The 45,040-nt window shown below is 71.2% G+C and carries 48 protein-coding genes and 2 pseudogenes; 31 read left to right on the plus strand and 19 right to left on the minus strand.

Annotation, left to right across the window (positions count from 1 at the left end):
- Window positions 1-237: 237 nt before the first annotated feature.
- A complete protein-coding gene (locus BMY97_RS43290) occupies window positions 238-1,533 on the minus strand; it encodes an MFS transporter (protein WP_245787799.1) in 1,296 nt (431 codons plus the stop codon).
- Window positions 1,534-1,671: 138 nt separating this feature from the next.
- Here BMY97_RS43290 and BMY97_RS43295 point away from each other — a divergent pair, with 138 nt between their 5' ends.
- Window positions 1,672-2,283 (plus strand): TetR/AcrR family transcriptional regulator, encoded by a 612-nt coding sequence (locus tag BMY97_RS43295; RefSeq protein ID WP_091629182.1) that lies wholly within the window; start codon window positions 1,672-1,674, stop codon window positions 2,281-2,283.
- Between the two features lie 22 nt (window positions 2,284-2,305).
- Here the strand turns inward: BMY97_RS43295 and BMY97_RS43300 are convergent, their stop codons facing one another.
- Together BMY97_RS43300 and BMY97_RS43305 are read right to left on the minus strand one after the other, a co-directional pair.
- A complete protein-coding gene (locus BMY97_RS43300; RefSeq protein WP_091629184.1) occupies window positions 2,306-2,527 on the minus strand; it encodes an acyl-CoA carboxylase subunit epsilon in 222 nt (73 codons plus the stop codon).
- A 10-nt stretch (window positions 2,528-2,537) separates the two neighbouring features.
- Window positions 2,538-4,175: an acyl-CoA carboxylase subunit beta gene (locus BMY97_RS43305; protein ID WP_091629186.1), complete on the minus strand. Its 1,638-nt coding sequence runs from the start codon at window positions 4,173-4,175 to the stop codon at window positions 2,538-2,540.
- Window positions 4,176-4,247: 72 nt separating this feature from the next.
- Here BMY97_RS43305 and BMY97_RS43310 point away from each other — a divergent pair, with 72 nt between their 5' ends.
- Window positions 4,248-5,057, plus strand: a complete 810-nt coding sequence (locus BMY97_RS43310; protein ID WP_091629187.1) for a GNAT family N-acetyltransferase — start codon at window positions 4,248-4,250, stop codon at window positions 5,055-5,057.
- A 4-nt stretch (window positions 5,058-5,061) separates the two neighbouring features.
- Here BMY97_RS43310 and BMY97_RS43315 read toward each other — a convergent pair whose 3' ends face one another.
- Together BMY97_RS43315 and BMY97_RS43320 are read right to left on the minus strand one after the other, a co-directional pair.
- Complete coding sequence (locus tag BMY97_RS43315; RefSeq protein ID WP_091629189.1) at window positions 5,062-5,952, minus strand: SRPBCC family protein; 891 nt, start codon at window positions 5,950-5,952, stop codon at window positions 5,062-5,064.
- A 54-nt stretch (window positions 5,953-6,006) separates the two neighbouring features.
- Window positions 6,007-6,423 (minus strand): MarR family winged helix-turn-helix transcriptional regulator, encoded by a 417-nt coding sequence (locus BMY97_RS43320; protein WP_091629191.1) that lies wholly within the window; start codon window positions 6,421-6,423, stop codon window positions 6,007-6,009.
- An 82-nt stretch (window positions 6,424-6,505) separates the two neighbouring features.
- Between BMY97_RS43320 and BMY97_RS43325 the strand changes: the two genes are divergently transcribed.
- On the plus strand, window positions 6,506-7,054 hold the full coding sequence (locus BMY97_RS43325; protein ID WP_091629193.1) for a flavodoxin family protein: 549 nt from the start codon (window positions 6,506-6,508) through the stop codon (window positions 7,052-7,054).
- A gap of 24 nt (window positions 7,055-7,078) precedes the next feature.
- On the opposite strand, the gene BMY97_RS43330 is transcribed toward BMY97_RS43325, so the two are convergent.
- Window positions 7,079-7,216, minus strand: a complete 138-nt coding sequence (locus BMY97_RS43330) for a winged helix-turn-helix transcriptional regulator (protein WP_091629195.1) — start codon at window positions 7,214-7,216, stop codon at window positions 7,079-7,081.
- A gap of 156 nt (window positions 7,217-7,372) precedes the next feature.
- On the opposite strand from BMY97_RS43330, the gene BMY97_RS43335 reads away from it, so the two are divergent.
- The 3 genes from BMY97_RS43335 to BMY97_RS48970 are packed head-to-tail and all read left to right on the plus strand — an operon-like array spanning window position 7,373 to window position 8,278.
- On the plus strand, window positions 7,373-7,711 hold the full coding sequence (locus tag BMY97_RS43335) for an imine reductase family protein (RefSeq protein WP_091629197.1): 339 nt from the start codon (window positions 7,373-7,375) through the stop codon (window positions 7,709-7,711).
- Between the two features lie 10 nt (window positions 7,712-7,721).
- Window positions 7,722-8,147: an SDR family NAD(P)-dependent oxidoreductase gene (locus BMY97_RS43340; protein ID WP_245787800.1), complete on the plus strand. Its 426-nt coding sequence runs from the start codon at window positions 7,722-7,724 to the stop codon at window positions 8,145-8,147.
- The gene (locus BMY97_RS48970) at window positions 8,144-8,278 is read left to right on the plus strand and encodes an SDR family oxidoreductase (RefSeq protein WP_245787801.1); all 135 of its coding nucleotides are present in this window, start codon (window positions 8,144-8,146) and stop codon (window positions 8,276-8,278) included. Before BMY97_RS43340 ends, BMY97_RS48970 begins: the two co-directional genes overlap by 4 nt.
- Here BMY97_RS48970 and BMY97_RS43345 read toward each other — a convergent pair.
- Complete coding sequence (locus BMY97_RS43345) at window positions 8,268-8,975, minus strand: NAD(P)H-dependent oxidoreductase (RefSeq protein WP_091629199.1); 708 nt, start codon at window positions 8,973-8,975, stop codon at window positions 8,268-8,270. The two genes, BMY97_RS48970 and BMY97_RS43345, sit on opposite strands and share 11 nt — an antisense overlap.
- A gap of 70 nt (window positions 8,976-9,045) precedes the next feature.
- Here BMY97_RS43345 and BMY97_RS43350 point away from each other — a divergent pair, with 70 nt between their 5' ends.
- Window positions 9,046-10,029 (plus strand): GlxA family transcriptional regulator, encoded by a 984-nt coding sequence (locus tag BMY97_RS43350; protein WP_091629248.1) that lies wholly within the window; start codon window positions 9,046-9,048, stop codon window positions 10,027-10,029.
- Between the two features lie 163 nt (window positions 10,030-10,192).
- Here BMY97_RS43350 and BMY97_RS43355 read toward each other — a convergent pair whose 3' ends face one another.
- Window positions 10,193-11,023, minus strand: a complete 831-nt coding sequence (locus BMY97_RS43355) for an NBR1-Ig-like domain-containing protein (RefSeq protein ID WP_091629200.1) — start codon at window positions 11,021-11,023, stop codon at window positions 10,193-10,195.
- 149 nt (window positions 11,024-11,172) lie between these two features.
- Window positions 11,173-12,129: an SMP-30/gluconolactonase/LRE family protein gene (locus BMY97_RS43360; protein WP_091629202.1), complete on the minus strand. Its 957-nt coding sequence runs from the start codon at window positions 12,127-12,129 to the stop codon at window positions 11,173-11,175.
- A 114-nt stretch (window positions 12,130-12,243) separates the two neighbouring features.
- Here BMY97_RS43360 and BMY97_RS43365 point away from each other — a divergent pair, with 114 nt between their 5' ends.
- Window positions 12,244-12,603 (plus strand): MerR family transcriptional regulator, encoded by a 360-nt coding sequence (locus tag BMY97_RS43365; RefSeq protein WP_091629204.1) that lies wholly within the window; start codon window positions 12,244-12,246, stop codon window positions 12,601-12,603.
- A gap of 5 nt (window positions 12,604-12,608) precedes the next feature.
- Here BMY97_RS43365 and BMY97_RS43370 read toward each other — a convergent pair whose 3' ends face one another.
- Window positions 12,609-13,472: an alpha/beta fold hydrolase gene (locus BMY97_RS43370; protein WP_177231834.1), complete on the minus strand. Its 864-nt coding sequence runs from the start codon at window positions 13,470-13,472 to the stop codon at window positions 12,609-12,611.
- A gap of 68 nt (window positions 13,473-13,540) precedes the next feature.
- Here BMY97_RS43370 and BMY97_RS43375 point away from each other — a divergent pair, with 68 nt between their 5' ends.
- Window positions 13,541-16,519, plus strand: a complete 2,979-nt coding sequence (locus tag BMY97_RS43375) for an ATP-binding protein (protein WP_091629207.1) — start codon at window positions 13,541-13,543, stop codon at window positions 16,517-16,519.
- A gap of 3 nt (window positions 16,520-16,522) precedes the next feature.
- Here BMY97_RS43375 and BMY97_RS43380 read toward each other — a convergent pair whose 3' ends face one another.
- Window positions 16,523-17,107: a TetR/AcrR family transcriptional regulator gene (locus tag BMY97_RS43380; protein WP_091629209.1), complete on the minus strand. Its 585-nt coding sequence runs from the start codon at window positions 17,105-17,107 to the stop codon at window positions 16,523-16,525.
- Between the two features lie 82 nt (window positions 17,108-17,189).
- Between BMY97_RS43380 and BMY97_RS43385 the strand changes: the two genes are divergently transcribed.
- From BMY97_RS43385 to BMY97_RS43395, 3 genes are read left to right on the plus strand one after another with little or no spacing between them, the layout of a single operon-like run.
- Window positions 17,190-18,221, plus strand: a complete 1,032-nt coding sequence (locus tag BMY97_RS43385; protein WP_091629210.1) for an NAD(P)-dependent alcohol dehydrogenase — start codon at window positions 17,190-17,192, stop codon at window positions 18,219-18,221.
- Between the two features lie 49 nt (window positions 18,222-18,270).
- Window positions 18,271-18,630, plus strand: a complete 360-nt coding sequence (locus BMY97_RS43390) for a GatB/YqeY domain-containing protein (protein ID WP_091629212.1) — start codon at window positions 18,271-18,273, stop codon at window positions 18,628-18,630.
- 4 nt (window positions 18,631-18,634) lie between these two features.
- Window positions 18,635-19,033, plus strand: a complete 399-nt coding sequence (locus BMY97_RS43395; RefSeq protein ID WP_091629214.1) for a VOC family protein — start codon at window positions 18,635-18,637, stop codon at window positions 19,031-19,033.
- A 4-nt stretch (window positions 19,034-19,037) separates the two neighbouring features.
- On the opposite strand, the gene BMY97_RS43400 is transcribed toward BMY97_RS43395, so the two are convergent.
- Window positions 19,038-19,634, minus strand: coding sequence for a TetR/AcrR family transcriptional regulator (locus tag BMY97_RS43400; protein ID WP_091629216.1), 597 nt, complete (start codon window positions 19,632-19,634; stop codon window positions 19,038-19,040).
- Between the two features lie 107 nt (window positions 19,635-19,741).
- Here BMY97_RS43400 and BMY97_RS43405 point away from each other — a divergent pair, with 107 nt between their 5' ends.
- The 3 genes from BMY97_RS43405 to BMY97_RS49745 all read left to right on the plus strand — a co-directional run bounded on the left by BMY97_RS43405 (window position 19,742) and on the right by BMY97_RS49745 (window position 22,345).
- A complete protein-coding gene (locus tag BMY97_RS43405; protein ID WP_177231835.1) occupies window positions 19,742-20,713 on the plus strand; it encodes an N-acyl homoserine lactonase family protein in 972 nt (323 codons plus the stop codon).
- A gap of 118 nt (window positions 20,714-20,831) precedes the next feature.
- Entirely contained in the window at window positions 20,832-21,755 is a 924-nt protein-coding gene (locus BMY97_RS43410; RefSeq protein ID WP_091629219.1) for an alpha/beta fold hydrolase, read from the plus strand.
- Between the two features lie 107 nt (window positions 21,756-21,862).
- The gene (locus BMY97_RS49745) at window positions 21,863-22,345 is read left to right on the plus strand and encodes a transposase (RefSeq protein WP_091629221.1); all 483 of its coding nucleotides are present in this window, start codon (window positions 21,863-21,865) and stop codon (window positions 22,343-22,345) included.
- Here BMY97_RS49745 and BMY97_RS43420 read toward each other — a convergent pair.
- Complete coding sequence (locus BMY97_RS43420; protein WP_245787802.1) at window positions 22,342-23,457, minus strand: C40 family peptidase; 1,116 nt, start codon at window positions 23,455-23,457, stop codon at window positions 22,342-22,344. The two genes, BMY97_RS49745 and BMY97_RS43420, sit on opposite strands and share 4 nt — an antisense overlap.
- A gap of 96 nt (window positions 23,458-23,553) precedes the next feature.
- Here BMY97_RS43420 and BMY97_RS43425 point away from each other — a divergent pair, with 96 nt between their 5' ends.
- The 5 genes from BMY97_RS43425 to BMY97_RS43445 all read left to right on the plus strand — a co-directional run bounded on the left by BMY97_RS43425 (window position 23,554) and on the right by BMY97_RS43445 (window position 27,382).
- The gene (locus BMY97_RS43425; protein WP_091629222.1) at window positions 23,554-24,375 is read left to right on the plus strand and encodes a biotin--[acetyl-CoA-carboxylase] ligase; all 822 of its coding nucleotides are present in this window, start codon (window positions 23,554-23,556) and stop codon (window positions 24,373-24,375) included.
- Between the two features lie 89 nt (window positions 24,376-24,464).
- Window positions 24,465-25,040: a PH domain-containing protein gene (locus tag BMY97_RS43430; protein ID WP_091629224.1), complete on the plus strand. Its 576-nt coding sequence runs from the start codon at window positions 24,465-24,467 to the stop codon at window positions 25,038-25,040.
- A gap of 1 nt (window position 25,041) precedes the next feature.
- On the plus strand, window positions 25,042-25,983 hold the full coding sequence (locus tag BMY97_RS43435) for a hydroxymethylglutaryl-CoA lyase (RefSeq protein ID WP_091629225.1): 942 nt from the start codon (window positions 25,042-25,044) through the stop codon (window positions 25,981-25,983).
- A gap of 206 nt (window positions 25,984-26,189) precedes the next feature.
- Window positions 26,190-27,122 carry a TNT domain-containing protein gene (locus BMY97_RS43440; protein ID WP_245787803.1) on the plus strand — a complete coding sequence of 311 codons (933 nt, stop codon included), beginning with the start codon at window positions 26,190-26,192 and terminating at the stop codon, window positions 27,120-27,122.
- Window positions 27,119-27,382 (plus strand): hypothetical protein, encoded by a 264-nt coding sequence (locus BMY97_RS43445; RefSeq protein WP_091629228.1) that lies wholly within the window; start codon window positions 27,119-27,121, stop codon window positions 27,380-27,382. Before BMY97_RS43440 ends, BMY97_RS43445 begins: the two co-directional genes overlap by 4 nt.
- 2 nt (window positions 27,383-27,384) lie before the next feature.
- Here the strand turns inward: BMY97_RS43445 and hisN are convergent, their stop codons facing one another.
- Window positions 27,385-28,173, minus strand: coding sequence for a histidinol-phosphatase (hisN, locus tag BMY97_RS43450; RefSeq protein ID WP_091629251.1), 789 nt, complete (start codon window positions 28,171-28,173; stop codon window positions 27,385-27,387).
- Between the two features lie 42 nt (window positions 28,174-28,215).
- Here hisN and BMY97_RS43455 point away from each other — a divergent pair, with 42 nt between their 5' ends.
- The gene (locus BMY97_RS43455) at window positions 28,216-28,917 is read left to right on the plus strand and encodes a response regulator transcription factor (protein WP_091629252.1); all 702 of its coding nucleotides are present in this window, start codon (window positions 28,216-28,218) and stop codon (window positions 28,915-28,917) included.
- Between the two features lie 17 nt (window positions 28,918-28,934).
- Entirely contained in the window at window positions 28,935-30,218 is a 1,284-nt protein-coding gene (locus tag BMY97_RS43460) for an ATP-binding protein (RefSeq protein WP_091629254.1), read from the plus strand.
- A gap of 172 nt (window positions 30,219-30,390) precedes the next feature.
- Here BMY97_RS43460 and BMY97_RS43465 read toward each other — a convergent pair whose 3' ends face one another.
- Genes BMY97_RS43465 through BMY97_RS43475 form a run of 3 tightly spaced genes read right to left on the minus strand, consistent with a single transcriptional unit; the run spans window position 30,391 to window position 33,728 of the window.
- Window positions 30,391-30,915, minus strand: coding sequence for a GtrA family protein (locus tag BMY97_RS43465; protein ID WP_091629230.1), 525 nt, complete (start codon window positions 30,913-30,915; stop codon window positions 30,391-30,393).
- A 37-nt stretch (window positions 30,916-30,952) separates the two neighbouring features.
- A complete protein-coding gene (locus tag BMY97_RS43470) occupies window positions 30,953-31,462 on the minus strand; it encodes a GtrA family protein (protein ID WP_091629255.1) in 510 nt (169 codons plus the stop codon).
- A 19-nt stretch (window positions 31,463-31,481) separates the two neighbouring features.
- Window positions 31,482-33,728, minus strand: coding sequence for a sigma-70 family RNA polymerase sigma factor (locus tag BMY97_RS43475; protein ID WP_091629232.1), 2,247 nt, complete (start codon window positions 33,726-33,728; stop codon window positions 31,482-31,484).
- Between the two features lie 258 nt (window positions 33,729-33,986).
- Between BMY97_RS43475 and BMY97_RS43480 the strand changes: the two genes are divergently transcribed.
- The 6 genes and pseudogenes from BMY97_RS43480 (at window position 33,987) to purE (ending at window position 40,227) form a co-directional block, all read left to right on the plus strand.
- Entirely contained in the window at window positions 33,987-34,829 is an 843-nt protein-coding gene (locus tag BMY97_RS43480; protein ID WP_091629234.1) for a hypothetical protein, read from the plus strand.
- A 79-nt stretch (window positions 34,830-34,908) separates the two neighbouring features.
- Complete coding sequence (locus BMY97_RS43485) at window positions 34,909-36,270, plus strand: glycosyltransferase 87 family protein (RefSeq protein WP_091629235.1); 1,362 nt, start codon at window positions 34,909-34,911, stop codon at window positions 36,268-36,270.
- Window positions 36,245-36,859, plus strand: a pseudogene (locus BMY97_RS43490) (glycosyltransferase 87 family protein); the annotation flags it as partial. The gene BMY97_RS43485 and the pseudogene BMY97_RS43490, both read left to right, overlap by 26 nt.
- Window positions 36,860-37,279: 420 nt before the next feature.
- Window positions 37,280-37,987: pseudogene (locus tag BMY97_RS43495) on the plus strand (glycosyltransferase 87 family protein); the annotation flags it as partial.
- A 546-nt stretch (window positions 37,988-38,533) separates the two neighbouring features.
- Entirely contained in the window at window positions 38,534-39,718 is a 1,185-nt protein-coding gene (locus tag BMY97_RS43500) for a 5-(carboxyamino)imidazole ribonucleotide synthase (protein ID WP_091629238.1), read from the plus strand.
- A gap of 11 nt (window positions 39,719-39,729) precedes the next feature.
- Entirely contained in the window at window positions 39,730-40,227 is a 498-nt protein-coding gene (gene purE / locus BMY97_RS43505) for a 5-(carboxyamino)imidazole ribonucleotide mutase (RefSeq protein WP_091629239.1), read from the plus strand.
- Window positions 40,228-40,264: 37 nt separating this feature from the next.
- Here purE and BMY97_RS43510 read toward each other — a convergent pair whose 3' ends face one another.
- Window positions 40,265-41,944: a class I adenylate-forming enzyme family protein gene (locus tag BMY97_RS43510; protein ID WP_177231836.1), complete on the minus strand. Its 1,680-nt coding sequence runs from the start codon at window positions 41,942-41,944 to the stop codon at window positions 40,265-40,267.
- 113 nt (window positions 41,945-42,057) lie between these two features.
- Between BMY97_RS43510 and BMY97_RS43515 the strand changes: the two genes are divergently transcribed.
- Window positions 42,058-43,215 (plus strand): acyl-CoA dehydrogenase family protein, encoded by a 1,158-nt coding sequence (locus BMY97_RS43515; RefSeq protein ID WP_091629257.1) that lies wholly within the window; start codon window positions 42,058-42,060, stop codon window positions 43,213-43,215.
- Window positions 43,216-43,284: 69 nt separating this feature from the next.
- Here BMY97_RS43515 and BMY97_RS43520 read toward each other — a convergent pair whose 3' ends face one another.
- The gene (locus tag BMY97_RS43520; protein ID WP_091629243.1) at window positions 43,285-43,671 is read right to left on the minus strand and encodes a hypothetical protein; all 387 of its coding nucleotides are present in this window, start codon (window positions 43,669-43,671) and stop codon (window positions 43,285-43,287) included.
- A gap of 476 nt (window positions 43,672-44,147) precedes the next feature.
- Between BMY97_RS43520 and BMY97_RS43525 the strand changes: the two genes are divergently transcribed.
- Together BMY97_RS43525 and BMY97_RS43530 are read left to right on the plus strand one after the other, a co-directional pair.
- Entirely contained in the window at window positions 44,148-44,513 is a 366-nt protein-coding gene (locus tag BMY97_RS43525; protein ID WP_091629245.1) for a hypothetical protein, read from the plus strand.
- A gap of 9 nt (window positions 44,514-44,522) precedes the next feature.
- Window positions 44,523-45,040: DUF3558 domain-containing protein (locus BMY97_RS43530; protein WP_245787804.1), on the plus strand; the 518-nt coding region annotated here is incomplete at its 3' end.

The following is a 45,040-nucleotide window of genomic DNA, read 5'->3' on the forward strand; positions in this document are numbered from 1 at the left end:
CTGAAGTCGGCCCGGGGCAGTTCGTGGAGGTGGGGGAGTTGCTGGACCGGTCCGGGAACAGCCCGTGGTGACGGCGAGGTCCTTCTGAACCGGTCATAAGTCGGCCCGGTGCAGCTCGTGGAGGCGGTGGAGTTGCCGGACCGGCCCGGGAAATCAAGCCGTGGCGATGGCGGGGTTTCCCGAACCGGCCCGGAAATCCGGTCCGGGACAGCAGCCCGTGGCAGCGGATCAGGCGGGTCAATCGGCAGTGCTGGAGGCTTCCACGACCTGCCGGGACCGGCGGCCGCGCAGGGAGTACCAGCCGGCGATGCCCGTGCCGAGCGTCAGGGCGGCGGCGCTCAGGCCCAGTGACCAGTGCACGCCCACCGCCGCGCCGAGCAGGCCGACGGTGAAGCCGCTGCCTGCGCGCAGGCCGTTCGCGGAGACGTTGTAGACGCCGATGACCCGGCCGCGGTCGGCGGGTTTCGCGAGCAGCTGCACGACGGTCTGGCCGATGGACATCGACGCCAGGTTGGCCACGCCGCCGATGACCAGCAGGGCCAGTGCGATCGGATAGCTCGCCGTCATCGCGAAGAACAGGCTCGACACGCCGTAGACCGCGGTGCTCACCACGGCCGCGGGCACGCTCGGTTTGATCTTGCCGGTCGCTTCGAGCAGGATTCCGCCGATCACGCCGCCGGCGCCGTTGGCGAAGAGCAGGACGCCGTAGGCCGTGCCCGCGCTGCCCGCGCCGAGGTCCTGGGCGAAGATCGGCATCGAGGTCTGCAGCGAGGCGCCGACGAAAAACGCGCCGAGGCCCGCGAGCACGATCATGCCGATCATGGTCGGATCGGCCCGCACTTCGCGCAGCACCCGGATCGAGTCGAGCAGCCCGACGCGCCGGCGCGGCTTGATGCCGCCATCGCGGGTGTGGCCGGTGAACTTGGTGCGGAACAAGAAGATCGTCAACGGCAGGTAGAACGCGACGTTCGCGAAGATCCCGGCCACCGGGCCCAGCCCGAGCAGCAGTGCCGAGCCGACCACGGGGCCGAACAGGATGCCGAGGCTGCGGAAGGTGGCGTTGAGCCGCACCGCGCTCGGCAGTTCCTCGGGGCCCACGAAGTCGTGCAGCATCAGCTGTTCGCCCGGTCCCCAGACCGCGCCCGCGCAGCCGTGCAGCACCAGCAGCACGCAGGCTTCCCACACCTGGAGCGAGTCGGTCAGGAAGAGCACGCCCCACATCACCGAGACGGCCATGAACACCACCTGCGCCGCCTGGATGATCCGGCGGCAGTCGTGCCGGTCGGCCAGCGAGCCGAAGTACACCGAGAACAGCAGGAACGGCACCCAGTGGCTGATCACCTCGAACCCGGCGAGCGCGGGCGAATGGAACTTCTCCCACAGCACCCAATAGGTGATGACGTGCTCGATGTTGTCGGCCATCATCGCCAGCGCGGTGCCGAACAGGTACGGACGGCAGTCCTTGTTGTAGAGCGCGGCGAACTTGCGCGGCGCGGGCCCCGGCGCCGCTGCTGCCTCAACGGCCTCAGGCACGTGTCCGGGCACGCCACAGGCGACACACACAGTTACCCCCTTCGCCGGCGCTGGGCGCCAGGACGGCTTGTCTTTCCCCGAGGGGAAACGCTAGACGCAACGTTGCGTCTTGTCTAGAACCCGCTAGACTTCCCCGACGTGGGAGAGATCACGGTGGCGGACGACCAGGCGCGCCGGCATCACGGCAACCGGCACGGGCGCAGCGAGCGGGCCCGGCGCGCCGTGCTGAACGCGGCCGACGACCTGCTGGTGGAGCACGGGTTCGCGGGTCTCACCATGGAGAAGATCGCGGTACGGGCCGGGGTCGCCAAGCAGACCATCTACCGCTGGTGGCCGTCCAAAGTGGACGTCCTGCTGGACGCGCTCGGCGACGACCTGGCGGAGGAGCTGACGCCGCCGGACCACGGGGACCTCCGCCGTGACCTGCGGGAACACCTGGCCGCCGTCGCGGAGTTCCTCACCACCGCGCACGCGGGAGCGGTGTTGCGGGCCCTGCTCGGCCAGGCCCAGCACGACCCCGAGCTGGCCGCCCGGCTGCGCGCGGGGCACCTGCTCGACCAGCGGGCGCGTGACCGGCTGCCCTTCGAACGCGCGGTGGCGCGGGGCGAGCTGGCGGCCGGAACCGACCTGGACGACGCGGTGGAGCGGCTGATCGGGCCCGTCCACTACCGCGTGCTGGTGACCGGGGATCCGGTGCCGCGCTCGTTCACCGATGCCCTTGTCGACAGAGTGACTGTTCAGGACGGTTAGAACCGTCCTGAACACTCACGAGTCACTGCGGCAAAGCCGAAGCGCGCCAAGCCCCTTGGCCGGGGTGAAGCGGGGCGCGCAGCTGTGCGGCGCGGTCGCCCCACCACGAGGTCCGGCGGGCCGGGGCGGGGGGAGCGGCCGCGGAGGAGGCGGCCGCGGCGGCCACAACGGCCGTCAGCGCCGCGAGTTCCGCGTCGTCCGGGTGGCCGCGGACGACGCGCAGCAGCGGGCGGGCGTCGGTCATCGGTGGCTCCTCACAGCGGGATGTTGCCGTGCTTCTTCGGCGGCAGCGACTCGCGCTTGTTCCGCAGCAGCGAGAGCGCCTTCGCCACGTGGCCGCGGGTGTGCGCGGGCACGATGACCGAGTCGACGTAACCGCGTTCGGCCGCCGCGTACGGGTTCAGCAGCGTGTCCTCGTACTCCTGGATCAGCTCGGCGCGCAACGCGTCGACATCGCGCCCCTCGGCCGCGGCGTTCGCCAGGGTCTTGCGGTGCACGATGTTCGCCGCCCCCTGCGCGCCCATCACGGCGACCTGCGCGGTCGGCCACGCCAGGTTGACGTCGGCGCCGAGGTGCTTCGAGCCCATCACGTCGTACGCGCCGCCGTACGCCTTGCGCGTGATGACGGTGATCAGCGGGACCGTCGCCTCCGCGTACGCGTAGATCAGCTTCGCGCCGCGGCGGATGATGCCGTTCCACTCCTGGTCGGTGCCGGGCAGGAAGCCGGGCACGTCGACGAAGGTGAGCACCGGGATGTTGAACGCGTCGCAGGTCCGCACGAACCGCGCCGCCTTCTCCGAGGCGTTGATGTCGAGGCAGCCCGCGAACTGCGTGGGCTGGTTCGCGACCACGCCGATGCTTCGGCCGTCCACCCGGCCGAAGCCGACCAGGATGTTGGGCGCGAACAGCTCGTGGACCTCGAGGAACTCGCCGTCGTCGAGCACCCGCGTGACGACCTCGTGCATGTCGTACGGGGTGTTCGGCGAGTCCGGGATGATCGTGTCCAGCTCGCGGTCGGCGTCGGTCACGTTGTCGAAGAACCCCGCCGGCGAGTCGCCCGGCTCGAAGACCGGCGCCTCGGACAGGTTGTTCTGCGGCAGGTAGGAGAGCAGCTCCTTGACGTACGCGATCGCGTCCTCGTCGTCGGAGCCGAGGTAGTGCGCGACGCCGGACTTGGTGTTGTGCGTGCGCCCGCCGCCCAGCTCCTCGAAGGTGACGTCCTCGCCGGTCACCGTCTTGACCACGTCCGGGCCGGTGATGAACATCTGCGAGGTCTCGTCGACCATCACGACGAAGTCGGTCAGCGCGGGGGAGTAGACGTGCCCGCCCGCGTTCGCGCCCATGATCAGCGAGATCTGCGGGATCACGCCGGAGGCGAGGGTGTTGCGGCGGAAGATCTCGCCGTAGAGGCCGAGCGAGACGACGCCTTCCTGGATGCGCGCGCCGCCGCCCTCGTTGATGCCGATGATCGGCCGACCGGTCTTGATCGCCAGGTCCATCACCTTGACGATCTTCTCGCCGTACACCTCGCCGAGCGCGCCGCCGAAGACGGTGACGTCCTGGGAGAACACGCACACGCCACGGCCGTCGACGGTGCCGTAGCCGGTCACCACGCCGTCGCCGTACGGGCGGTTCTTCTCCAGCCCGAAGTTGGTCGAGCGGTGCCGCGCCAGCTCGTCCAGCTCGACGAACGAGCCCTCGTCGAGCAGCAGGTCGATCCGCTCGCGCGCCGTTTTCTTGCCCTTGGCGTGCTGCTTCTCGATCGCGCGCTCGGATCCCGCGTGGACCGCCTCGTCGTACCGGCGATAGAGGTCCGCGAGCTTGCCGGCCGTGGTGTGGATGTCCGGTTCTTCCTCGGGCGGAGTCCCGAGCGGCTGCGTCGCACTGCTCATGGATCCGCAGCCTAGCTACTGCCGGGTCGCCACGCGTGTGGCGTAGGCCTCGTCCCGGCCTAAGCTGGCGGCGTGCCGTTCGCCGTTCGCCCGATCGGGCCCGCCGACCTGTCCGCCTGCCTCGACCTGGCCGCCGCCCGCGGCTGGCCGCGCGATTCGCGCAAGTGGTCCGTGGTGCTCGACGCCGGCCGCGGGTTCGGCGTCGACGCCCCGGACGGAGGCCTGGCCGCCACGGTGGTCCTCACCAAGACCGGTCCGCTCGCGTCGATCTCGATGATGCTGGTCGCGTCCCGCTTCGAACGCCAGGGCCTCGGCCGGCGGCTGATGGCCGACGCGCTGGCCGAGTCCGGCGAAGCGGTCGTGGCCCTGCACTCCACGGAGGCCGGCCGGCCGCTGTACGAATCCATGGGCTTCATCGTCGACGGCGGCTGCCAGGGCCACGTCGGATTCCTCGCCGACGACGGTGGTCCGGCGTCGAGGCCGATCGCGCCGCCCGACCTGGCTCGCGTGTACGAGCTGGACGCCGAGGGCATGGGTTTCGACCGCCGCGCGCTGCTCGAACGGCTGCTGTTCGACGCCGAACACGTCCACGTCACCGAAGCCGGGTACGCGCTGGGCACGGAGTCCGAGGGCCGCATCGTGATCGGCCCGGTCATCGCGGCCGACGAGGAGCAGGCCCGCGCTTTGGTCCGCGGGATCGCCCACGCCGCGGGCGGCGAGGTCCGCGTCGACGTCGACCTCCGGCACCCGGGGCTCGGCGAGTGGTGCCGCGATAGCGGGCTGGTCCCGCAGGACCCGGCTCCTCGGCTGGTGCTGGGCGGCAAACCCCTGCCGGGCGACCCCGCGCGCCGGTTCGCGGTGTACAACCGCGCGCTCGGCTGAGGGGCTATTCCCCGGCTGGCAAGGAATAGCGCTTCGCGACCGCTTCCACCCGGTCGGCGGGCCACGGCTCCGGCTCGATGCCGAAGGTGCGGGCGAACAGTGCGGCCAGCTGCTCGTGCCGGGCGGCCATCAGTTCGGGCAGCAGTGCGGAAAGCTCTTCCGGCACGGTCTGGGTGAACTGCGCGCGGGCGCCGTCGAGCGGGTCGAGCACCAGCTCCCAGCGCACGCGTCCGGCCGGATTTCCGTTGTGCAGCCAGGTGTATTCGAGCACGTCCGGCTCCGCGGACTCGGTGATCTCGCCTTCGCCCGGGCCCGGCAGCAGCGGCCAGACGTCGGCGAGCGGCTTCCAGACCAGGTCGCGGCGGAAGCGGATCAGCGTGCCGCCGTCGAGGATTTCGCCTTCGTCGACGCCGAATTCCTCGGTGTACGAGGACATCCGCTCGTACCAGCCGTCCGGCGTGGCCGGCTCGCGGCCGTCGAGACGGGCGGCGAGGGAGTCGAGGCAGGCGTCCCAGCCGGCGGCGGTGCGGCCGGCGGCGAGCTGGGCGATCGCGGACTCGCCGCGGTTGAACGTGTGGATGAACACCAGCAGGCAGCCGTCGCCGTCGGGCTCGAGCTCGATGCGCAGGACGTCGGAATTCCAGGCGAATTCGAACACCCGCGGCGGGTCGAAGGCGAGCACCCGGCCCTCGCTGGACTCCGTCGCGCCCTCGAAGGTGAACTGGAGGGTGGCGCCCGCCTCGGGTTCGCCGCTGACCGCCGCGGGGAACCAGTGCTTCAGCCCGGCCGGGTCGCTGACCATCGGCCAGACCCGCTCGGGGCTGTGCTTCAGCCGGCGCTCCAGGCGGAGCGCCGGCCGGTCGCCGACGGTCTTGAGCTGTGCGCGTGCGGGCACGACATCCTCCGCGGGTAGCCAGTGCTCGCATATAACCATCAAGGCATATACGTGTCAAGCCGGTCGGATGGCGGCGACGGCCTCGGCCATCGCGGGGTCCGCGGCGGCTTGGTCGAGCGCCGCGGCGAGGATTTCGCGGTACGTCGACTGGGTCTCGGCGTGGCGCGCGCGGCCGGCGTCGGTGATCACCGAGTAGACGCCGCGCCGGTCGCCCTCGCAGATGTCGCGGACGGTCAGCCCGCCTTCCTTCAGGCGCGCGACCATGCGGCTCACGGAACTCTGGTTCAGCCCGATCGCCTCGGCCAGCTCCTGCATGCGCAGCTCGCCCTTGCGGGCCTCGGCCAGCTTGCCGAGTGCGCGGTACTCCGAGAGGCCGAGCCCGTGCCTGCGGTGCAACGCCTTCGCCAGCTCCTGCTCGACGCGCGCGTGCAGGGCGAGCATCCGTCCCCAGGCTTCTTCGTCGGTGCTCACGTGTCCTCCTCGCTTGACTCGAGAGTATATGCAGTGACAGCATCTGCATGCACATGCATGTACTTCATCGAGGAGGGACCACATGACGGACCGAAGCTTTCTGTTCCTGGTGGCGGCGGCGCGAGCCGGGGGCAACACCGAGATGCTCGCGCGGCGGGCCGCGGGGGAAATTCCGCGTGGGACCGCGCAGACCTGGATCCGGCTGCCGGAGGCGCCGCTGCCCGCGTTCGAGGACCGCCGCCACGGCGCCGGCGACCACCCGGTGCCCGAAGGCAACGAGAAGCTGTTGATGGACAACACTTTCGCGGCCACGGACCTGGTGATCGCCTCGCCCGTCTACTGGTACTCGGTGGCGGCGAGCGTGAAGCTGTACCTCGACTACTGGTCCGGCTGGATGCGGCGGCCGGAGGCGGAGTTCAAGGCCCGGATGAAGGGCAAGGCGTTGTGGGGCGTCAGCGTGCTGAGCGAGGGGCCGGAGCAGGCCGACCCGCTGGTGGGCACCCTGGAGAAGACCGCGGACTACCTGGGGATGCGCTGGGGCGGTGTGCTGCTGGGCAACGGAAGCCGTCCCGGCGACGTGCTCCGCGACGAGGTCGCGATGAAGGCTGCGGGCACGTTCTTCGCCGGCTAGTGCCGCACCACGCCTCGTGAGTGTTCATGACGGTTCCAACGTTTCTGGCCAGGCCTGGCAGCGCTCGGTCAGCGAATGCTCGACGCGCGGCGGGATTTCCGCGTGGGCCTCGCGGTGCACGATCTCGTCGTGCTCGAGTTCGCGCAGTGACTGGATAAGCATCTTCTCGCGCTTCAGCTCGCCGAGGACCGTCGGCGAACATCCTCTACGGCGACGCGGAAGCGGTGCTCGTCGAGCACTGGTCGGTACTGGAAACCCCTTGGGGCCGTTACGTATCTCGGCGACGCGAGCTGTTCGACCGGGCTGTACGACCTCGCGTTGCTGGGCATCATGTGGTCGACGATGAGCGGTTACCTGCTCGCGCTCGCGCTTGTCGGGACCGAGGGCGTCACGGCCGAGCGGTTCACGCCGCTGGCACTCGGCTGGCTCGACGCGGTGAAGGGCTTCCTGCCGCGCATGGGCGAGGAGACGGCCACCGGCGCGTACGAAACTGAGGTGTCCTCTTTGGACCTCAAGGCCGACGGCCTCGCGCTCCTCTTCGAGGCCAGCCGGGCGCAGGGCATCGGCACCGCGGTGCCGCGGCCGATCCGCGACCTGTTCGACCGGGCTGTGGCGCAAGGCCATGGCACACAAGGTATTTCCAGCGTTTCGAGGTGATCAAGCAGTCATGAGGTTCCTGGGGAAGAAGGCCGTCGTCACGGACGGCACCCACGGCATGGGGCTCGCCGTCGTGCGCGCCCTGCTGGACGGTGGTGCCGAGGTGCTGCTGACCGGCCGCGACGGGCAGAACCTGGCCAACGCCAGGGCCGAGTTGTCCGGGAAGGCGCACGTCGTCGGCTCGGACGCGGCCGGCGTCGCTGAGGTGGCGAAGCTCGGCGAAACTGGGCGGCAGACGCTCGGCGAGGTGGACCTGGTGTTCGTCAACGTCGGCTTCGCGTCGCTCCAGCCGCTGCCGGACGTGACGGCCCGCGCAGCACCTGGCGCCAAGCGGCGTGCGCGTGAACGTGGTCAGCCCCGAGTTCCTCGACACCCCGTCGATGGGCGTCACCGGGCTGCCGGCCCAAGTGGTGCAGGCGTTCAAGGAGCAGGGTGACACCGTTGAAGCGCCACGGCACGGTCGGCGAGGTCGCCGCCGCGGTGCTGTTCCTCGCCTTCGGGGCGACGTTCACCACCGGTTCCGAGCCGGCCGTCGACGGTGGCCTCGGGGAGCGCCTCACGGTGTGAGGCATTGGTGCACGGCCATCCCGGCGCGACCGGGGGCCAGTTCCGGGCGCAGGACGAGGTCGCGGTCGTAGTCACCGCCGTTCTGCGTCCGGAACGGCAGCGGGGCCGTGGTCGACAGGGTCCGCAAACGCTTGCGCAGCAGCTCGGCGGCCTCGGTGAAGCCGTCCCGGGAAAGGCGGTCGGCGCCGTAAACCGCCACTGGTGGCAGCACGGACATCCCGGCGTAGAAGAGGGTGCCGTGCTGAAGCCCGAACAGCAGCTCGTCGAGCGGGCCGTTCACGCCACGCGGCCCGAGGCTCGGCTCGCGACCGCCGGCCGTGACGACGACGAGCGCGCGCTTCCCGGCCAGCACGCCTTCGCCGTAGCGCAACGTGCGGCCGTCTTCGCCGCGTACGTCGTAGGCGTAACCCTTCACGAAGACGCGGTCGAACCAGCCCTTCAGGATCGCGGGCGTGCCGTACCACCAGAGCGGAAACTGGACGATCACCGTGTCGGCCCAGGCCAGCTTGTCCTGCTCCGCGCGGACGTCGGCCGGGGTGGTGCCGACCTGCTCGACCACCGGGTTCCAGCCCATCGCGTACAGGTCGGACTCGCGCACGTCGTGGCCGAGCGAGCGCAGGGTGGCCAGGCCCTCGTCGCGCAGCGCGCCGCCGAGCGAGCGGGGTTCGGGATGGGCGAAGACCCACAACACGTTCATGCCGCCAGGTTCTCTCCGCGGCCGGAGGCGAACCAGTGGCCCGATGGCCATCCTGTGCAAGAATCGGGCCATGTCCGTCTTCCGCCATCCTGACCGGCACCATGTCGCCGTGCTGGTCCGGCCCGGTCTGCTCGTGATGGAGCTGGGCATCGTCCACCGGCTCTTCCGCCAGGCGTGCTCGGCCGGGGGCGAGCCGCTGTACGAGGTGGTCACCTGCACCCCCGAGCCCGGCGAGCTGCGCACCGACTCCGACGTGCGGATCCCGGTCCCGATCGGGCCGGAGGCGGTGGCCGAGGCCGACACGGTGATCATCCCGGCGTCCTCGATGGAGTACGAGCCGAACGCCCGCCGGATCACGCCGCCGGTGCGCGCGGCGATGGACCTGATCCGGCCGGGCACGCGGATCGCGTCGATCTGCACCGGCGCGTTCGTGCTCGCCGCGATGGGCCTGCTCGACGGCCGCAGCGCGACCACGCACTGGAAGTCCGCGTGCGAGTTCCAGCTGGAGTACCCGCGCGTGCGGCTGAACCCGGACGTGCTCTACACCGAGGACGGCGACGTCTTCACCTCGGCCGGCGTCGCCTCCGGCATCGACCTCTGCCTGCACCTGATCCGGCGTGACTTCGGCGCGGCGGTGGCGAACGAGGTGGCGCGCGGCACCGTCGTGTCACCGCACCGCGAAGGCGGGCAGGCGCAGTTCATCCGGCGCCCGGTGCCGGAGCCGCAGTCCTCCTCGACCGGCGCCGCACGGGCGTGGGCGCTGGAGCACCTGCACCGGCCGCTGACCCTGCGGGAGCTGGCGGCGCGCGAGTCGATGAGCACCCGGACGTTCACCCGCCGCTTCCGCGACGAAGTCGGGATTTCGGCAGTGCAGTGGCTCACCCAGCAACGCGTGGAACGGGCGCGTCAGCTGCTGGAGGAGACGGAGCTGTCGATCGACCGCATCGCGACCGACTGCGGCTTCGGCACCGCGGCCTCGCTGCGGCAGCACCTGCAGAGCGCGCTCGGGGTGTCGCCCAGCGCGTACCGGAGCACGTTCCGTCGCTCGGCTTGAAGCCGGCGGTCCGTGGTGGCGCCTCGCGGGGAGCCGCCACCACGGACCGACCCCCAGAGAACGGCGGAAGACGGGGGACGGTCGTCTTCTGCGCGCCAAGCCACTGCCCATCCTGGTGCGGGCGAGCGGGTGTTCGGTACCGGTCTGACAGAATCTGACAGCGTCAGGGAACGACCGTGACCAGCACGTACACCGGACGGCGCGTGGTGAAGAACTCCCGGCCCGACGCGTCGACCATCTTCCAGCCGATCCAGCAGCGGCCCGGTTGGCCGGCGGCGGTCAGCGGCACGCTGATCATCACGTGGTCGCCGGGCGGGGTGTCGCCGATCAGCACCCGGTCCGGCGTGCGGCAGGCGCCGGGCGCCGGCGGCAGGTCCATCCGCTGCAGGTAACGCTCGTGCCAGGGGATCGAGCCGGTGTTCTGGATCTCCCACACCTTCAGCACGGTCGCGCCGGCGCGCACGGCGGTGCCGTCGGGCACCGTCACGTCGCCGACGAACTTCGTGTTGTCACCCTTGATGCGCGCGCCGACGTCGACGGCCGGGGCCACGCTGCCGAGCCGGCCGGTCACCACCAGCGTGGCGACCGCGGCGAGCACCACGACCACGGCGCCGGCGACGATCAGGGCGGTCCTTCGCTTCGGCCGTCGCCGCTTTCCGGGTGGCGCGAGCCGGACGTCCTCGGCTTCCGTGACGTCCGGCTGTGGCGCCTCGACGATCGGGGCGGCCGGAGTGAGGCCCTTCAGCTCCTCCCACCGTTGACGCCACGGCACCTCGTCCGCGCCGCACGCCTTCACGAACTCGCGCGTCGTCTCCCAGGACGGGAAGCGGATGCCCTTGACGGCCTCGTGCAGGGTGGTGTGGGAGATGCAGCCGGAACGCTCGGCCATCTTGCGGAACGACGGGTCCCCGGCGCTCGCCCGCAGCGCCGCCAGCTCCGTGGCGAGTGCCTCGGCCTTGCCGGGCGGTCCGGACGTCGGGCCGTCGTCTCCCATGGCCGCTCCCGGGTGTCAGATCCGCTGAATCTGACAATTCTGACACCTCGTCCGAACCGCCCGGCACCGCCTCAGCCGGCGACCCGTCGTCGCCGAGATGCCGGACCAGCGGAAGGGGCAGCGCACTTTCGTCCCCTCGTGGAAGTCTCTCAGTGCAGCGGCAGGCTTTCCAGCGTGAACACGGGGCTGGTCAGCGGCGCTCCGTACAGGAAGGTGTCGAACTGGGAGTTGGTCACCAGCAGCCGGTCCCCGCTCACGGCGACGCCGGTGGGGGTGTCGGCCCCGGGATAGGTGCGTTCGGACAGCACGGTGGCCCGGGTGAAATCGGCGGAGAGGCGCACGGTCGCGATCTCGGTGTCCACCGAGCGGGCCAGGTACAGGGTGTTGCCGCGCAGCACCATGCCGTCGGCGCTGGTCAGGGCCGGGGCGTCGAGCTTGCGGATCTCGCCGGTGGCGAGGGTGAGCCGGTAGAGCGCGCCGCTGTTCCAGTAGCCCACGATCAGCGACCGGCCGTCGGGGGTGGCGACGATGCCGTTGCCATTGGACGTGCCGGCCACGTAGTCGGGCAGGTGATAGGCCACCGGCAGGGGCCGGCGGGCGCCGGTCGCGGGGGCGTGCACCTCGGCGGCCGGAATCCGGTAGACCACGGCGCGGAAGGAATCGGTGACGTAGACGTCCCCGTTGGCGGCGACGGCCGCGTCGTTGACCAGGGTCTTCTCGCCCGTGCCGGCGACGGTGTAGTCGGAGACGAGCTGCCTGGCGCTGGTGTAGACGAAAAAGTGCCCGGTGAAGCCGCCCGCGAGCAGCAGGCGGTCAGCGTCGATCTTGACCCCGGTGACCTGGGTGCGGCCGTTCTGCCCGGCCGGCAGGAACGGGTCGAGGGTCTTCGCCCCGACACGTCCTCTGTAGACGGTGCCGTCCGCCATGCTCGCGGTGTAGACGTAACGGTGGTCGGCGGCGACGCTTTCGGGGAAGACCTGGCTGCCGTTGACGGTGATCGTGCGGTCGCCGTTTTCATGGGCTTCGGCGGCGGTGGCGGGAATCGCGAGGGCGGCCGTCGCGGCGAGGACGCACAGCGCGCGTTGCCAGGTGGTGCGGGTGGACATCGTGAGGGACCTTTCCGATCGAGGGGCTCACGAGTTACGCTAAAACCTCACATCCATGTGAGAGACAAGTCCGTATGGCGCAGGTCACGCGGCCCGGCGAGGAAAGTGGCGGACATGCGCATCGGGGAACTCGCGCGACGCAGCGGCGTCAGCATCAGGTCCCTTCGTTATTACGAGGAACAAGGGCTGCTCGTGAGCGAGCGCAGCCCACGCGGGCAACGCCACTTCCGTGAGGAAGCCGTCGAGCGGGTCCTGTTCGTCCAACGCCTCTACGCCGCCGGGCTTTCCAGCCGCACCATCCTGGAACTACTGCCCTGTGTGGACTCGCCGAGCTTCGACAACTCCCAGGCCGCGCTCGAGCGGATGGCCCAGGAGCGCGAGAAGCTGTCCGCCCACATCACCGAACTCCTCGAAACCCGGGACGCGCTCGACGAGACGATGGCCCGGGCCCGCCGGCTCCAGCCGGCCGGATAGGACGGTCAGCGGTCCAGCAGTTCCCGCACCGCCTTGACCACCTCGGCCGGCGCCTCCTCGGCCATGAAGTGCCCGCAGGTCACCGTCCGGTGGGCGAGGTCGGGCGCCCACGGCCGCCACAGCGCGGTGGCGTCGTAGCCCAGCGCCGCGCCCCAGTCCTGCTGCAGCACCGTGACGGGCATGCGCAGGTGATTGCCGGCGTCGCGGTCGGCGGTGTCGTGCGCGACGTCGATGGTCGCCGAAGCCCGGTAGTCGGCCACGATCGAGGGGACGGCGTTGCGCGAGGCTTCGAGGTACGCGGCGCGAATGTCGGCCGGGATCGCCGCCGGATCGTTGGCCCAGAGGTCGAGGAAGTACCCGAAAAACGCGTCGGGCGCGGCGCCGATCAGCTGCTCGGGCAGGCCCGGCGGCTGCGCCATCAGGTAGAGGTGGAACGCGACGGCGGCGCCGGCGCCGTGCAGGACGTTCCACATGTCCAGGGTCGGCAGCACGTCGAGGATGGCCAGGTGGCTGACCGCGTCGGGATGGTCGAGGCCGGCGCGGATCGCGACGAGCGCGCCCCGGTCGTGCCCGGCCAGCGCGAAGCGCTCGTGCCCGAAAGCGCGGGCGAGGGCGACGATGTCGGCGGCCATGGTGCGCTTGGAGTAGGCCTGCCCGTCGGTGTCCGCGGGCTTGTCGCTGTCGCCGTAACCGCGGAGGTCGGGGCACAGGACGGTGTGGTCGGCGGCGAGGTCGGCCGCGACGTGGCGCCACATCAGGTGCGTTTGCGGGAAGCCGTGCAGCAGTACGACGGGAGATCCGCTGCCCGCGACGGCGACGTTCAGTGACACATCTTCGGCGACCGGCACCCGTTGGAGATCGAAGTTCATGGCCCCAGTCTGCGTCCGGCCAATCAGCATTCGATCAGCGTCGACTTACTGGTTACAGTGCGAAGCCGATGGACGTGTCGTTCGGGGTGCTCGGCCCGCTGGTGGCCGGGAACGGGCGGGGACCGCTGGCGCTGCCCGGGCCCCGGCACCGTGCCGTGCTGGCCCGGCTGCTGGTCGCGCGCGGCCGCGTGGTTCCGGTGGACGCGTTGGTCGACGCGTTGTGGCCGGAGCCTCGGCCCGGCGCGGTGGGCGCGCTCCAGACGTTCGTCGCCACGCTGCGCCGGGTGCTGGAGCCGGATCGCGCGCCGCGCACGCCCGCGCGCCTGCTCGTGACGGAGGCTCCTGGCTACGCGCTGCGCCTGCCCCCGGACGCCGTTGACGCCTGGCGGTTCGAGGCCGTCGTCCGGTCCGGCGAGGGCATCGAGGAGGCCTTGCGCTGGTGGCGAGGCCCGGCGTACGCGGAATTCGCCGACCAGCCGTGGGCGCGTCCCGAGGCCGCGCGGCTGGAGGAATTGCGCCTGGTGGCCGTGGAACGGCGGGCGTCGGGCTGGCTCGCCGAAGGCCGCGCCGCCGAGACCGCGGCGGACCTGGAGTCCCATGTGGACGCTCACCCGTGGCGCGAGGAAGCCTGGCGGCTGCTCGCGCTGGCCCTTTACCGAGCCGGCCGTCAGGGTGACGCCCTCGGCGCGTTGCGACGGGCGCGGGCGGCGCTGGCCTCGGACCTGGGCGTGGACCCGGGGCCGGAGCTGCGGGCGCTGGAGAAGGACATCCTGGACCAGGCACCGCATCTCAGCCGCGTGAGTGTTCCGGCCGGTTCTAACCGTCCTAAACACTCACGAGCTTTAGTCGGTCGCACCGAGGAACTGTCACGTCTCGCGGAGGCGGCCGCGGCCGTCGAGGCCCAGCACCAGCTCGGGCTGGTCCTGATCTCCGGCGACGCGGGAGCGGGCAAGACCGCGCTGGCCGAGGCGTTCACCGAAGACCTCGCCGCGCGGGGCTGGACCACGGCCTGGGGGGCCAGCCCGGACCGTTCGGGGGTGCCCGCCGCCTGGCCGTGGACGCGGATTTTGACCGCACTGGGCGGATCCGTGCCCGAGCCGGAGCCCGCGGACGATCCGGCGGTCGCGCGGTTCCACTGGCACCGCGCCGTCGCCCGGCGGCTCGCGGACGGGCCGGGGCGGCTGCTGCTGGTCCTCGACGACCTGCACTGGGCCGGGGAGGAGACGCTCGCCCTGCTCGCCGCCGTGGTCGCTGACGCGGTGGCCCGGCCGGTGCTCGTGGTCGCGACCTACCGGACCACCGACGTTTCCCCGGAGCTGACGGAATTGCTCGGCCGGGTCGCGCGCGCCGAGCCCGTCCGGGTGTACCTCGGCGGGCTGGCGGTCGAGGCGGTGGCACAGCTGGTCGGGCCGGAGGCCGCCGCGGTGATCCACCGGCGGACCGGCGGGAACCCGTTTTTCGTCCGTGAGCTGGGCCGGGTCCTCGACGCCGAGGGCGGCCTGCCCGAGGGCGTGCGTGATGTGGTGCGCTACCGCGTCGCGGGGCTGCCGGAAGAGGTCCGGGCCGTGCTGCGCCGCGCCGCCGTGATCGGCACGGACGTGGACCTCGACCTGCTCGGCGACGACTACAACACGCTCGAGGCCGTGGAAACCGCTGTCGCACGGGGATTTCTGGCCGAACGCGGGCCGCACGTGTTCCGGTTCGCGCACGCTCTGGTCCGCGACGCCGTCTACGAAGATCTCTCCCGGTCCCGTCGCGCGCTCCTGCATCTCGACGTCGCGGAGACCGTCGAGCGGCTGCGGCCGGACGACGTCGAAGCGCTGGCGCATCACTTCCTTCTGGCCGGTTCACGTCGTGGCGTTTCGTACGCGCGAGCTGCTGCCGAATGGGCCGAGAGCCGCTTCGCGCCGCACGAGGCCGCGCGTCTGTGGCAGGCCGCGCTCGACATCGAGGGTGACGACGTCGGGCTCCACATGGGACTCGCGCGGTCACTCGCTTTCGCCGGCGCCCTCGGGGAAGCCCGCCGTCATCGCGCCGAGGCGCTGACGCTGGCGGGCGACGACCGTGAGCTGACCGTCCGCGTGCTCACGGCGTTCGACGTCCCCGGGGTCTGGACCGAGAACGACGATCCGGAGCTGGCCCGCCGCGTCGCGGACGCCGTCGAGCGGGTCCTGCCGGGCGCGGACCCGGCCACGCGGTGCCGTTTGCTGGCCACCCTCGCGTTGGAACTGCGCAACGCCGGTGGTGAACGCGCTCGCGCCGCCGCTCGTGAAGCCGAGGCGCTCGCACGTGAGCTGGGTGATCCGGCGCTGCTCGCGTTCGCCCTCAACGCGCGGTGGATGCAGGCGTTCGACCGTGCTGGGCTGGCCCCGGAGCGCGCCGCCCTCGGCGCCGAGCTGGTGGAGCTGGCCGCACGGCACGGGCTGGTCACGTTCGAGGTGCTGGGGCACCTGATCCTGGTGCAGGCCCGCTCGGCCCTCGCCGACTTCGCCGCGGCCGACGTCCACGCCGCCGCGGCCGACCGGCTCGGCGAGGCGTACGACATCCCGCTGATCGGCGTGTTCACGCAGTGGTACCGCGCGTTGCGCACCGCCGTCAAGGGCCCGCGCGCCGAAGCGGAAGCCGCGTACCGCTCCGCCGCGGCGCGCCTGTCCGGCACCGGAATGTCCGGTGTGGACAACGGAATCCTCGCACTGGCGCTGCTCTGCCTCCGCCGCCTCCACGGTGATGAGTCCGAAGTGGACGATGACTTCGGCGCGTACGCCCCGTGGTGCCGTCCATCCGGCGAGATCCCGGACTCTCCGCGTGACCTGCTTTTCGAGGCCCGCACCTGCCTGCACGCCGTGGTCGCCATCGCGGCGGGGGATCGGGCGACCATGGCCCGGCTGTACGACGACCTGTTGCCCGCGGCCGGTGAACTCGCGGGAGCGGGCAGCGGTCTGGTCACCCTCGGCCCGGTCGCCGGTTACCTGGCCGCGCTGGCCGAGGCGCTCGGCCGCGACGCTGCCGTCCACCATCGCGAGGCCGCGGAAGTCGAGGCCCGGTGATCGCTACGGCGCGACCACTCGCTGGACGCACTCGCGGAGCAGGGCCCGGCGCGTTTCGTGCAGCTCGGGCGGCTCGCGGTCGGTGGCGGCGTAGACGTTGCTGACCGGCGACCACGCCATGGACATCGCGATCACCATGGCCATCAGGTCGAACGGGTCCCCGGCCCGGACGGTCCCCGCGGCCTGCGCGTCGGCGATGGCGCTCAGCTTGGCCCCGTCGAGGCGGTCGGTGTTCTCGACGAGGTGCCCGGACGGGCGCCGCTCCAGGCGCACCCAGGTGGCCAGCCGGATCAGGTCGGGACGGCGGAGGTACTCGTCGTACAGGCGGACGGCCCAGCCCGCGAGGTCGCCGGCGTCGATCGGGACGACGTTGACGATCCGCTCCAGCGAGGCGTGGAAGATCGTGTCGAACAGTCCTTCCTTGCTGCCGAAGTAGCCGTACAGCTGGGCTTTGTTGGTCTGGGCGTCGGCCACGATCCGCTCGACGCGCGCCCCGGCCAGCCCGTGCTCGGCGAACTCCTGGGTCGCCACGTCGACGATGCGCTGCCGGGTCGCGGCGCCGCGTGAGGTCAGGGGTTTGTCGGCCATGGCGGTCACGATAACAACAGACCGGTCTGTTTGCTGCTACGCTCGAATAGACCGAACAGTCTGTTTGCCGGAGGAGTGGGCCATGAGGACGACCGTGGGCTGGCGGGCCGACGCCGGGGACACGTTGCGGCGGGTGCCGCTCGAGCGCCGGGACCTGCGGGCGGACGACGTCGCCGTGCGCGTGGACTACTGCGGGGTCTGCCACACCGACCTCCACGCCCTGCACGGCCGCGACGGCCGCCCGCTGGTGCCCGGGCACGAGTTCACCGGCGTCGTGACCGAGGTGGGTCCTGGCGTCACGCGGTTCGCCGCGGGTGACGCCGTCGCCGTCGGCAACATCGTGGACTCGTGCGGGGTGTGCCGGATGTGCTTGCTGGGTCAGGAAAACTTCTGTTACGAGTTCCCGACCCTGACCTACGACGGCACCGACCGGCACGACGGGTCGACCACGCTGGGCGGCTACTCCCGCGAGTACGTCGTCCGGGAGGGGTTCGCCTACCCGCTGCCGTCCGGGCTCGACCCGGCGGCCGCGGCCCCGTTGCTGTGCGCGGGAATCACCGTCTGGGAACCGTTGCGGGCACTGGGCGTCGGTCCCGGCACCCGGGTCGCGGTGGCCGGGCTCGGCGGGCTGGGGCACCTCGCGGTCAAGTTCGCCGTCGCGCTCGGCGCCGAGACCACCGTCGTCAGCCGGACGCCCGACAAGGCCGAAGACGCCCGCCGGCTCGGCGCCCACGACCTGCTGGTGTCCACCGACGAGGGACAGCTCGCGGCCGCCCGGGACCGGTTCGACGTGCTCATCGACACCATCGCCGTCGAGCACGACCTCGGCCCGTACCTGCGGCTGGTCGCGATGGACGGCACCCTCAGCCAGGTCGGGTACCTCGGCGGGATCGCGGTGGAGACGATGTCCCTGCTGGCCGGGCGCAAGAAGCTCAGCTCCGCGGGCAGCGGCGGGCGCGCCGAGACCGCCGCGATGCTGGAGTTCTGCGCCGAGCACGGCGTCACCGCCGACATCGAGCTGGTCCCGTCCTCGAAGGTCAACGAAGCCCTGGAACGCTTGTCCCGCAACGATGTTCGCTACCGGTTCGTGCTCGACCTGTCCGACCTGTCCTGAGCTGCAAATGCGGTGGCCCGGCCGCCGCCGCTCGATTACCGTGCGGCGTATGCGCACCAATCTGCGGCTTGCGCTCACGACGGCTTTGAAGGCCCGAGACCGCGCCGCCACCACCGCACTTCGCTCGGCTCTGGCGGCCATCGACAACGCCGAGGCGGTCGACGTCGAGCACCTTTCGCCGAGCGTGACCGGGAACGAACACGTCGCGGGGGCGGCGGTCGGGCTTGGCGCGGCGGAGGTGGAGCGCCGTCAGCTGACCGAGGCCGACGTGCGGTCGATCGTCGAAAAGGAGGCGCGCGACCGGGTGGACGCCGCCGACGAGTACGAGCGGCTGGGCCGGCTCGACCTCGCCGGGGACCTCCGGGCCGGGGCCGCGGTGCTCGAACGGCAGCTGAATCCGGAATCCTGAGCCCATGGCGCACCTGCACCTCACCGCGATCATCGTCGAGGACTACGACGAAGCGATCGATTTTTTCGTCCGGGCCTTGGGATTCGAGCTGGCCGAGGACTCGCCGTCGCGCACCAACGACGGCCGGCCCAAGCGCTGGGTGGTCGTCCGCCCGCCGGGCGCGGAGACCGGCATCCTCCTCGCCCGCGCGGACGGCGAGCACCAGCTCGCGGCGGTCGGCGACCAGCACGCCGGCCGGGTCGGCTTCTTCTTCCGGGTGGACGACTTCGACGCCGCCTTCCTGCGAATGCGCGACGCCGGCGTCGAGTTCCTCACCGAGTCCCGGACCGAGCCGTACGGCCGGGTTGCCGTCTTCCGTGACATCGCCGGCAACCGCTGGGACCTCCTCGGTCCCGCTGCCTGAGGGGTCAGGCGGCGTCGAGGCCGGCCACGATCACGGCGGTCAGCCGGGTCAGGTAGGCCTCGTCCACCTCGCCGGTGGCGAACAGCAGGCGCATCACCAGCGGTGAGATCAGCAGGTCGAGGCCGAGTTCGCGATCGAGGCCACGGCGCAGCTCACCACGGTCGACCGCCCGGGACAGCACGGCGGCCGCGGCGGTGCGACGCGGCTCGGCCACCACGTCGTGCAGGGCGGTGCCCAGCTCGGGCGTGCGCGTGGTCTCGACCAGCACGTCCAGCGCGATCCGCCGGGTCCGCGGATCCCCGGTCTGCGCGACGATCACGTCCAGGAACCCGCGCACGTCGCCGGCCAGCGAACCGGCGTCCGGCACCTCCGGCAGATTGCCGCGCATCACCGCCCCGACCCGGTCGATCAGCATGGCCTGCTTAGACGGCCAGCGCCGGTAAACGGCCGCCTTGCCGACTCCGGCCCGACGCGCCACGGCATCCATCGTCATGCGCGCGTAGCCGATCTCGGCGAGGTGATCGAACATCGCGGCGGTGATGGCGGCGGTGACGGACTCCTGGAACGCGGCCGCCCCCGCCGGCTTTCGCTCGGTCGGCATGCCCGGAGTCTACATGCGACGGAACAGTTGCGTTCCATCGCTGTGCTCGCTACCGTCGTTTTATGGACGACGGAACAGTTCCGTTCCGTCGAGGACGGGAGCGAGCCATGAAGATCCACCCGCTGCGCATCGGCCGCACCAAGGTGCCGTTCGGCCAGTTCTACGGCGGCCTGAGCGGCTTCTCGGTCAGCGAGTTCGCCGAGGACAAGGGCCACTTCATCTGGGTGCCGATCCACGCGTACCTGCTGGAGCACCCGACCGCCGGACCGGTGCTGGTCGACGCGGGCATCAGCCCCGAGCAGACCGCGCACGTCGACTACTACCGCGGTTCGATCGTGGAGCACGTGATGGACGTCGACGAGTACGACCTGCCGTCCGGGCAGACCGTGCCGGCCCAGCTGGCGCGGCTGGGCTACCGGCCGGAAGACATCCGCGCGGTGATCATCACCCACCTCCACGAGGACCACGTCGGCGCGCTGAACCTGTTCGCGCACGCCCCGGTGTACCTGGGCGCGGCGGAGTACGCGGCGCGTGAGGAGAAGGTGTTCGGCCTGATTCCGCTGGCCTACCCGCCGTCGATCGCGAAGATCACCGACTGGCGGCCGATCTCGTTCACCGGCCCGGCCATCGGCGGGTTCACCGGCTCGGCCGACCTGTTCGGCGACGGGAGCGTCCTCGCGCTGCCCACGCCGGGACACAGCCCGGGCAGCACCAGTGTCCTGGTGGACCACCGGTTCCTGCTGACCGGCGACGCCATGTACACCATCCGGCACCTCGCGGTGGACCAGGTGCGATCGATCCAGGCCGGCGACGAGGGTCAGTACGTGGAGTCGGTCCGGCGGATCCAGTGGCTCCGCCGGGAGTTCCCCGAGCTGGTCGTCCTCACCGCGCACGACCACACCGGCTACGGCGAGCGGCTGATCGCCGGGCTGGCCGGCGGTGAACTGTCCGATGTGGACCTGGCCTGGGCCAAGTCCTACGAGCGGGCCACCTTCGACGAGCTGGCCAACCTCAATCCGGCCCGGCTGCCCCGGTTCGTGCCGGCCGGGGACGGCGGCCCGGTCGGCCACGCGGCCTGACCTCGCCGTCGTCGCCCGGGCGGTGGAATCCCGCAAGGCCGCCGGTAGGGCAGGCCCCACCGGCGACCGACCGGTCAGCCGGATCGATTGCCCGCGTGCCCGGCCATAGATTTCCGCCATGACCGAAAACAGCCGCATTCGACGCACCGCAGCCGCCCTCACCGCGGGAACAATTCTCCTCGGCGCGCTCACCGCGTGCGGGACTTCCGACGCTTCCGGGTCCGCCCCGGCCGCGGCTTCATCGCCTGCGCCGGCACCGCCTTCGGCGATTCCGCCCGCCGCGGATCCGACCCTGCGAATGGTGCGCAACGGCGGGCACAACCTGGCTTTCCACGTCACCCCCGGCCACAATCCGGCCATTGTGCTGGACGCCGGGGGCGGCGCGGATTCGTCCTACTGGAAGGACATCGTCCCGGTTCTGGCCAAGGACACCGGATCGACGATCATCACCTACGACCGCGCCGGCATGGGCGCCAGTGACGAAGTGCCCGGACCGTGGAAGGTGGAGGACGCGGTATCGGATCTGGAAGCCGGGCTCACGCAATTGGGCGCCACCCACGACGTCGTGCTGGTATCGCATTCCCTCGCCGGTGAGATCGCCACCTATTTCGTGAACAAGGATCCGCAGTGGGTCGCCGGTTCCGTGCTCGTCGACGCCAGTCTCCCGAATTTCTACACCGACAGTGAAATCGCCAAGATCGAGGCCGCGAACAACGCGCAGATGGCCGAGCTGCAAAAGCAGCCGTCCACTAAACAAACGCGCCAGCTGCTCGCGGTCGCCGCCAGTTACGGGGCGATGCACCGCGCGTACCACCAGGTCTCCTGGCCGGACACCGTGCCGGCGACCGTGATCAGGTCGTCCAAGACCCCGTTCGACACTCCCGACGACGCCCAGCTGTGGCGGGACGCCGAGGCCCAGTTCGCCGCGGCCGCCCCGAATCGCACCGTGATCGTCGCCGACAACAGTTCGCACGACATCCCACTGGACCGCCCGGACGTCGTGCTCAAGGCGATCGACGAAATGGCGAAGCAGGTCAGTTGAACCGGTGGCTGGAGCGTGTCCGGTAAGTGGTTGAGCTGTGTGCCTGGTAGTCGTGTTGCGGTGGTCGGCCCAAGTAGGGCGGCGCCTGGGACCGGATCCTGAACCGGGTGATCGTCAAAGACGACGCCGTCGGCGACCTGGAATGGGTTGTCTCGATGGATTCGAGTGTGGTCCGGGCGCATCAGCACTCGGCCGGCGCTCGAAAAAGGGGATGCAGCGACGACGTCGAAGCCATCGTCGTCGGACGGGGAAGGACTCGGCCGGTCCCGTGGCGGGCTGGCACTAAGATCCACCTCGCGGTCAACGGACGTGGCCTGCCGATGCGGTTCCTGCTCACCGCGGGCCAAGCTGGAGACAACCCGCAGCTGATTCCGCTGTTGGATGGCATCAGCGTGGCTCGACTCGACCGTGCGGCAATGCGGGCTCGCCAGATCAGGTTTGTCGGCCCGAGCGCGAGGACCAGATCGCCCGCCGCGCAGCCAGGGGCTCCCGCGGCGGGCGTGTACCAAACAAGTCACCTACCACCAGGCAGAACTCACCATCGCCGCGATCGTTCTCTGGCTCCGATGACTTACCGGACAGCTGGCTAGGCGGCGGGCCGGCCGGCCCCTGCGTAGTCGTCGCCCGGGGTGTGGAAGGTGTGGATCTGGATGGCCTGGCCCTCGGTGGGCGCGTTGATCATCAGGCCGTTGCCCAGGTACAGCCCCACGTGGTGGATGTTGGTGGCCGGGTTGCCGTAGAACACCAGGTCGCCCAGCTGCGGCTCCTGGGTGGCGGGGACCCGGGTGATGGCTCGGAACTGGCTGTCCGCGGTGCGCGGCAGGCCGACACCCGCGCTGTCGTAGGACGCCTTGGTCAGGCCGGAGCAGTCGAAGCCGGCCGCGCCCGCGTCGGGGCCGTTGCCGCCCCAGACGTAGGGGAGGCCGAGCTGGCCGAGGGCGAACCGGGTGGCGTGGACGGCCGGGCTGTTCGCCTTCGCCGGGTCGAGCGAAAGCGTGGCGTACAGCTGCGCGTTGCCGAGCACCTGCTGACGGAACAGCTCCGCGTCCTTACCTCCCTTGTACGCCGCCACCGACTTCCACCAGCCGGTGCCGCCGGTGAGGTCGGTGCCGCCCGCGCACAGGGCGCGGCCCGCGGCGACCGAAGCCGAGTCCGGGTCGGTGAGCGCGGGCTTGCTGACACCGGTGATCTTCGCGCCGTACTTCGACCATTGCGCCGAAGACAGGCCCATCGGGTTGGCGCCCTGGCGCCCGTGGTCCGAGCTGGCCTCGCCGACGCCCGCGAGCGTCACCCAGGACAGGTGGCAGCCGGGGTCTTCCGAACGCAGCGTCAGCTCGCCGTTCGCATAGCCGATCAGCGCCGCCGCGGGGATGGCGAGCGGGCCGCTCAGGTTGTCGGCCCACTGCTGCAACGGGGATTTGCCGCCACCGCCGGACGCGCCCTGCCCGGGCGCCTGCGCCTGCACCGGCGCGCTTACCTCGAGCACCGAAGGGCCGGACACCGCAGGCGCGGTGTTGGCGGAAGCCGCGACGGGAGTTTTCGGGGCCGGTTCGTTGCCGTCCGCGACGAGCCAGCCCGCCGTCACCAGCCCGGCGACGAGCGGCAGCGCGACCAGTCCGCGGTGCAGCGCGCCACGGGCCCAGGAGTGCTTCGGGTCCTTGCCGGTGGCAGGCACGGCGTCGGGTTCGGGCGGCGGTGTCACGCTGTCCAATCTAACTCTGTCCTATCCAAAGAGTGCCCACCTCTCCGTAACGAGCGAGCGGCTTGCACGTTAGGGGGACTCTCATATGGTGGGCATATGCCTGGAATTGACACGCCCGGATTGGACAGGGTACGGCTGCGTGAGGGACTGGCCGGCCGCTACGCGCGGGTCGACGTCGTCGATGTCACCGGCTCCACCAACGCTGACCTGCGGGAAGCCGTCGACTCGGGGGCCGCGGACCGCACCGTGCTGATCGCCGAGCAGCAGACCGCCGGGGTCGGCCGCCGGGCGCGGGCGTGGAGTTCGCCCAAGGGCGCCGGGCTGTACCTGAGCGTGGCGCTGCGTCCATCGGTGCCGTTCGCCGGCCTGGGCTCACTGTCCGTGGTGGCCGGGCTCGCGGTGCGTTCCGTCGCTTCGGAGCTGGGGGTGGACGCTGTGCTGAAGTGGCCGAACGACGTCCTCGCCGGCCCGGACCGGGCCAAGTGCGCGGGCATCCTCGCCGAAGCCGTCGCGGGCCCGGAGCCGTCCGTGGTGCTCGGCATCGGGCTGAACGTGCTGCCGCTCGGCGAAGACGTGCCGGCCGGGCCGGGCGGCCTGCCCGCGACCTCACTGGCCGAGCAGGGCGCGGTGAACCCCGACCGCACGGAGGTCGCGCTTTCCCTGCTCACCCGGCTCGACGACCTCGAACGCCGCTGGCGCGCGGCGGGCGGCGACCTCACCGAGGCCGGCCTGCTCGGGGACTATCGCGCACACTGCGCCACGCTCGGCCAGGACGTCCGGGTGGAGCTGCCCGACGGGGCTTCCCTCACCGGCCGCGCCGCCGACCTCGACCCGGCCGGCCAGCTGCTGGTGGACGTCGAGGACGGGCGCCGCCTGACCGTCTTCGCGGGCGACGTCGTGCACGTCCGCCCGGCTTGAGCCGAATCACGGTGTCCGGGCGTCCGTGAGGCCTTCGCGCCGGTACGGTGAGTGCACCAGGACCAGCACACACCAGGGGAGCGTCCGCCGTGGCCTATCCGGACGATTTGCTCAGCCAGCACGAGGAAGTCGTGGTGCACAGCCACCCGCACTTCAAGATGCTGATCTTCCCGTTCGTCGCGTTCGTGATCACGGTCGCCGCGGCCGTCTGGCTGCTCACGCTGGCGCCGAGCGCGCCCTCGCCGTGGAACAACGTGGCCATGATCGCCATCGGGGTGGTCGGGGTGGTGCTGGTCGTGTGGCTGTTCCTGGCGCCGCTGGTGCGCTGGCGGACCACGCACTTCATCGTCACCACCGACCGGCTGATCGCGCGCGAGGGCGTGCTGAAGCGCACCGGCATCGACATCCCGATGTCGCGCATCAACAGCGTGCAGTTCGAGCACGGCCTGCTGGACCGGGTGTTCGGCTGCGGCACGCTGATCATCGAGTCGGCGTCCGACGAGCCGCTGCGCTTCGACGACATCCCGCGGGTCGAGCGCGTGCACACGGTGATCTACCGCGAGGTCAACGACAACCCGTACGACGACTACCGCGGCGCGCCCGGCCCCCAGGAGACCGAGCCGCTGCCGCCGCAGGGGCGTCAGCCGCGCGGTCGGAGGCGCTGACATGGGCGCGTTGGAAGTGGGCCTGCCCGAGCGGGTGCCGGCGCCCGGACTGCCGCCGCGCGTGGAGATCTGGGAGGTCGGCCCCCGCGACGGCCTGCAGAACGAGGACGCCGTCGTGCCGGTCGAGGTGAAGCTGGAGTTCCTGGACCGGCTGGCGGGCGCGGGCCTGACCACGTTGGAGGCGACCAGTTTCGTGCACCCGAAGTGGGTGCCGCAGCTCGCGGACGCGGAGCAGCTCCTCGCGGGCCTGGACCGTCGCGAGGGCGTGCGGTACCCGGTGCTGGTGCCGAACGAGCGGGGCCTGAACCGCGCGCTGGACGCCGGCGTGGACCACATCGCGATCTTCGCCAGCGCCACCGAGACCTTCGCCAAGCGGAACCTGAACTCGACGCTGGACGAGCAGTTCGCCATGTTCGAGCCGGTGGTGACCCGCGCCCGCGCCGAGGGCCTGGAGGTGCGCGGCTACCTGTCGATGTGCTTCGGCGACCCGTGGGAGGGCGTGGTGCCCGCGGAGCAGGTCGTCCGCGCGGGCCGTCGGCTGCTGGACTTCGGCTGCTCGCAGCTTTCACTGGGCGACACCATCGGCGTCGCGACGACGGGCCAGGTCACGAACCTGCTCGCCTCGTTCACCGCGGCGGGCGTCGACGTGGGCTCGCTGGCCGTGCACTTCCACGACACGTACGGCCAGGCGCTGGCGAACACCGAAGCCGCGCTCCGCTCGGGCGTGTCCACTGTGGACTCATCGGCGGGCGGCCTCGGCGGCTGCCCGTACGCGGAGTCGGCCACGGGCAACCTCGCGACCGAGGACCTGGTCTGGCTGCTGGAGGGCCTCGGCGTCGAGCACGGCGTCGACCTGGCCAAGCTGGTGGAGACGAGCGTCTGGATGGCCGGACAGCTGGGGCGGCCCTCGCCGTCACGCGTGGTGAACGCCCTGGCGGGGTAAGCGCGACGCCCGCGGGCTTCGAACTCGTCGAACGGCGCGGGCCCGCAGGGGCGTTGGTGCGGCGCCGGATCGACCGCGGCCGATAAGGTGGAATTGCCACCGCGCGTGCGGAATTCGCCCTATCGGGGAATTGTGCGCGCGCGACGGCAACCGGGTGGCCGGGGAAACGTCCTTCCTCGAGCCGGCGGAACCGACGGAGGGTGCCCGTGACCGAGCAGGCCGAACCGGCCGACACCGACGTCTCCACCGGGCCGATCCGCCTCCCGGCCCAGTACGGCGGCCTGCTGGACGCCGGTGGCTTCGAGGACGTCCCGACCCCGCCGTCGGGCAATCGCCTCCCGCCGGTCCCGCACCGTGGCAGCGCACCCGGGCCGTCTCGGTCACCGGGGGTGCCGGCGCCGTACCAGCCGGGTCCGTCCGCGCCGCGGCAAGCGCACCAGCAGGCGTACCAGCAGCAGCAATACCAGCGGCCGTACCCGCAACAACCGCAGCCGCCGAGGCGAAAGCCGCCGATGGGAGCGCCGCGGACCGAGCGGGAAAGCGTGCTCGCGCTTTTCCTCGTGCACATGTTCCCCATCGGCCACCTGCCCGTCGCCGCCGCGCGGCCGGCCGAGCAACTGCCCATTCCCGCCGAAACCGACGACGTCGGGCGCGCCCCGTTCGACCACCCGGATTCCGCGCTGCTCGACGACAGCGACGCGCTCCATTACGTCACTCGGGGACTGCGCCGCACTCCGACGCCGCCCGCCGCCGTCGAACCGCCGGCCGAGCTGCTCACCGGGTACGAGCCCCCGGCCGATCCCGAGCCGTCCGGCCCGGTCTGGCCGCCCGAAGGTGGTCTGGACCATCCGGAACCCGTTGTGCTGCCGAAGGACACGGTGCTCGACCGCTTCGGCGGCGAGCACGGCCGCGTCTTCGCCCCCGACGGCACGCAGTTCGCGCGGCGCTCGCTGCCACCGTCCGCCGTGGACGAGGGCTATCGGCGCTACCGGGTGGTGAAACCGGTCCCGATGTGGCGCTCGACGTCGCCCGCGTGGTTCGGCGGGCCCGGCGGCGGGATCCGGTACCGTGCGGTGCTGGCCGCCGACGAGCTGGTGACGCTGGGATTCCTGGCGGAGGTCACGGGGGAGAAGCGATGAACACCCAGTCGATCCGCCGCTGGCTCGACGTGCTCGGCGTGCCCGCGGAAGTGGTTTCGGTGGGCGCCGAGGCCGACAACGCGTGGTGCCTGATGCCCGTCGAGGACAACGGCTGGGAAGTCTTCTGGCGCGAGCAGGGCAACCGGTACGACTGGGCCCGCTTCAGCTCCGAGCAGGTCGCCTGCCACTACCTCTTCGGCCGCCTCGCGTGGTCGCAGGTGGCGCGCGGCGCGGTCGGGGTCCTGCCCGGAGCCGGCTGACCTCAGCGCTCGAGGACGGCCAATGCGTCGTCGTGCAGCAGGCCGTTGCTGGACAGCGCCGAGCCGCCCTCGTAGGTCGCCGCGCCGGACAGGTCGCTGAACCGCCCGCCCGCCTCCGTGACGAGCACCTGCGCGGCCGCGACGTCCCACGGGTTCACGACGCATTCCGCGGCCAGGTCCAGCGCGCCCTCCGCGACCAGGCAGTGGTGCCAGAAGTCGCCGAACGCGCGGCTTTCCCAGCAGGCTTCCGTGAGCGCCAGGTACTTCTCGCGCGAGTGGTACTCCGTCCACGAGTTGAGGTCCGTCGTGGACAGATACGCGTCTTCCAGCGACGCCACCGAGGACACCGCGAGACGCCTCGTTCCGGCCGCGTCGCGCAGGAAGGCGCCGTCGCCACCGGACGCCCACCAGCGTCGTCCCAGCAGCGGGGCGGAGATCATCCCGACCACCGGCGAGCCGTCCTCGACCAGCGCGATCAGCGTGGCCCAGACCGGCACCCCGCGCAGGAAGTTCTTGGTCCCGTCGATCGGGTCGAGCACCCACGCGCGGCCCTTCGAGCCCGCCGTGCCGCCGCGCTCCTCGCCCGCCACGGCGTCTCCGGGACGGTCGATGGCGAGGATCGCGCGGATGGCGTCCTCGACGGCGGTGTCGGCGTCGGTGACCGGCGTCCGGTCGGGTTTGCGGGAGACCGACAGGTCGAGGGCGCGGAACCGGGACGTGGTGATCGCGTCGGCGGCATCAGCCAGGCGGGTGGCAAGCGTCAGATCATCCTCATAACCAGGCACGATCACGATGGTTTCACGCCGGTTCACCGTAAGGTTGGCGAGGTGAGCATGGTCCTACTTGCCGAAGACGATCCGGCGATCGCCGAGCCCCTGTCCCGCGCGCTGCAACGGGAGGGGTACGAGATCGAGGTCGTCACCGACGGTCCCTCGGTACTGGACGCGACGGCCGCCCATCGGATCGACCTGCTCGTGCTCGATCTCGGCCTGCCCGGCATGGACGGGCTGGAGGTGTGCCGCCGCCTGCGCGCGAGCGGCACCGAGCTGCCCGTGCTGATGCTCACGGCGCGTACCGACGAGGTCGACTTCGTGGTCGGCCTCGACGCGGGGGCCGACGACTACGTGGCCAAGCCGTTCCGGCTCGCCGAGCTGCTCGCCCGCATCCGCGCGCTGCTGCGGCGCCGGGTGCCGGAGGTGCTGGAGGCCGGCGGGGTCCGGATGGACCTCGGCGCCCGGCTGGTCACCGTCGAACAGCACGAGGTGCAGCTGGCGAACAAGGAGTTCGAGCTGCTGCGGGTGCTGATGACCAGGGCGGGCCAGGTGGTCAGCCGCGACGAGATCCTCGCCGAGGTGTGGAACGACCTGGAGTCGAAGACCTCCAAGACGCTCGACATGCACATGTCGTGGCTGCGCCGGAAGCTCGCGATCGCGGCCGACGAGGCGGCGGGGCGTCCGGCGAAGTCCACGCACTCCGACGGCGAGCGGCGGATCGCGACCGTGCGCGGCGTTGGCTTCCGCTTCAACGTCGAATAGCGTCCGGTCCCATGAGCATGCGCCGCCGGATCCTGCTGGCGATCCTGCTCGCCGTGCTGGTGACGGCGGCGGTGCTGGGCATTCCGCTGGGCGTCACCGCGTGGCGGCTGGTGGAGAACCTGAACCGCGAGAACCTCGCCGAGCGCGCGCGGAACATCGCGGCGACCGTGGACACGCAGGTGGCGAACGGCCAGGACATCGACATCGGGCAGTTCCGCGTCGGCGTCCCGCAGGGCGGTTTGCTCACGGTGCGCGGCGACGGCCTGATCGAGAAGCACCTCGGCCTCGACCCGGGTCCGGACCCGGTGGTCGAGTCCGCGCCGACGGCCCGCCACGGCTCCGTCATCCTGGCCACCCCGAGCGGCCCGGTCCGCACGAAGCAGACGCAGGTGACGCTGCTCGTGGTGTTGCTGGTCGTGTTGTCGGTCGGCACCGGCGCGGTGGTGGCGACCGTGACCGCGCGAAGGCTCGCGAAGCCGCTTCGGCACGTCGCGGACCGCGCGTCCCGCCTCGGCGGCGGCGACTTCCGGCCCGACCCGAGCCGCTACAGCGTCGCCGAGCTGGACATGGTCGCGGAGGCGCTGGACACGTCGGGTTCGGCGCTGGCGCAGCTCGTGCAGCGGGAGCGCCAGCTCGTCGGCGACGTCTCGCACCAGCTGCGCAGCCGGCTCACGGCGTTGCAGCTGCGTCTTGAACCACTGACCGTGCACGAGGATCCGGACGTCGTCGAGGAGTCGCGCGCGGCGCAGGAGCAGGCGGACCGGCTGGCCGACGCGCTCGACGAGCTGCTCGCCGCCGCCCGCGCGGCCCGCGAGGTGGACGCCGAGCCCATGGACCTGCCCGCGACGCTGCCCGAGGTCGCGGAGGAATGGCGGCAGCTGCTGCGGGTCGAGGGCCGCAACCTGCGGCTGAAGGTCGCCGACGGCCTGATGGCCCGCGCCACGCCCGGCCGGCTGCGCGAGGTCATCGGCGTGTTGCTGGACAACGCGCTGCGCCACGGCGCCGGCACCGTCACGCTCACCGCCCGGCGCGGCGACGCCGACGGCACGGTGGTGATCGAGGTCGGGGACACCGGCTCCGGCGTCCCCGACGAGCTCGCCCCGCACATCTTCGAACGCGGCTTCTCCGGCGGCGGCTCCACCGGCGTCGGCCTGGCGCTGGCCCGCGCGCTGGTGGAGGCCGACGGCGGCCGGCTCGAGCTGTCCAACAAGCGACCGGCGATCTTCAGCCTGTTCCTCAAGGTGCCGCGCCCGGACGACGTCGGCCAGGTGCGCTGGCCCGCCGAGCGCGTGCCCCGCTGAGTCCGGCGCGCTGCTCGCGAGCCCAGCCGGCGGACGGCCGAGCAGCCGGGCCACGGTGTCGAAGACGATGTCCTCGTTACCCGCCGACTGCCGCTTCAGCTCGAAGGAGCCGTGAAGGAGCAAGTACGGCCGCGACCCCAAGCCGGGTCCCCGGTCGCGGGCAAACCCGTTTCTAACGGGGCAGGCGCGTGACCTGCTCACGACGTCGCTCGCCGAGGTCGTCCGGGAAGACCCACCTCTTGAAGCCCCAGAACCGGAACACCATCGCGAGCAGCATGCCGATGATCGAGCCGCTGGTGAAGTCCGCGACCTCCTGCACCAGCCTGGTCACGTGCGGCACCTCCAGGTGCAGCGCGTAACGCGACAGGTACAGCGGGATCAGGTTGACCACCACGGCGATGCCGCTGATCACGAAGAACAGCGTCGCCTCGTGCGTGCGTTCGCGCCCGCCTCGGGTGCGGAAGGACCATTCGCGGTTCAGCACGTACGAGACGATCGTGGCCACGATGATCGCGATGGCCTTCGCGGTGGTGGGCTTCGACTCCAGCACGCTGAGCTTGAGCAGGTACCAGACACCGTTGTCGACGACGAAGGTGGTGGCGCCGACCAGCGCGAACTTCAGCATCTCCCGGTGCTTGATCAGCACCGCGCGCAGCGGCTCCGGCGTGCGGGACAGCACGGTTTCGACAACGGTCACACCAGGCAGTCTAGAGAATCCGGGGTCACCGCCGGCCTCAGGCGGCCTTCCTGCCGGTAATGTCCGGATCCCCCGATTGGCTGCCGGAAACCGTCTCGAGCCGGGCGCCCTCGGTCGGGAAGACCCACTTCTTGAACGCCCACCAGCGGAACAGCGTGCCCAGCAGCGTGCCGAGGATCATGCCGCTGACGAAGTCCGCGACCTCCTGTCCCAGCAGGGTCAGGTGCGGCTCCTGAAGGTCCAGCACGTAGCGCGAAACCCACTGGGGCAGTGCGTTCAGGCCCAGCGCGATGCCGCTGATGAGGAAGAACAGCGCGGCCTCGTGCGCCCGCTCGCGCCCGCCGCGCGTGCGGAACGACCACTCGCGGTTGGCGACGTAGGAGAAGATCGTCGCGACCAGCACGCCGACGATCAGCGCGGTCACGGGGTGTGTCCGGAGCACGGTGAACTTCAGCACGTACGTGATGGCCGTGGTGATCAGGAAACTGATGCCGCCGACCACGGCGAACCGCAGCAGCTCACGGTGCTTCGTCAGTAACTCGCGCAGGATCCGCACCCGCGCGACGCTACCCCCTCAGCCAGTCGAAAAAGCCGCGGGGCTCGATCGTCGGCGGGGTCTGGCCCGGTTTGCCGGAGTTGCCCGAACCGGGGTCCGGCGGCGCACTCGTGCTGGTCGCGGGCGTGCTGGGCGCGGTGGTTTCGGTCGGGTCCGCCGGCGCCGCGGGCGGGGCGCTGCTCGGCCTCGGGTGCTTCTTCGGCTTCGACGGGCTGGTGCTGGTGCCCGGTGAGGTCGTCGGCGTCTCCGACGGCTCGGGGCTCCCGGTGGTCGGATACGGGACGTCGCAGATGCCCAGCCAGCAGCCGAAGAACAGCTGCACCGGCTTGGCCTTGGCCGTGCCCAGGACGGCACTCACCGTGACCGGGGTGTCGCGAGCGGGCCGTCCGTCCAGCCGGACCCACAGGTTCACGTGCTGGCCCGGCGCGAGCGAGCTGCGAGTGGTGCAGGTGGCGCCCGAAGCCGTCGAATCGCACGGGAAGCCGCTGAGGCTCCACGACTGGTACAGCGGGTGGTCGAAAGTGACCGTGACGGGCTTCGTGGTCTCGCCGGTGTTGCGCACGCGGACGTAGACGAGCGGGTTGCGCGTCCAGGGGAACGCCGACAGCCCGTCGGTGTCCGCCTTCAGCAGCAGGGCGTCCTGTGGCGGGGCGTTCACGGTGACCTTCACGGTCACCGTGACCTTCAGCGCCGTGCCCGCAGTGACCGAGCCGGTGACCTCGCCCCCCTTCGCGCTCTCGTCGGCCTGGAGCCGGAAAGTAAGGACTGCCGTCTGGCCGGGCTGCAAGCCGGAGCCGGTCTTACAGGTCACCGTGCCGGTGCCGCCCGGGCAGTTCACGGCCAGCGGAGCCGGGGTTTGGGCGGCTGCGCTGTCCGCACGGAAGGAGCTCACCGCGCCACCACCGCCGGCCGGGACCGCGGAGACGCCCTGCGGCAGGTTCAGCGCCACCTGCACGGGGTCGGACGGGCTGCCGCCGTCATTGCGGACGGTGATGGGCAGGTTGACCGGGCCCGCGCCCGGCTGCAGTTCTAGGTCTCCGGACGGCGTGGTCGCGGACATCTTCGCCGGCGTTGGCGAGGCCGGGGGCGGTGCTGCGGGAGGAGCGGCCGGCGGCGCGACCGGCGGCGGCGCGGGCTGGGCCGGCGGGGGTGCCTGGGGGGCGGGCACCGCGGGCGCGGCCGGGGGAGCGGGCTTCGGCGGTGCCGGGACCGCGGGCGCGGCGGGCGGCGGGACCTGGGCCGCCACCGGGATCTCCTGCGATCCGCTCGAGGCCAGCGCCACGGCGACGGCGGCCACGATGGCCGCGCCCGAGACCGCGACCCCGGCGAACTGGCGGGGCGCGGAGGCCGCGGCGGCGGCACCCGCCTTCGCGCCACCGGCGGCTGCGGCACCGGAAGTGACAGCCGCGGCCCCGGCCGTCGCCGCGGTGGCGGCGCCCGCCTTGGCCGCGCCGATCGTCGCGAGGTAGCCCAGCGCGGCACCGCCCAGCACGATCGGGGCGATGATCGCGCGCAGGCCGCCGTTGACGTCGGCCAGCTCCGCGGCCAGCGCCCGGCAGGCCTCGCACTCGTCGAGGTGGTTCTCCACTTGGGAGCGCTCGCGTTTGGACAGTCCGTCCCGGGTCCACGCGCCCAGCCGGTCGGCCGCCGCGCGGCACCGGTCGGCGTTGTTCTCCTGCAGGTGGACCTGGAGATACGCCTGCCGCAGCCCCTCGCGGGCGCGGTAGGCGAGCGCGGAAACGCCGTTCGCGGTCAGCCCCAGCAGCGGCGCGACCTCGGCCGGGCTCTGCTGTTCGATCTCGGTGTGCCACAGCACGGCCTGCCAGCGCTCCGGCAGCCGCGCGAACGCCTTCGCCGCCATCGTGCGCTCGAGGCCGGCCACGGCGGTGTCGGAGAACGGCACGGTGAGCGCTTCTCCGACGGCCCCGCCGGCGTCGCTCATGTCCTCGTTCAGGTCGACGCGGCGGTCGCGGCGGGTCTTGTCGTACGCGGTGTGCCGCAGCGCGGTGAGCAGGTATGCGCGAAAGGCGGTGTCCGGGCCCTTGCCGCCACGCAGCGTGTCGAGGACCTTGGCGAAGGCCTCGGAGACCAGGTCGTCGGCCTCGGCGCTGGAGCGGGCGAGCTGCCTGGCCAGGTTGTACGCGGCTCCGCTGTGACGCTCGAACAGCGTCCCGTAGGAGGCGATTTCCCCAGCGCGCACCTCGGCGATCAGCTCGGCGTCACTCTTACCGGACAGGTCGGCGGGAACGGTGGACACGGGGCTCCTTCTTCTGCGCGCACGCGGCCGGACCAGCCACGATCTACCTCTCCAACGCGTCCACAAGTGTGACGGACGCGGCGACACTCGTCACGTCGTGGTCCGGGTATCGCCACTGACGGCCCAATGAGTTCACCCGGGACCTGGCCGTCTGCGCGGAAAAAGGCCCCGGAACGTCGTCACGCGGACGGGGCGGTGCAGTCCCTCTGATGTAGCGGGCCAAGATCGACAAGATCCGGACGAAAGGAGCGGTGGCCAGTGGACGTACCGGCGACCGGAGCCCGGTCCGGAGCCGCGGACGGGCAGGAGGCACGGACCCGCTTCGACCGGGACCGGACCCTGCGCGCGCTGCGGGCCCGCTGGCGCACCGCCAGCTTGGCCGCGGGCTGGCGTTTCCCCAGCGACTGGGCCCTGCCGGAGGTCGACGCGGTGTGTGCCGCCGTCGTCCGGCACGGGGCCCTGGGGTCGGAGACGGCGCTGGCCGGACTGGGCCGCGCGCGGGCCGCCGCCGGCGCTGGGCTGGCCGAGACGCTGTCGGACCTGGCCGCCCTCCACGCCGTGCTCGCGGACCCCGGGGCCGTAGACGGCTTCGTCTCCCCGGACGTGGACGCGACGCCCGCCCGGATACTCAGGGTGACGGCGTTGGCGTGGGCCGACGTCGCGACCGACCAGCTCGTGCACACCGAGGTCACCGACCCGCTCACCGGCCTGCCGTCCTCGGCCTACCTGCGCACCCGCCTCGCCGAGCTGTACCGCGGCGGCGGCTGGGAGGAGAAGGTGCTGCTGGTGGTCAGCCTGGACCTCTCGGCCGTTTCCGGCTGGCCGCGGCTGACCGGCATGATCCTGGCCGCGGACGCCGTCCGCTCCGTCTTCGACTCGGGCGAGAGCTACGCGGCGCTCGGCCCGTCCACCGTCGCCGTGCTGGCCCATCGCGACGACCGGCTCGCCTCCCACGGCGTGGCCCTGCGGCGGGCGCTCAACGACCGCCTGTCGGTCGACGACCAGCTGTGCGAGGTCAGCCGCCCGCGCGTTTCGGCGCTGCGGCTGCCGCCGACGCACGAACGGGCGTGCGGTCTGCTCGCGGAGCTGTCCCGGTCATAGCCGGACAAGTCCGGCGCCGGCGCCGGATCCTTCCCACCCTTCTGGACCAGCTCGACACCGGTCATGATTTCCTGATGGGGTGACCAGGACCGTATCCTCTGCCGCCGAAGCCCAAGCTCCGGCGAGAGCAGGCTTACCCCGCCTGGCCCTGCGCCGGTCGCTCGCCCGGCTCTCCGTCCGCCCGCGGTCGATCCTGATTCTCTCGGTGATCCCGCTGGTCGCGATCGGGTGCGGCATCTGGGGCTGGACGCACGAGTGGGCGCTGGGGGTCGACAGCGCGGTCTACCGCGCCGGCGCGCTCACCCTGTTGCACGGACACTCGCTCTACGACGCGAACACGCTCGACCCGGAGCCGGGGTGGGCGCTGCTGCCATTCACCTACCCGCCGACGGCCGCGCTGCTGTTCGTCCCGCTCGCCGCGGTGCCGACGCAGGTCGCGTGGGGCTTCCTGACGGCCGTTTCACTGGGCGCGATGGCGCTCTCCATCCGCATCGCGATCGGCGCCCTGCCGCGCCCGGCCGCCGACGGCCCGCGCTGGTGGGCCTCGCCCGCCCGTTCGACGATCGTGTTCTTCCTGGTCTTCCTCGGCCTGGAACCGGTGTGGCGCACCATTTTCCTCGGCCAGATCAACCTGATCCTGATGGCCATGGTCCTGCTGGACATGCTGGTGATCGGCGCGCGCGGCAGCCGCTGGGGCGGTGTGCTGGTGGGCGTCGCGGCGGCGATCAAGCTGACGCCGATCGTGTTCCTGGGGCACCTGTTCATCACCGGCCGCCGCAAGGACGCGCTGCGCGGGCTCGCCACGTTCGTCCTCATGCAGGCGCTGATGTTCCTGGTCAACCCGCACGACGCGTTCCGCTACTGGACCTCGACGCTGCCCGACACCGGCCGCATCGGCCCCGTGCACTGGGCGGGCAACCAGTCGCTGAACGCGCTGATGAACCGCGCCACCGACCTCGCGCCGTGGGCGTCGAAGGCGGCGATGGGGATCGGCCTGCTGCTCGCTATCCCGGCGTTGTGGCTGGTGATCCGGTTCCACCGCCGCGGGCAGGCGCTTGCCTCGCTGCTCGTCACGGCGTTCTGGATCCTGCTGATCTCGCCGATCTCCTGGACCCACCACTGGGTGTGGGTCGTGCCGCTGATCGTGCTGCTGGTGTCCCGCCTGCCGAAGACCACCCCGGCGACGGCGTGGAAACGCTGGGTCGGGACCGGTTTGGTGGCGTTCGTGTTCGTCAGCTGCGTACTGCTGATCCTGCCGAACGGCCGCAACGTGGAGCTGCACTGGAAGGTGTGGCAGAACGTGCTCGGCGACGCCTACATCCTGATGCCGGTGGTGCTCGGCCTCGCGCTGATCTTCCGGTGGGGCCTGCAGCGCCGGGCGCGCGGCCGCCGCCCGCCGGAGGAGGCCACGCAGTATGCCGACACCACACCAGGCGACTGATTCTCTTCCGCCTGCGGTCTTACGGCGCCCGCGTTCGTGGCTGTCATGGTTGCGGCAGCCGGGGTCGTGGTTCCCCCGGTCGTGTTCCCGGCGCTCCGGTTCTCGGCAGCCGCGTTCGCCAGGCCGGTGGCTCCCGCGCACGCGGCTCGCGCGTCTGCTGACCGCCGCCCTGCTGCTGGCCGCCGCGGTGCTCGGAGTCGTGGTGTGGCTGGCCGGCTGGCACGTGGGCGCGGACAGCGCGGTCTACCGCGCCGGCGGCCTGACCCTGCTCAAGGGCGAGCCGCTCTACACCTCATCGGACCTCACGACCCTCCCGGACTGGGTCCGGCTCCCGTTCACCTACACCCCGGCCGCGGCGGCCCTGTTCGTGCCGCTGGTGCTGGCGCCGTCGGGCCTGGTCTGGGGCGTGATCGCGGTTTTGTCGGTGGTGTCGCTTACTGTCGTGATCGCGGTGGTAGCGCGGCCGTCCGGGGTTTGGTTGCCGGCGGGCACGGCCATCGTTCTGGTGCTGGAACCGGTGTGGAAAACACTGTTCCTGGGCCAGATCAACTTGATACTGATGGCGCTGGTGGTCTTCGACGTCCTGGTGCTGTCGGCCCGGGGCGCGAGTTCGCGGCGCTTGGCCGGGCCGGGGGGCTCGGCTCCGGCTGGTTCGGTTGGCGCTGGTGGCTCGGCGGGTGCTGCCGTTTCGGGGGACTCGGCGGGTTTCACCGGGGCTGCGGACGCGGCTGGTTCGGTTGGCGCCGGTGGCTCGGTGGGTGCTGCCGTTTCGGCGGAGTCGGGGGACTCGGCGGGCGTCGCCGAGGCTGGGGCTGGTTCTGTCGGCGCCGGTGGTCCGGTGAGCGCCGCCATCTCGGCGGGTGCCGCGGGTCCGGGTTCGGTTGGGGCTGCGGACTCGACAGGTGCGCCCGGAGCTGCGGACTTGCCTGGCATGGCGGGCTCATTGGATGCGGGAAACCCGGGCGCCGACGGCCAGGTGGGCTCGGCTGGCGAGCGCGTGCGGCGAAGCGGCAGCCGGTGGGCCGGTGTGCTGATCGGCGTGGCAGCAGCGGTGAAGCTGACCCCGCTGATCTTCGTCCCGCATCTGTTCTTCACCGGCCGGTGGAAGGACGGGCTGCGCGCGCTGGGCACGTTCGTGGGCCTGGAGGCGGTGATGTTCGCGGTCATCCCGGGCGACGCGTGGCGTTTCTGGACCGAGTCGGTCTCCGATCCCAGCCGGGTGGGTTCGGTGCACTGGATTTTCAACCAGTCGCTGAACGGCCTGGTCAACCGCGCGTCGTCGCTCGCGCCGTGGTCGATGGCGGTGGCCATCGCGGTGGCCGCGGTGCTGGCCGTGCCGGCGGTGTGGCTGGTCGTCCGCTGGCACCGCCGGGGTGAGGAGGCGGCCGCGCTGCTCGTGACGGCGTTCTACGCCCTCCTGGTATCCCCGGTGTCGTGGTCGCACCACTGGGTATGGGCGGTGCCGCTGGTGTGCCTGCTGGTGGTCAAGGGCAGGCGGTGGTGGGCGCTGCTGGTCGCCGCGCTGTTCGCCTCGCAGATCGTCATGCTGGTCCCGAACGGCGGCAACACCGAGTTCACCTGGGGCTTCGGCTGGTCCGTACTCGGCAACGCCTACGTCCTCGCCGCCGCGGCGGCCATCCTCGCCCTGTCCGTCCGCGAGCTCCGCCTGCGAGCCCGCACGACCGCGCCCACGGTGCAGCCGGAACCGGCCGAATAAGCGGATTCCGCGGCCCTGCGCAGGAACGTCCATCAAGACCGGGCACACGGCTGCGTACAGGGGCCGGGCCCTTGCGGACACAGGCCGGGACCAGTGCGCGTGGCTGCCTGCCGGGGCCGAGGCGCTTGCGGCAGTGGGCCGGGGCGCGTGGCCGCGGGCCAGGACCGAGACGCGTCCGAAGCCACGGCGTGCGGCTGCCTGCCAGGACTGGAGCCTGCGGAAACGGGCCGGGTCCAGGCACGGGCGGCAGCGGGCCAGTACCCGGGCACGTGCGGAGGCAGGGAGCGGAACCGGGCAGGGCGTCCGGCTGCGTGTCGGAACCAAGGCGTCCGGCTGCCTGCCGGGACTGAGGCGGCCGAGCAGGCGCAAGCCCGTGCTTCCGCAGGCAGCCCCGCACCGGGGCCAATGCCGCGGCAAGGCGACATCTCCAACCAACCAGTGTGGCCCACCGCGGCGCCAACGCGGCCCACAAGCCGGGTGAGCTGCGTCAACAGCGCCAGGTACCCGCGGCTCGACCGGGAGTCGCCCAGTAACCTGGGCGGCGTTATGGACAAACGTACCGGTCTTCCCGTCGTGGGAATGGTGGGCGGCGGCCAGCTCGCCCGGATGACGCACCAGGCGGCGATCGCGCTCGGGCAGTCGCTGCGAATCCTCGCGGTGAGCGAGGGCGATTCCGCCGCACTGGTGGCCAGTGACGTGGTGCTCGGGCACCACACGGACCTCGACGCGTTGCGCTCGTTCGCCGGCGGGGTCGACGTGCTCACCTTCGACCACGAGCACGTCCCCGGCGAGCACCTGCTGACCCTCGCCATGGAGGGCTTTGTCATCCGGCCCGCGCCGTCGGCGCTCGGGTTCGCGCAGAACAAGCTCGTGATGCGCGAGATGATGGCGGGCCTCGGCGTGCCGGGCCCGGCGTTCGCCGAGGTGTCCACTGTGGACGACGTGGTGAAGTTCGGCGACGAGCACGGCTGGCCGGTTGTCCTCAAGGCCTCGCGAGGAGGGTACGACGGCCGCGGCGTCTGGATGCTCGACACCGCCCGCCAGGCGCGCGAGACGGTGCCGGAGCTGCTCGACGCGGGCACCTCGCTCCTGGTCGAGGGGAAGGTGGCCATGAAACGCGAGCTGGCCGCGCTGGTCGCGCGCTCGCCGTTCGGGCAGGGCGCGGCGTACCCGGTGGTCGAGACGGTGCAGACCGGCGGCATCAACACCGAGGTGCTCGCGCCGGCGCCGGGGCTGAGCGAGTCGCGGGTGCACGAGGCGCAGGACCTCGCGCTGCGGATCGCGGCGACGCTCGACGTCACCGGGCTGCTGGCCGTCGAGCTGTTCGAGACCGACACCGGCCTGCTGGTCAACGAACTCGCCATGCGCCCGCACAACTCGGGCCACTGGACGATGGACGGCTCCCGCACCTCGCAGTTCGAGCAGCACCTGCGCGCTGTGCTCGACTACCCGCTGGGCCGTACGGACCTGATCGAGCCCGCGTGTGTGATGGCGAACGTGCTCGGCGCCGACGTCACCCCGCAGATGAGCACCGACGAGCGCGTCCACCACCTCTTCGCGCGCTACCCCGAGGTGAAGATCCACCTCTACGGCAAGGAAGACCGGCCCGGCCGCAAGCTCGGGCACGTCAACTTCGCCGGGGAGCGCATGGAGGACCTGCGCAACCGCGCGCTGCTGTCCGCGCACTGGCTGTCCCACGCCGTCTGGCTCGACGGCTACGAGATCCACTGAAAGGGAGCACTATGGCGCCGCAAGTGGGCGTGATCATGGGCAGCGACTCGGACTGGCCGGTGCTCGAAGCCGCCGGGCAGGCGCTCGGGGAGTTCGGCGTGGAGTACGAGGTCGGCGTCTACTCGGCGCACCGGACCCCGCAGCGCATGCTGGACTACGCCACGTCCGCGGCCTCGCGCGGCCTGCGCGTGATCATCGCGGGCGCGGGCGGCGCGGCGCACCTGCCGGGCATGGTCGCTTCGGCCACGGTGCTGCCGGTGATCGGCGTCCCGGTCCCGCTGAAGTACCTCGACGGCCTCGACTCGCTCCTGTCGATCGTCCAGATGCCGGCCGGCATCCCGGTGGCCACGGTGTCGGTCGGGGGCGCGCGCAACGCCGGCCTCCTCGCGGTCCGCATCCTCGCCGCCGCGGACCCCGACCTGCAGGCCCGCATCACCCAGTTCCAGGCCGACCTGGAACAACTGGTCCTGGACAAGGACGCCGCCCTCCGCGAGAAGGCCGGCAAGTAGGGCCCCGCATGGTGGCGGCGTCCCCCGGGACGGCGGGTCAGCTGAACTCGGGCAGCTGCTTGCGCAGTTCCCGCTTCAGCACCTTCCCCGCCGCGGACACCGGGATGTCGTCCACGAAGTGCAGCTCGCGCAAACGCTTGTAGGGCACCACTTTCTCGTTCACCATCGCGATGAGACGGTCGGCGTCGGGCGTTTCGGACGGCTTGCGGACGACAAAGGCGACGGGGAGCTCGCCGACGTCGTCGCGGGGGCGGCCGATCACCGCGGCCGCGCGGACGCCCGGCAGGGCGATCAGCAGCTCCTCCAGCTCGCGCGGGAACACGTTATATCCCTTGTACAGCAGCATGTCCTTCTTGCGATCCACAATGGACAGGTAGCCGTCCTCGTCGATCACGCCGATGTCGCCGGTGTGCAGCCAGCCGTCGACGAGGGCGGCGGCGTTCTCCTCCGGTCGGTTGCGGTAGCCGCGCATCATCTGCGGGCCGCGCAGGCACACCTCGCCCTCCTGCCCCGGCGGCAGCGGCTCCTCGCTGTCCGGGCCGACGACCTTCAGCTCGGTGTTGAAGACCGGCCCGCCGACCGAACCGACCTTGCGCAGGCCCGAGCGGTACGACGGGGAGATGACCGCGCCCATCGTCATCTCCGTCAGGCCGTAGCCCTCGGCGATGATCACGCCGGGAAAGCGTTTTTGCAGCGCGCGGATCATCTCGTGGTTCATCGGCGCCGCGCCGGACCCGATGCCGCGCACGGACGACAGGTCGGCGGTGTGGAACGACGGCGTCGCCAGCAGCGCGGCGAACAGCGCGGGCGCGCCCCCGAGCGACGTGACCTGCAGGCGTTCGGCGTCGGCGACGTAGGCCACCGGGTCGAAGCGCGAATGCAGCACGATCGTCGAGCCGCTGAGCAGCGCGGAGTTCAGCCCGGCGATCACTCCCATGGCGTGGAACCACGGCGTCAGGTTGATCGCGACGCCGGTGCCGAGCCGTGCCGGGAACTCGTCCTCGCTGCCGATCTGGTCGATCACGACGTCGCCGTTCGCGTCGAGCACCGGTACCGAACCGCTGCTCCAGCAGGCGCTCTGGAGGCTGTTGGCCAGGATGTTGCGGTGTGTGAGCTGCACTCCCTTCGACCGGCCGGTGGTGCCTCCGGTGTACGCGAGGTGCGCCAGGTCCGTGTGCACGTCGACGGTCACGTCCGGCCTGGTGTCGGGCTGGTCGGCCAGGAAGGCCTGGAACTCGACGGTGCCGGGTCCGAGATCGCCCTCCGCCGCGGGGGCCACGACGATCGTCAGCCGCGACGGGATCCGGTCGGCGACGGCGGTGAGCGTCCCGGCCACCGGCCCGAACGTGACCACGGCGGCCGCCTCGCAGTCGGTGAGCTGGAACGCCAGGTCGTCGGGCGGGAGCAGGGGGTTCGTCGGGCTGAAGGTGGCCCCGGCCAGCAGGATGCCGTGGTAGGCGATGGGGTAGGCGAGGCAGTTCGGCAGGTGGATGGCGACCACGTCGCCGTGGCCGATGCCGCGGGCGCGCAACGCGTTGGCGAAGCGGCAGGCAGCGGAGTAGATCTCGGCGAAGGTGAGGCTCTCGTCGCCCAGCGCGAAGGCCGTGCGGTCGCCGTAGCGGGTGGCGGCGCCGGCGAGTATCGAACCCGCCTGTACCTCGGGATAGTCGAGCGAACGGGGCAATCCGGGCGGCGGCGTCGACGCGGTGATGGCCATCACCCGACCTTACGAATTCTGCGGCCAAAGACACAAGGACGAAGCCGACGACCGGCGTGAACGAGCGCTAACATCGACGGAACTCTCCCAACGCTGCAGAAGAGGTGACGGAAGTGGCCGATGGCCTGTACCAGCTTGCCGAGGAGCACGAGGAGCTGCGGGCGGCTGTCCGGGCTCTGGCCGAGAAGGAGATCGCGCCGTACGCCGCGGAGGTCGACGAGCAGGAGCGCTACCCGATTGAGGCCTACAACGCGTTGGTGAAGTCCGGCTTCAACGCTGTGCACATCGGCGAGGCCTACGACGGTCAGGGCGCGGACGCCGTGGGCGCGTGCATCGTGATCGAAGAGGTCGCGCGCGTGGACGCGTCGGCCTCGCTGATCCCGGCCGTGAACAAGCTGGGCACGCAGCCGATCATCCTGTCCGCCTCGGAGGAGCTGAAGAAGCAGGTGCTGCCCGCGATCGCGTCGGGTGAGGCTTCGGCTTCGTACGCGCTGTCCGAGCGCGAGGCCGGGTCGGACACCGCGTCGATGCGCACGCGCGCGCGGCTGGACGGCGACCACTGGGTGCTCAACGGCACCAAGTGCTGGATCACGAACGCCGGCGAATCGTCGTGGTACACGGTGATGGCGGTGACGGACCCGGAGGCGGAGAAGAAGGCCAACGGCATTTCGGCGTTCGCGGTGCACAAGGGCGACCCGGGCTTCTCGGTGGGCCCGAAGGAGCGCAAGCTCGGCATCAAGGGCTCCCCGACACGGGAGATCTACTTCGAGAACTGCACCATCCCCGCGGACCGGATCATCGGCGAGCCGGGCACGGGCCTGAAGACCGCGCTGCGGACGCTGGACCACACGCGTCCCACGATCGGCGCGCAGGCGCTCGGCATCGCGCAGGGTGCGCTGGACGCGGCGGTGGCGTACGTGAAGGACCGCCGCCAGTTCGGCAAGTCGATCGCGGAATTCCAGGGCGTGCAGTTCATGCTCGCGGAAATGGGCACGAAGATCGAGGCCGCCCGCCACCTCGTCTACGCCTCCGCCGCAGCCTCCGAACGCGGCGACAAGCGCGCGGGCTTCATAGCCTCCGCCGCAAAGACCTTCGCCTCCGACACCGCCATGGAGGTCACCACCGACGCCGTCCAACTCTTCGGCGGCGCCGGCTACACCCGCGACTTCCCCGTCGAACGCATGATGCGCGACGCGAAAATCACCCAGATTTATGAGGGGACGAACCAGATCCAGAAGGTCGTGATGGCCCGGGCCCTGCTCAAGGGCTGAGCTGATCTCGACCCGGTAGTTCGGGCGGCTCTGGTGGCCGGTGATCAGGCCTTTTCCAGGCCGTCATCGTTACCGGACCGACAACGCCCCCGTCGACGGCCCAACCGCGCGGGCTCCCTGGCTGACGGAGCCTGCGCGGTCTGTCAGACCACTACCTTCCGGGGTCGCCCCGGTCCGGCCTTTCCCGCTGATCAGGCCGATTGCGATCTGGGCGCTGCGCTCCCCAATCGCCCGCAGAGTCGGGTCGCGGGCGAGCTGGCGGAGTACCTTGTCAATCGTCGGCTCGCAGTTTGACCTCGTAGCGCCGGCCCGCCACATTCCCGTCTTCACGTCGTAGACCGTGATGGCGAGCGTGCCCTCGAAGAACTGGTGCACCCGGGTCTGCTCGCCTGCCCCGTTCTGCCCGTCGCGCAGAACCTCCCGGTCCCACGGAAGCTCGGCAAGACCGCCGACCATGCGGGACTGCTTCTCCGGGCGTTCTCGTATATACGGACATGCGGAGGCTCGACGTGGCCGCCGATACCTCGCGCTCCAACCTACTACGGCGGCTGGCGGCAGCGGGTGGACAATCAGCACAAACCTGGTTATCTCGGGAAACGGCGCACCCTCCGACATCGAGGGCTGAGTGACGAGTGGTCGACGGAAAGTAGCAGAGACCTTGATATCGCCGTCTCGCCCGCGCTGAAGCCGCGCGGCAAGAGCTGAGCATGGCGAGAGTCCCCGCCCAACACTGTGCAGGCCGCGGCGGCCTTTTCCTCGTTGAGGGGTGGGCTCGGCACGCCAAAGGAGGGTGATGACGCTGGGTCCATGCCTCGAGCGCTCCAGCGGTATCGCTCCATCCGGGCAGGAACCAGCTTCGTTGCGTTAGCATCCAAGCTGCTGATCTCGCCGCATTGGGGTAGCGAGACGAATCATCGAGGGGACGATGAGTCATGGCCGACATACCTCCTGTGCCACCTATCCAGGTTGGCAGTTATGGCCAGGGTGGGGGCTACAAGTTCAGCGAAGGCGAGGTCGACGGGGTCATCAAGCAGTGGGAAGACATGCTCCACGACTGTCAAGATGACCTGACCAAGGCGCGGCTCATCGCCAACGTCACGCCGCCGGGCGACGAGCCCGCCAGTCATAACTTCGTCGAGACAGGTGCGAACCCGTCGGGGCAGTCGTTGCTGGATCAGAATCAAGCGATGGTTGACTACGTCAACAACTTCCTCACGGCGTTGAGGGCCGCGAAGAACAAGATCACAGTGGCGGAGCAGGAAGCCGCCGACGCTGCTGGGAAATCCGGAGGATTCTGAGTGCGCACGATGTTGTCCCGCTCACACAGTCGTTTTGCCGTTTCGGCCGGTGCAGCACTGGCCGCGGCTCTTCTGCTTTCCTCATGTGGTGGTGGTTCGGCCGGTTCGACGAATACGTCCTCGGCGCCGCCGCCGGCAGGAGCTGAGCCGTCAGTGAAGGTGCCGGCTCCGTTGTCGGCGCAGAGCTTGCTGGACAACCCCTGCTCCGCGCTTTCCGATGCCCAGCTCAAGCAGATCGGGCTGGCGGCGGGCGAGGTTGTGCAGGGTCCGCCGACGTTGTGTGGGTGGACTTCCTCCGGCAACGCACAGAACAGGATCGACGCTGGCGCGGTGCCGCAGAACAAGGGCGGCATCAGCGATATCTACGATCAGAAGGCGAAGCAGGCCTACTTCGAGCCGGTCACTATCGGTGGGTATCCGGGTGTTTTCGCCGACACGCAGGACGGGCGCGCATCGGGTAGTTGCACGTTGTGGGTCGGGGTCACTGATCAGCTGGCCTGGTCCGTGGTCACGAACATCGGTGCCGG

The organism is Amycolatopsis saalfeldensis, assembly GCF_900110575.1.
Taxonomy (GTDB): domain Bacteria; phylum Actinomycetota; class Actinomycetes; order Mycobacteriales; family Pseudonocardiaceae; genus Amycolatopsis; species Amycolatopsis saalfeldensis.

Bases quoted from the DNA above. Each gene is read 5' to 3' on its own strand.
- BMY97_RS43375 (WP_091629207.1), top strand. From the start codon at position 13,541: ATGGACGTGTCGTTCGGGGTGCTCGGCCCGCTGGTGGCCGGGAACGGG.
- BMY97_RS43390 (WP_091629212.1), top strand. From the start codon at position 18,271: ATGCGCACCAATCTGCGGCTTGCGCTCACGACGGCTTTGAAGGCCCGA.
- BMY97_RS43525 (WP_091629245.1), top strand. From the start codon at position 44,148: ATGGCCGACATACCTCCTGTGCCACCTATCCAGGTTGGCAGTTATGGC.
- BMY97_RS43305 (WP_091629186.1), bottom strand. From the start codon at position 4,175: ATGAGCAGTGCGACGCAGCCGCTCGGGACTCCGCCCGAGGAAGAACCG.
- BMY97_RS43345 (WP_091629199.1), bottom strand. From the start codon at position 8,975: ATGAACGTGTTGTGGGTCTTCGCCCATCCCGAACCCCGCTCGCTCGGC.
- BMY97_RS43355 (WP_091629200.1), bottom strand. From the start codon at position 11,023: ATGGGAGACGACGGCCCGACGTCCGGACCGCCCGGCAAGGCCGAGGCA.
- BMY97_RS43500 (WP_091629238.1), top strand. From the start codon at position 38,534: ATGGACAAACGTACCGGTCTTCCCGTCGTGGGAATGGTGGGCGGCGGC.
- BMY97_RS43330 (WP_091629195.1), bottom strand. From the start codon at position 7,216: ATGCTTATCCAGTCACTGCGCGAACTCGAGCACGACGAGATCGTGCAC.
- BMY97_RS43370 (WP_177231834.1), bottom strand. From the start codon at position 13,472: ATGAACTTCGATCTCCAACGGGTGCCGGTCGCCGAAGATGTGTCACTG.
- BMY97_RS43380 (WP_091629209.1), bottom strand. From the start codon at position 17,107: ATGGCCGACAAACCCCTGACCTCACGCGGCGCCGCGACCCGGCAGCGC.
- BMY97_RS43405 (WP_177231835.1), top strand. From the start codon at position 19,742: ATGAAGATCCACCCGCTGCGCATCGGCCGCACCAAGGTGCCGTTCGGC.
- BMY97_RS43435 (WP_091629225.1), top strand. From the start codon at position 25,042: ATGGGCGCGTTGGAAGTGGGCCTGCCCGAGCGGGTGCCGGCGCCCGGA.
- BMY97_RS43400 (WP_091629216.1), bottom strand. From the start codon at position 19,634: ATGCCGACCGAGCGAAAGCCGGCGGGGGCGGCCGCGTTCCAGGAGTCC.
- purE (WP_091629239.1), top strand. From the start codon at position 39,730: ATGGCGCCGCAAGTGGGCGTGATCATGGGCAGCGACTCGGACTGGCCG.
- BMY97_RS43425 (WP_091629222.1), top strand. From the start codon at position 23,554: ATGCCTGGAATTGACACGCCCGGATTGGACAGGGTACGGCTGCGTGAG.
- BMY97_RS43395 (WP_091629214.1), top strand. From the start codon at position 18,635: ATGGCGCACCTGCACCTCACCGCGATCATCGTCGAGGACTACGACGAA.
- BMY97_RS43510 (WP_177231836.1), bottom strand. From the start codon at position 41,944: ATGGCCATCACCGCGTCGACGCCGCCGCCCGGATTGCCCCGTTCGCTC.
- BMY97_RS43350 (WP_091629248.1), top strand. From the start codon at position 9,046: ATGTCCGTCTTCCGCCATCCTGACCGGCACCATGTCGCCGTGCTGGTC.
- BMY97_RS43365 (WP_091629204.1), top strand. From the start codon at position 12,244: ATGCGCATCGGGGAACTCGCGCGACGCAGCGGCGTCAGCATCAGGTCC.
- BMY97_RS43455 (WP_091629252.1), top strand. From the start codon at position 28,216: ATGGTCCTACTTGCCGAAGACGATCCGGCGATCGCCGAGCCCCTGTCC.
- BMY97_RS43385 (WP_091629210.1), top strand. From the start codon at position 17,190: ATGAGGACGACCGTGGGCTGGCGGGCCGACGCCGGGGACACGTTGCGG.
- BMY97_RS43410 (WP_091629219.1), top strand. From the start codon at position 20,832: ATGACCGAAAACAGCCGCATTCGACGCACCGCAGCCGCCCTCACCGCG.
- BMY97_RS43340 (WP_245787800.1), top strand. From the start codon at position 7,722: ATGAGGTTCCTGGGGAAGAAGGCCGTCGTCACGGACGGCACCCACGGC.
- BMY97_RS43360 (WP_091629202.1), bottom strand. From the start codon at position 12,129: ATGTCCACCCGCACCACCTGGCAACGCGCGCTGTGCGTCCTCGCCGCG.
- BMY97_RS43325 (WP_091629193.1), top strand. From the start codon at position 6,506: ATGACGGACCGAAGCTTTCTGTTCCTGGTGGCGGCGGCGCGAGCCGGG.
- BMY97_RS43520 (WP_091629243.1), bottom strand. From the start codon at position 43,671: ATGGTCGGCGGTCTTGCCGAGCTTCCGTGGGACCGGGAGGTTCTGCGC.
- BMY97_RS43460 (WP_091629254.1), top strand. From the start codon at position 28,935: ATGCGCCGCCGGATCCTGCTGGCGATCCTGCTCGCCGTGCTGGTGACG.
- BMY97_RS43445 (WP_091629228.1), top strand. From the start codon at position 27,119: ATGAACACCCAGTCGATCCGCCGCTGGCTCGACGTGCTCGGCGTGCCC.
- BMY97_RS43300 (WP_091629184.1), bottom strand. From the start codon at position 2,527: ATGACCGACGCCCGCCCGCTGCTGCGCGTCGTCCGCGGCCACCCGGAC.